Annotated in this window: 55 protein-coding genes and 1 pseudogene (1 of these 56 only partly in view); 27 read left to right on the plus strand and 29 right to left on the minus strand. The window is 70.5% G+C overall.

Annotated features, from left to right (window positions below; all coding sequences use genetic code 11):
- The first annotated feature begins 120 nt into the window (after positions 1 to 120).
- From ureG to ACFU53_RS00015, 3 genes are all read left to right on the plus strand, one after another.
- Positions 121 to 810, plus strand: coding sequence for an urease accessory protein UreG (gene ureG, locus ACFU53_RS00005; RefSeq protein WP_383983881.1), 690 nt, complete (start codon positions 121 to 123; stop codon positions 808 to 810).
- Positions 807 to 1604 carry an urease accessory protein UreD gene (locus ACFU53_RS00010; RefSeq protein WP_383984199.1) on the plus strand — a complete coding sequence of 266 codons (798 nt, stop codon included), beginning with the start codon at positions 807 to 809 and terminating at the stop codon, positions 1602 to 1604. Before ureG ends, ACFU53_RS00010 begins: the two co-directional genes overlap by 4 nt.
- Positions 1605 to 1768: 164 nt before the next feature.
- A complete protein-coding gene (locus ACFU53_RS00015) occupies positions 1769 to 2278 on the plus strand; it encodes an SUKH-4 family immunity protein (RefSeq protein WP_383983884.1) in 510 nt (169 codons plus the stop codon).
- 38 nt (positions 2279 to 2316) lie between these two features.
- Here ACFU53_RS00015 and ACFU53_RS00020 read toward each other — a convergent pair whose 3' ends face one another.
- A complete protein-coding gene (locus ACFU53_RS00020) occupies positions 2317 to 2598 on the minus strand; it encodes a hypothetical protein (protein WP_383983887.1) in 282 nt (93 codons plus the stop codon).
- Between the two features lie 149 nt (positions 2599 to 2747).
- Here ACFU53_RS00020 and ACFU53_RS00025 point away from each other — a divergent pair.
- Positions 2748 to 3028 (plus strand): annotated as a pseudogene (locus ACFU53_RS00025) (alpha/beta hydrolase); the annotation flags it as partial.
- 78 nt (positions 3029 to 3106) lie between these two features.
- On the opposite strand, the gene ACFU53_RS00030 reads toward ACFU53_RS00025, so the two are convergent.
- From ACFU53_RS00030 to ACFU53_RS00045, 4 genes are all read right to left on the minus strand, one after another.
- A complete protein-coding gene (locus ACFU53_RS00030) occupies positions 3107 to 4132 on the minus strand; it encodes an NAD-dependent epimerase/dehydratase family protein (protein ID WP_383984202.1) in 1026 nt (341 codons plus the stop codon).
- A 132-nt stretch (positions 4133 to 4264) separates the two neighbouring features.
- Positions 4265 to 4984: a lysophospholipid acyltransferase family protein gene (locus tag ACFU53_RS00035; protein WP_383983890.1), complete on the minus strand. Its 720-nt coding sequence runs from the start codon at positions 4982 to 4984 to the stop codon at positions 4265 to 4267.
- Positions 4985 to 5243: 259 nt separating this feature from the next.
- The gene (locus ACFU53_RS00040) at positions 5244 to 5402 is read right to left on the minus strand and encodes a hypothetical protein (RefSeq protein ID WP_383983893.1); all 159 of its coding nucleotides are present in this window, start codon (positions 5400 to 5402) and stop codon (positions 5244 to 5246) included.
- Positions 5399 to 5803: a hypothetical protein gene (locus tag ACFU53_RS00045; protein ID WP_383983896.1), complete on the minus strand. Its 405-nt coding sequence runs from the start codon at positions 5801 to 5803 to the stop codon at positions 5399 to 5401. Before ACFU53_RS00045 ends, ACFU53_RS00040 begins: the two co-directional genes overlap by 4 nt.
- Positions 5804 to 5821: 18 nt before the next feature.
- Here ACFU53_RS00045 and ACFU53_RS00050 point away from each other — a divergent pair, with 18 nt between their 5' ends.
- Positions 5822 to 6622 (plus strand): NAD(P)/FAD-dependent oxidoreductase, encoded by an 801-nt coding sequence (locus ACFU53_RS00050; protein ID WP_383983899.1) that lies wholly within the window; start codon positions 5822 to 5824, stop codon positions 6620 to 6622.
- Between the two features lie 202 nt (positions 6623 to 6824).
- Here the strand turns inward: ACFU53_RS00050 and rocD are convergent, their stop codons facing one another.
- The 3 genes from rocD to ACFU53_RS00065 all read right to left on the minus strand — a co-directional run bounded on the left by rocD (position 6825) and on the right by ACFU53_RS00065 (position 9562).
- Positions 6825 to 8051 (minus strand): ornithine--oxo-acid transaminase, encoded by a 1227-nt coding sequence (gene rocD / locus ACFU53_RS00055; RefSeq protein ID WP_383983902.1) that lies wholly within the window; start codon positions 8049 to 8051, stop codon positions 6825 to 6827.
- A gap of 67 nt (positions 8052 to 8118) precedes the next feature.
- Positions 8119 to 8949, minus strand: coding sequence for a dimethylargininase (gene ddaH / locus ACFU53_RS00060; protein ID WP_383983905.1), 831 nt, complete (start codon positions 8947 to 8949; stop codon positions 8119 to 8121).
- 121 nt (positions 8950 to 9070) lie between these two features.
- Positions 9071 to 9562 carry an Lrp/AsnC family transcriptional regulator gene (locus ACFU53_RS00065; RefSeq protein ID WP_383883680.1) on the minus strand — a complete coding sequence of 164 codons (492 nt, stop codon included), beginning with the start codon at positions 9560 to 9562 and terminating at the stop codon, positions 9071 to 9073.
- A 91-nt stretch (positions 9563 to 9653) separates the two neighbouring features.
- Here ACFU53_RS00065 and ACFU53_RS00070 point away from each other — a divergent pair, with 91 nt between their 5' ends.
- The 4 genes from ACFU53_RS00070 (at position 9654) to ACFU53_RS00085 (ending at position 13907) form a co-directional block, all read left to right on the plus strand.
- A complete protein-coding gene (locus tag ACFU53_RS00070) occupies positions 9654 to 10421 on the plus strand; it encodes a LytR/AlgR family response regulator transcription factor (RefSeq protein ID WP_383983908.1) in 768 nt (255 codons plus the stop codon).
- Positions 10422 to 10430: 9 nt separating this feature from the next.
- Entirely contained in the window at positions 10431 to 10790 is a 360-nt protein-coding gene (locus ACFU53_RS00075) for a hypothetical protein (protein ID WP_383983911.1), read from the plus strand.
- Positions 10791 to 10837: 47 nt separating this feature from the next.
- Positions 10838 to 12583, plus strand: a complete 1746-nt coding sequence (locus ACFU53_RS00080) for a cation acetate symporter (protein WP_383983914.1) — start codon at positions 10838 to 10840, stop codon at positions 12581 to 12583.
- A gap of 103 nt (positions 12584 to 12686) precedes the next feature.
- Positions 12687 to 13907 carry a sensor histidine kinase gene (locus ACFU53_RS00085; RefSeq protein ID WP_383984205.1) on the plus strand — a complete coding sequence of 407 codons (1221 nt, stop codon included), beginning with the start codon at positions 12687 to 12689 and terminating at the stop codon, positions 13905 to 13907.
- Positions 13908 to 13926: 19 nt separating this feature from the next.
- Here ACFU53_RS00085 and ACFU53_RS00090 read toward each other — a convergent pair whose 3' ends face one another.
- From ACFU53_RS00090 to ACFU53_RS00120, 7 genes are all read right to left on the minus strand, one after another.
- Positions 13927 to 14082, minus strand: a complete 156-nt coding sequence (locus tag ACFU53_RS00090; protein WP_037704943.1) for a hypothetical protein — start codon at positions 14080 to 14082, stop codon at positions 13927 to 13929.
- 14 nt (positions 14083 to 14096) lie between these two features.
- A complete protein-coding gene (locus ACFU53_RS00095) occupies positions 14097 to 16055 on the minus strand; it encodes a protein kinase (RefSeq protein ID WP_383983917.1) in 1959 nt (652 codons plus the stop codon).
- A gap of 16 nt (positions 16056 to 16071) precedes the next feature.
- Positions 16072 to 17604 (minus strand): DUF6777 domain-containing protein, encoded by a 1533-nt coding sequence (locus ACFU53_RS00100; protein WP_383983920.1) that lies wholly within the window; start codon positions 17602 to 17604, stop codon positions 16072 to 16074.
- 247 nt (positions 17605 to 17851) lie between these two features.
- Complete coding sequence (locus tag ACFU53_RS00105; protein ID WP_383983923.1) at positions 17852 to 18796, minus strand: cytochrome c oxidase assembly protein; 945 nt, start codon at positions 18794 to 18796, stop codon at positions 17852 to 17854.
- 211 nt (positions 18797 to 19007) lie between these two features.
- Positions 19008 to 20033 (minus strand): 6-phosphofructokinase, encoded by a 1026-nt coding sequence (locus tag ACFU53_RS00110; protein ID WP_383983926.1) that lies wholly within the window; start codon positions 20031 to 20033, stop codon positions 19008 to 19010.
- A gap of 245 nt (positions 20034 to 20278) precedes the next feature.
- A complete protein-coding gene (locus tag ACFU53_RS00115) occupies positions 20279 to 21007 on the minus strand; it encodes a type 1 glutamine amidotransferase (protein WP_383983929.1) in 729 nt (242 codons plus the stop codon).
- Positions 21008 to 21044: 37 nt separating this feature from the next.
- Positions 21045 to 22283 (minus strand): MurT ligase domain-containing protein, encoded by a 1239-nt coding sequence (locus ACFU53_RS00120; protein WP_351403784.1) that lies wholly within the window; start codon positions 22281 to 22283, stop codon positions 21045 to 21047.
- A 163-nt stretch (positions 22284 to 22446) separates the two neighbouring features.
- Between ACFU53_RS00120 and def the strand changes: the two genes are divergently transcribed.
- On the plus strand, positions 22447 to 22986 hold the full coding sequence (def, locus tag ACFU53_RS00125) for a peptide deformylase (RefSeq protein WP_383983932.1): 540 nt from the start codon (positions 22447 to 22449) through the stop codon (positions 22984 to 22986).
- A gap of 100 nt (positions 22987 to 23086) precedes the next feature.
- Here def and ACFU53_RS00130 read toward each other — a convergent pair whose 3' ends face one another.
- Complete coding sequence (locus ACFU53_RS00130) at positions 23087 to 23731, minus strand: TetR family transcriptional regulator (protein ID WP_383983935.1); 645 nt, start codon at positions 23729 to 23731, stop codon at positions 23087 to 23089.
- A 173-nt stretch (positions 23732 to 23904) separates the two neighbouring features.
- Between ACFU53_RS00130 and ACFU53_RS00135 the strand changes: the two genes are divergently transcribed.
- Together ACFU53_RS00135 and ACFU53_RS00140 are read left to right on the plus strand one after the other, a co-directional pair.
- The gene (locus ACFU53_RS00135; protein WP_383983938.1) at positions 23905 to 25131 is read left to right on the plus strand and encodes an acyl-CoA dehydrogenase family protein; all 1227 of its coding nucleotides are present in this window, start codon (positions 23905 to 23907) and stop codon (positions 25129 to 25131) included.
- Positions 25132 to 25275: 144 nt separating this feature from the next.
- On the plus strand, positions 25276 to 25938 hold the full coding sequence (locus tag ACFU53_RS00140; protein ID WP_383983941.1) for a transcriptional regulator: 663 nt from the start codon (positions 25276 to 25278) through the stop codon (positions 25936 to 25938).
- 72 nt (positions 25939 to 26010) lie between these two features.
- Here the strand turns inward: ACFU53_RS00140 and ACFU53_RS00145 are convergent, their stop codons facing one another.
- The 4 genes from ACFU53_RS00145 to ACFU53_RS00160 all read right to left on the minus strand — a co-directional run bounded on the left by ACFU53_RS00145 (position 26011) and on the right by ACFU53_RS00160 (position 29726).
- A complete protein-coding gene (locus ACFU53_RS00145) occupies positions 26011 to 26247 on the minus strand; it encodes a DUF6213 family protein (RefSeq protein WP_037704958.1) in 237 nt (78 codons plus the stop codon).
- Between the two features lie 25 nt (positions 26248 to 26272).
- A complete protein-coding gene (locus tag ACFU53_RS00150) occupies positions 26273 to 27658 on the minus strand; it encodes an NADP-dependent succinic semialdehyde dehydrogenase (protein WP_383983944.1) in 1386 nt (461 codons plus the stop codon).
- A 65-nt stretch (positions 27659 to 27723) separates the two neighbouring features.
- A complete protein-coding gene (locus ACFU53_RS00155) occupies positions 27724 to 28191 on the minus strand; it encodes an NUDIX domain-containing protein (RefSeq protein ID WP_383983947.1) in 468 nt (155 codons plus the stop codon).
- Positions 28188 to 29726, minus strand: a complete 1539-nt coding sequence (locus ACFU53_RS00160; RefSeq protein ID WP_383983950.1) for an ATP-dependent DNA ligase — start codon at positions 29724 to 29726, stop codon at positions 28188 to 28190. The genes ACFU53_RS00155 and ACFU53_RS00160 overlap by 4 nt, the downstream gene beginning before the upstream one ends.
- Before the next feature lie 423 nt (positions 29727 to 30149).
- Between ACFU53_RS00160 and ACFU53_RS00165 the strand changes: the two genes are divergently transcribed.
- The 7 genes from ACFU53_RS00165 to ACFU53_RS00195 all read left to right on the plus strand — a co-directional run bounded on the left by ACFU53_RS00165 (position 30150) and on the right by ACFU53_RS00195 (position 36834).
- The gene (locus tag ACFU53_RS00165; protein WP_383983953.1) at positions 30150 to 31376 is read left to right on the plus strand and encodes an RNA-guided endonuclease InsQ/TnpB family protein; all 1227 of its coding nucleotides are present in this window, start codon (positions 30150 to 30152) and stop codon (positions 31374 to 31376) included.
- 140 nt (positions 31377 to 31516) lie between these two features.
- Complete coding sequence (locus tag ACFU53_RS00170) at positions 31517 to 32122, plus strand: helix-turn-helix domain-containing protein (protein ID WP_383983956.1); 606 nt, start codon at positions 31517 to 31519, stop codon at positions 32120 to 32122.
- A 113-nt stretch (positions 32123 to 32235) separates the two neighbouring features.
- The gene (locus tag ACFU53_RS00175; protein ID WP_383983959.1) at positions 32236 to 33213 is read left to right on the plus strand and encodes an NADPH:quinone oxidoreductase family protein; all 978 of its coding nucleotides are present in this window, start codon (positions 32236 to 32238) and stop codon (positions 33211 to 33213) included.
- Positions 33210 to 34391, plus strand: coding sequence for an acyl-CoA dehydrogenase family protein (locus ACFU53_RS00180; RefSeq protein WP_383983962.1), 1182 nt, complete (start codon positions 33210 to 33212; stop codon positions 34389 to 34391). Before ACFU53_RS00175 ends, ACFU53_RS00180 begins: the two co-directional genes overlap by 4 nt.
- On the plus strand, positions 34388 to 35482 hold the full coding sequence (locus ACFU53_RS00185; RefSeq protein ID WP_383983964.1) for an acyl-CoA dehydrogenase family protein: 1095 nt from the start codon (positions 34388 to 34390) through the stop codon (positions 35480 to 35482). The genes ACFU53_RS00180 and ACFU53_RS00185 overlap by 4 nt, the downstream gene beginning before the upstream one ends.
- Before the next feature lie 184 nt (positions 35483 to 35666).
- A complete protein-coding gene (locus ACFU53_RS00190; RefSeq protein ID WP_383983968.1) occupies positions 35667 to 36536 on the plus strand; it encodes a phosphatidylinositol-specific phospholipase C/glycerophosphodiester phosphodiesterase family protein in 870 nt (289 codons plus the stop codon).
- Between the two features lie 103 nt (positions 36537 to 36639).
- Positions 36640 to 36834, plus strand: a complete 195-nt coding sequence (locus tag ACFU53_RS00195; RefSeq protein WP_383983971.1) for a hypothetical protein — start codon at positions 36640 to 36642, stop codon at positions 36832 to 36834.
- Positions 36835 to 36926: 92 nt separating this feature from the next.
- Here the strand turns inward: ACFU53_RS00195 and ACFU53_RS00200 are convergent, their stop codons facing one another.
- From ACFU53_RS00200 to ACFU53_RS00215, 4 genes are all read right to left on the minus strand, one after another.
- Positions 36927 to 38096 carry a phosphodiester glycosidase family protein gene (locus ACFU53_RS00200; RefSeq protein ID WP_383984208.1) on the minus strand — a complete coding sequence of 390 codons (1170 nt, stop codon included), beginning with the start codon at positions 38094 to 38096 and terminating at the stop codon, positions 36927 to 36929.
- 129 nt (positions 38097 to 38225) lie between these two features.
- Entirely contained in the window at positions 38226 to 38585 is a 360-nt protein-coding gene (locus tag ACFU53_RS00205; RefSeq protein ID WP_383983974.1) for a DUF779 domain-containing protein, read from the minus strand.
- Positions 38586 to 38643: 58 nt separating this feature from the next.
- Positions 38644 to 40131, minus strand: coding sequence for an alginate lyase family protein (locus ACFU53_RS00210; RefSeq protein WP_383983977.1), 1488 nt, complete (start codon positions 40129 to 40131; stop codon positions 38644 to 38646).
- A 169-nt stretch (positions 40132 to 40300) separates the two neighbouring features.
- Entirely contained in the window at positions 40301 to 42358 is a 2058-nt protein-coding gene (locus ACFU53_RS00215; RefSeq protein WP_383983980.1) for a pectinesterase family protein, read from the minus strand.
- A gap of 392 nt (positions 42359 to 42750) precedes the next feature.
- Between ACFU53_RS00215 and ACFU53_RS00220 the strand changes: the two genes are divergently transcribed.
- The 5 genes from ACFU53_RS00220 to ACFU53_RS00240 all read left to right on the plus strand — a co-directional run bounded on the left by ACFU53_RS00220 (position 42751) and on the right by ACFU53_RS00240 (position 47870).
- Positions 42751 to 43761, plus strand: a complete 1011-nt coding sequence (locus ACFU53_RS00220) for a substrate-binding domain-containing protein (RefSeq protein ID WP_383983983.1) — start codon at positions 42751 to 42753, stop codon at positions 43759 to 43761.
- A 299-nt stretch (positions 43762 to 44060) separates the two neighbouring features.
- Positions 44061 to 46469, plus strand: a complete 2409-nt coding sequence (locus tag ACFU53_RS00225; RefSeq protein ID WP_383983986.1) for a nitrate- and nitrite sensing domain-containing protein — start codon at positions 44061 to 44063, stop codon at positions 46467 to 46469.
- A gap of 46 nt (positions 46470 to 46515) precedes the next feature.
- On the plus strand, positions 46516 to 46944 hold the full coding sequence (locus ACFU53_RS00230) for a roadblock/LC7 domain-containing protein (protein ID WP_020114533.1): 429 nt from the start codon (positions 46516 to 46518) through the stop codon (positions 46942 to 46944).
- Position 46945: 1 nt separating this feature from the next.
- Positions 46946 to 47302, plus strand: a complete 357-nt coding sequence (locus ACFU53_RS00235) for a DUF742 domain-containing protein (protein ID WP_037704979.1) — start codon at positions 46946 to 46948, stop codon at positions 47300 to 47302.
- Positions 47289 to 47870, plus strand: a complete 582-nt coding sequence (locus tag ACFU53_RS00240) for an ATP/GTP-binding protein (protein ID WP_383983989.1) — start codon at positions 47289 to 47291, stop codon at positions 47868 to 47870. Before ACFU53_RS00235 ends, ACFU53_RS00240 begins: the two co-directional genes overlap by 14 nt.
- 39 nt (positions 47871 to 47909) lie before the next feature.
- Here ACFU53_RS00240 and ACFU53_RS00245 read toward each other — a convergent pair whose 3' ends face one another.
- The 4 genes from ACFU53_RS00245 to ACFU53_RS00260 form a co-directional block, all read right to left on the minus strand.
- Entirely contained in the window at positions 47910 to 48515 is a 606-nt protein-coding gene (locus tag ACFU53_RS00245) for a TetR/AcrR family transcriptional regulator (RefSeq protein WP_383983992.1), read from the minus strand.
- A gap of 28 nt (positions 48516 to 48543) precedes the next feature.
- Positions 48544 to 50604 (minus strand): discoidin domain-containing protein, encoded by a 2061-nt coding sequence (locus ACFU53_RS00250; protein ID WP_383983995.1) that lies wholly within the window; start codon positions 50602 to 50604, stop codon positions 48544 to 48546.
- Positions 50605 to 50870: 266 nt separating this feature from the next.
- Positions 50871 to 51986, minus strand: coding sequence for a LacI family DNA-binding transcriptional regulator (locus ACFU53_RS00255; RefSeq protein ID WP_383983998.1), 1116 nt, complete (start codon positions 51984 to 51986; stop codon positions 50871 to 50873).
- A gap of 138 nt (positions 51987 to 52124) precedes the next feature.
- Positions 52125 to 52523: an HGxxPAAW family protein gene (locus ACFU53_RS00260; RefSeq protein WP_383984001.1), complete on the minus strand. Its 399-nt coding sequence runs from the start codon at positions 52521 to 52523 to the stop codon at positions 52125 to 52127.
- Positions 52524 to 52639: 116 nt separating this feature from the next.
- On the opposite strand from ACFU53_RS00260, the gene ACFU53_RS00265 reads away from it, so the two are divergent.
- Positions 52640 to 53101, plus strand: coding sequence for a MarR family winged helix-turn-helix transcriptional regulator (locus ACFU53_RS00265; protein WP_383984004.1), 462 nt, complete (start codon positions 52640 to 52642; stop codon positions 53099 to 53101).
- Between the two features lie 137 nt (positions 53102 to 53238).
- On the opposite strand, the gene ACFU53_RS00270 is transcribed toward ACFU53_RS00265, so the two are convergent.
- Positions 53239 to 54267, minus strand: coding sequence for a LacI family DNA-binding transcriptional regulator (locus ACFU53_RS00270; RefSeq protein ID WP_383984007.1), 1029 nt, complete (start codon positions 54265 to 54267; stop codon positions 53239 to 53241).
- Between the two features lie 303 nt (positions 54268 to 54570).
- Between ACFU53_RS00270 and ACFU53_RS00275 the strand changes: the two genes are divergently transcribed.
- The gene (locus tag ACFU53_RS00275; RefSeq protein ID WP_383984010.1) at positions 54571 to 55887 is read left to right on the plus strand and encodes an ABC transporter substrate-binding protein; all 1317 of its coding nucleotides are present in this window, start codon (positions 54571 to 54573) and stop codon (positions 55885 to 55887) included.
- A gap of 283 nt (positions 55888 to 56170) precedes the next feature.
- Positions 56171 to 56256, plus strand: the start of a protein-coding gene (locus tag ACFU53_RS00280) for a carbohydrate ABC transporter permease (protein WP_383984013.1). The gene runs 877 nt beyond the window's last position; only the first 86 of its 963 coding nucleotides appear in the window; its start codon is at positions 56171 to 56173; its stop codon lies off the right edge, out of view.

The raw sequence follows: 56256 nt of genomic DNA on the forward strand, positions 1-56256 counted from the left end.
CCCCTAGAAAAAGCAGGGGCGCGGGGACTGCGCGAACAACCCCCACCCACCCGCAACCCGTCATACAACCGCCCCACCCGAGTTCTCCCGCGATCCGCAGCCGAACAAGGAGCCGCAGTCATGCATCTCGACCACACCCACTCCCACGACGGCCCCTCAGCCGTCAGCGCTGACGCGCATCGTCCCGACGGCAGGCGCCGCGCCCTGCGTATCGGGCTCGGCGGTCCCGTCGGGTCCGGTAAGACGGCCACGGTCGCCGCGCTCTGTCAGGCGCTGAGGGACGAGTTGTCGCTCGCTGTCGTGACGAACGACATCTACACGCGTGAGGACGCCGAGTTCCTGCTTCGCGAGGCCGTGTTGCCGCCCGAGCGGATCACGGCCGTGGAGACGGGTGCGTGCCCGCACACCGCGATCAGGGACGACATCTCCGCGAACCTGGAAGCGGTGGAGGATCTCGAGGACGAGGTCGGGCCACTCGATCTCATTCTCGTCGAGTCCGGTGGCGACAATCTCACCGCCACCTTCTCCAAGGGACTCGTCGACGCGCAGATATTCGTCATCGATGTGGCCGGTGGGGACGACATTCCGCGGAAGGGCGGGCCCGGTGTCACGACCGCCGACCTGCTCGTCGTCAACAAGACGGACCTCGCCCCGTACGTGGGGTCCGACCTCGCCCGGATGGCCGCGGACGCGAAGGCGCAGCGGGCGGAGCTGCCGGTGGTGTTCCAGTCGTTGAGGAGTGAGGCCGGGGCCGGGGCCGGGGACGTCGCCGCCTGGGTGCGGGAGAAGCTCGCGGCGTGGACGGCATGACGACGGCCGGAGATGTGACGGCGAACGGGGGCATGGGGACCACCGGCGTCAAGGCCACCGCACGGATCGCGGCCCGCGTCGACGGGCGGGGCGGTACTGCCCTGCCCGTGCTGGAGAGCGACGGGCCCTTGGCGTTGCGCCGTACTCGGGGGAGCGGTGACGAGGCGCGGGTCATGGTGGTCGGGGCCATGAGCGGGCCGCTCGGCGGGGATCGGTTCGCTGTCGAGGCGGAGGTCGGCGAGGGGGCCCGGCTGCGCGTCGGGTCGGCCGCCGCGACGATCGCCTTGCCGGGGCAGGCCAAGGGGGAGGCCCACTACGACGTACGGATCGATGTCGCGGCGGAAGGCGAACTGCGGTGGCTGCCCGAGCAGTTGATCTCCGCGAAGGGCAGCGATCTGTGTGTGTCGACGCGGGTGGAACTCGCCGTCGGGGCGCGGTTGGTGTTGCGGGAGGAGCAGGTGCTCGGGCGGGTGGGGGAGGAGTCCGGGCGGCTCACCAGCCGGCTCAGTGTGTGGTGGGGCGGGCGGCCGTTGCTCGATCAGCAGGTGGGGTGCGGGCAGGGAGCGCCCGTTGGTTGGGACGGGCCCGCCGTGCTGGGCGGGTTCCGTGCGTTGGGGCAACTCGTCGTCGTACGACCGGAGTTCGCCGAGCAGGCGCCAGGGCCGAGGGTGCTGGGGGAGACCGCCGCGCTCACCCCGCTCGCCGGGCCCGCCGTACTCGTCAGCGCGCTCGCGCCCGACGCGCTGCGGCTGCGGCGCGTGCTGGACGAGGCACTCGCCGAGCTGGATGGTTGAGAGCACGTTCAAGAGAAATCCGATCAACGAGCAGGTCGCGGACGTCGTCCCACGCAAACCGCGGCAGACGCTACTGACCTTGATCGGGTGATGTCGGGACCGGCCGTTCGTCATCTCGCGGGCCTATGGGTGCTGCTGGGCATCCGTCGCGAGAGGATCCTCACGTGAGTCAGCCCCTGCCGCAGTTGCCGAAGCCCTGGTTCGTCTTGATTCCCGTCGAGGCCCCACCCGAGGTGCCCACCCAGATCGCTGTCGATCTCGGCAGGACAGGCATCCCCGGCGGGTTCATCGGATACGAGTACCGGCCGCTGAGCGAGCCGGTGTACTTCGAGGGGACCGGTGAGCGGGGGCTGGTCGCCATCGCGACGAGTGGCCTGTGCGGACGCATCGCGGTCGACGTGGCCAGTGGTCAGGTTGTGCATATCCCCAAGATCGAGTCAGCGACGGCCAGTCACGTGAACAAAGACCTCGACTCCTTCAACCGATGCGTCGCGGCCGTGATCGCACGCTTCCCGTTCTATGCGGAAGGTGACGACGAGGGGTGCGAGGAGGTGGCGGAAGAGCTACGCGGTCTCGTCTCCGGCATCGACGAGACAGCTCTCGTGCACAACGGGTTCTGGGAGACCTTCTGCGACGACGTGGCGATCGGGGACTACGCGGACTGGGATGCGTGATCTGCGACCGGTTCCCGGCTTTGGTCAGCCGTCCAGGCTCAGGACGGTGGCTGCGATGGAACGTCGACGAGGTCAGGGCGGTACCGGATCGCCTTGAGCCGACCTTTCACAGCTCTGGTGCTCTCACCGAGGTTCGCGGCGGCCAGGTTGCCAAGGTCGCGCTTGACCAGCGCCCAGATGCCGTCGGTCGGATTGAGGTCAGGGGTGTGAGCCGGGGGAAACAGGGGTGTGAGCCGAGGGAAAACGGTCAGCCACTCGGCATTCGCGTCGATGAATTCCTTCATACCGGCGGTCAGGTGGAGGCGGACGTCGTCCCACACCGGCACGATCGGGCCCCGAGCCGGATACGGGCGTGGACGGCCAGGTTGCGGAAGCCCCGCAGCCGAAGCCCTTCGGCTCGTTCTTACGGCCCCGATACTCGCGGATCGCAGAGATGAGCCGAGACCGTCGCCCCGGCTTGAAGCAATCCAAGCAGTACACCCCGGTGGACGTGAAGGCCAGGAAGGGCCCGCCGCCCGTCCTGGTCGTCCAGTGCGAGCGTGACGCGGCCACCCCCGTACGAGGGTGCCGTCGAGCTGCACAAGCGGTTTCAAGGGCTCCTGCCTGATCACGGAGAAGAAGGCCGGCTCCCACGGGGTCACCAGCCTGGTCAACCCGTGCGTCAACGAGCGCGTGGACACCTACCTGCTCACCGGCAAGGTGGGCAGGGCCGACGTGAAGTGCGCCCCGCACGCCACGCCGACGCCGTAGGTCCAGCCGTAGTTCCATGCGAGCCGGAAGTGGGCGGCCGGGAAACCCGGTCGTCCCCTTCCGGATGTGCTCATGCGGTCACACCGGCCGCCGCGCCAGCCACGCGTCCTCCGCCGCGTAGTCGAAGAGGTCCCCGTACACCTCGGCCATCCTGGGATAGGCCTCCCGCCAGTACCGTCCGCCCGCCAGCCGGTTCTCGATCCACGCGACCGTCTCCGGCAGCGACTCCGCATAGCGGACCACCGGGCGGTAGCCCAACTCCCGCTCGGCCAGCGACATGTCGCACACCACGGGCACCGGCACGGACCAGGGTGTGTCGCCCACGGTGGGCGCCGGGGCGGGGCCGTCCACGAGCACGTTCTCCGTCTCGACGCCCATCACCGCGTCGATCGCGGCGGCGATCTCGGCGACGGTCGGAGCGTCGGGGTCGACGGCGTTCAGCGCCCGTGTCCCCGGCTGCGCGGCGGCCAGCCGGATCAGTTCGGCGATGTTGTGGACGCTTGCCGGATGGAAGCGGCTCCCACCGCCGTACGCGAGGATTCGGCGGGGCCGGCCGTCCAGGTTGCGCTTCACGAAGTGCAGCTCGCGCGGTGTACGGCAGTGCGGCCCGTGGATGGCGCCCGCGCGCAACAGGGTCGTGGGCAACAGGTCGCCCCCGGCGAGGAGTTCGCGCTCCAGGCCCGCCTTGCGCGTGCTGTACGAGGTGTCGTCCGGCCGGATCGTGCGCTGGCTCTCGGGAAGAGGAAGGGGGTATTCGGGGAAGCCGTCCGGCTCCGCCTGGGTGTCGAAGTTGCGGCCCTTGTCGTCCTCATACACCGACACACTGGAGACGACGACCGCCGATCCGACCCGGTCGGCCCGCGCGAGCAACTGCCGGGCGTGTTCGGGGCCGTACGCGACCATGTCCACCAGCACGTCACAGCCGTCGCCGATCGCGGCCGTCAGCGCCGCGTCGTCGCCACGGTCGGCCGGTACGGCCCGTACGTCCTCCGGCCAGCCGTCGTCCCGGCCGCCGCCCCGCGAGACGGCCGTGACCGCCCAGCCGTCCCGCGCCAGCGCGCCCACGGCCACCCGGCCGATCTGTCCCGTCGCTCCGATCACCACAGCACGTCGTGTCATGCCCCGACCGTACGACGCCCGCGCCCCGACCGCCGGGATGTCTTCTACCGGCAGAACACCTCGACGTCGTCGGCCGCGGGGAACGTACTCGACTCGACCCGATCGGCCGAGACTCGCTCAACTCAACGGCATGCGCGGGAACTTGCGCTCCTTCGCCGCCGCGGCCTCCTCCGCCTTCGCGACGGCCGCGTACTGGTCGACGTACTCCTGCTCGGAGAGCGAGAGGATCGCGTACATGATCTCGTCGGTGATGGCGCGCAGGACGGCCTTCTCGTTCTCCATGCCCTCGTAGCGGGAGAAGTCGAGAGGCTTGCCGAAGCGGATGACGACGGGATGGATGTTGGGGATGACCTTGCCCGGGGGCTGCGCCTCGAAGGTGCCGATCATGGCGCAGGGGACGACGGGCACGCGGGCCCTGAGCGCCATGACCGCGACGCCGACCTTGCCCTTGTAGAGACGGCCGTCGTGCGAGCGGGTGCCCTCGGGGTAGATGCCGAGGAGTTCGTCCTTGCTCAGCACACCGAGCCCCTCGCGGATGGCGGCCTGACCCGCCTCCTTGCCGGAGCGGTCGACCGGGATCTGTCCGGCGCTGTGGAAGAAGAACGCCGTCAGCCGGCCCTTCAGACCCGGGCCGGTGAAGTACTCGGCCTTCGCCAGGAACGTGATGCGGCGTTTGAGGATCGCGGGCATCAGGAAATGGTCCGCGAAGGACAGGTGATTGCCCGCGACGATGGCCGCGCCCGACGACGGCACGTGTTCGAGGCCTTCGATGCGAGGCCGGAACACCACTCTCAGCAGCGGACCCAGAAGCACGTATTTGAGCAGGTAGTAGAACACGGCGTCTCCCTCACGCTACCGGATCGGCTCTATGAACGTGTTCCGCCAGGTCACAGCAGACATGCGCGCACTCAATCGTTTTGCGGGTGTGGCCGTCTGCGGGCAGGTCTGATCGGACTCACGCTGACTCCTTGCTGACTTTGCTGACTTTGCTGACGTTGCGTCAGGCGCATGAGCGCTGGTGAGCCTCGTCCTGCGTGTCGACGATTGATCGTAGCCCGATGCGCCATGTCACCGGGAGCACCCCGACCTGCCGGCGTTACCTTGCAACGGTCTTCTGGCCGAACTGTGTGGGCAGCATGCGCCGGGTGTGCCAGGCGGCACCGAACAGCAGGAGGGCTGCGGCGAACGAGACGCCCGCGCTCTCGGCGGCCCCGGTCGGCACGTCCTCGGTGAAAGTGCCCCACGGAGCCTTCACCGTCCTGCTGGGACAGGAGATGTCGGTCCCGCCGCCGCGGACGATCGGATGGCGGTATTCCATCTCTTCCACAGAGCGGCAGGCGCTGATGTCGTCGCGGGCCCGACGGCTCCGCCCAGCACGCAGGCGGCGATCAGCGCGGCGGCCACGCTCCACCGCGATGCGGGACGCAGACGGTCGGCGGTGCCGCCCTCGCCGTGCAGCCGGCTCCGGCGACGCCAGAGGGCCGTGATCGGCCCGCGCAGCAGCCGGTGGACGGCGACCAGGCAGAGGGGGAAGCACAGGTCGACGCCCAGGCCCCAGCCGAGCGAGTAAGCGTTCGGCGGGTTGAGGAAGGGTTCGTACCAGTCGTCGGAGCCGGTCGCGGAGCTGCCGAGGGCTCCGAGGAGGCCCGCCACCACCTCGCGATCCAGCGGGAGATGGCGGACGGCCGCTACCCGCTGCCCGACGACGTCACCACGGGCGCCGACGCCCGCCTGCTGGACGACGCGCTGTCGCCGAAGGTGCGCGCGGCCTACCTCGTCCGTCGAGGGAGGGGTGTGGTCGATCCGGAGGCCTCCGCCCGCGCGCTCGGGGAGGCGCTCGCCGCCGCCGGTGTGAAGGTCCACGAGAACGCGGAAGCCACCGGGTTCCGGTCCACCGGCGGACGGCTCACCGCGCTGCGCACCGCGCAGGGAGAGATCCCCTGCTCGGCCCTCGTCGTCGTGGCCGGGATGCGTTCCCCCGGCCTGCTGCGCGCCCTGGGCGGTCCGCTGCCCCTCCAGGCGGGCAAGGGCTCCAGCTTCTCCGTGGACCTGGATCCGGCGCCGCGTCACACGCTGTACTTCGGCGAGCGCCGGGCCGTCGCCTCACCGATCGGGGGCAGCACGCGCATCGGCGGCACGATGGAGCTGAGCGGCAACAACAACCGCCTCGACCGGCGTCGGGTCGTCGCGGTCGCCCTCGCCAACCGGCACTGTCTGGGCCGCTGGTTCGACGATCCGGACGATCTGGTCGGACTCATCCGCGATCCGTGGGTGGGTGGGCGGCCGTTCCTCCCGGACGGGCTGCCCGTCGTCGACCGGGTCCCCGGCCACGACAACGCGTACGCGGCGACCGGGCACGGGATGCCCGGGGTCACGCCGGGGCCGGTGACGGGGCATCGGCTTGCCGAGTACGTCGTCACCGGGCGGCGGTCTGACGTCCTCTCGCCGTTTCGCTTCGACCGGCTGCGGTCCTGAGCAAGGGTTTTCGCCCCCGCCGCCCCGCCCCTTCCCTTCCTGTCCCCAGGGGCGGCTGCCCCTTCGACCCCGCTTCTGGGAGCTGCGCCCCCAGGCCCCCGCTCACTGGGGTGTCTGGGGGCGGTGTGTTGCGTGCGGGTTTTGTGTGGCTGGTCGTGCATTCCCCGCGCCCCTGCCGGGCGCGGGTGTTGGACTCCTGGGTTCAGGAGCCCTCCCTCAGGACCTCCCCCAACGTTCCCAGCGCGGAGCGGAGTTCCGTTCCCGTGATCGTCAGGGGTGGGGCCAGGCGGATGGTCGAGCCGTGGGTGTCCTTGACCAGGATGCCCCGGTGCATGAGGCGGTGGCTGATCTCCCGCCCCGTGCCGATCTCGGGGTCGACGTCGACGCCGGCCCACAGCCCGCGCGCCCGGAAGCCGACCACGCCCCGGCCGACCAGTTCCGTGAGCCCGTCCCGCAGGAGTCCGCCCAGTTCGGCGGCCCTGAGCTGGAACTCTCCGGTGCGCAGCAGCTCGACCACCGCCGAACCGACCGCCGCCGCGAGGGGGTTGCCGCCGAAGGTCGACCCGTGCTCACCGGGACGCAGGACCGACAGCACCTCCCGGCGGGCCACCACCGCCGACACCGGCACGATGCCACCGCCGAGCGCCTTGCCGAGCAGCACGGCGTCCGGGAGGACGTCCTCGTGCTCGACGGCGAGTGTGCGGCCGGTGCGGCCGAGGCCCGACTGGATCTCGTCCGCGATGAAGAGACAGCCGGTGCGGCGGGTCAGCTCGCGCACTCCGCGCAGATAACCGTCGTCCGGGATGAGGACGCCCGCCTCGCCCTGGATGGGCTCGATGAGCACCGCGGCCGTCGTCTCGTCGATCGCCGCCTCCAATGCGGCGAGGTCGTTGTACGGGACCACACGGAAGCCGGGGGTGAACGGGCCGAAGCCGTCGCGGGCCACCGGGTCCGTGGAGAAGCTGACGATCGTCGTCGTACGGCCGTGGAAGTTGTCGGCGGCGACGACGATGGTGGCCTGGTCGGCGGGGACGCCCTTCACCTCGTACGCCCATTTGCGGGCCACCTTGATCACGCTCTCCACGGCCTCGGCGCCCGTGTTCATCGGCAGCACCATGTCCAGGCCGGTCAGCGCGGCCAGGGACTCGGCGAACTCGGCGAGCCGGTCGTTGTGGAAGGCCCGCGAGGTGAGGGTGAGCGTGTCGAGCTGTCGGTGCGCGGCATCGATCAGCGCGGGGTGGCGGTGGCCGAAGTTGAGGGCGGAGTAACCGGCCAGCATGTCCAGATAACGGCGGCCCTCGACGTCCTCGACCCAGGTCCCCTCGGCCCGGGCGACGACCACGGGCAGCGGGTGGTAGTTGTGCGCGAGGACGGGTTCCTCGGCGCGGATGAGGTCGGCCGACGAACGCGTGCGGGCGGGGGCGGTCATGAGCGGACCTCCAGGGTCGCGGGGCGGACCGCCGGAACCGGGCGGCGGGTCTCCTGGGTCACGTGGGTCACGGGCGGATCTCCTGGGTGACGCACTTGATGCCGCCGCCGGCCTTCTGGAACTCCGACAGGTCGACGGGGACGGGAACATAGCCCTGCCGGGTGAGCTGGTCGGCGAGTTCCTTGGCGCGGGGCGAGATGAACACGTGGCGGCCGTCGGACACCGAGTTCAGGCCGAAGGCCATGGCGTCCTCGCGGGTCGCGATCACCGCGTCCGGGTAGAGCCGGGCGAGGACCGCGCGGCTGCCGGGCGAGAACGCCTCCGGGTAGTACGCGATGTTGCCCGCGGAGCCGTCGCTCCCGTCGTCGAGGACGAACAGCGCGGTGTCCAGATGGTAGAAGCGCGGGTCCACGAGCTGGAGGCTGATCACGGGGACACCGAAGAACTCCTGCGCCTGGCGATGGGCCTCACGGGTGGTGCGGAAGCCGGTCCCGGCGAGCAGACAGCGGCCGGTCGGCACCAGGTCGCCCTCTCCCTCGCACACCGACTCGGAACGCAGCACGTCGTACCCGGCGCTCTTGAACCAGGCTTCGTACGCGGTGGACTCGGGGCGCCGCTCGGGCGCGTGGAACAGCGAGCCGAGGACACGGCCGCCGAGGACGAGTGCGCAGTTGGCCGCGAACACCATGTCGGGCAGCGCCGCCACCGGCTCCACGGTGTCCACGGTGTGGCCGAGGGTCCGGTAGGCGCGGATCAGCTCCTGCCACTGATCCTGGGCGAGGTCGACGTCCACGGGGGTGTCCGGATGCATCCAGGGATTGATCGAGTACTGCACGGCGAAGTGTCTGGGTTCACAGACGAGAAAGCGCCGAAGGCGCGGCACACGGCTGTCGGGCACAGAGGGTTTCTCCGCTTCCTGCGGTGTCGGCTGGGATATCACCAAGGTAGGAATCGGGACAGGCGCACGACAAGGAACAAACGTTGCGTGTTCACGCAGTAATGCTGCGTATTGGTCGAGCTCAGCGCACGTTCGCTGCGTCCTGGGTCGCCCCGGCCTCCGGAGCCTCCGGCAGCAGGTGCGACAGCACCATGTAACTGATCGTCTTCCGGATGAACGGCTCGGTGCGGATCCGCTCCAGCACCTCCTCGAAGTGCTCCACATCGATGGCCCGTACGTGCAGCAGCGCGTCCGCGCCACCGGTCACCGTCATCGCCGCGGTGATCTCCGGATGGTTGCGCACGACCTCCGCGAGCCGTCGGGGCGGCGCCGCGCCCTCGCAGTACACCTCCACATACGCTTCCGTGCGCCAGCCGAGCGCCGCCGGCTGCACCGTGGCCGTGAACCCGGTGATCACCCCGGTCTCGCGCAGCCGGTCCACCCGCCGCTTGACCGCGGTTGCCGAAAGACCGATGGCCGAGCCGATCTCGGCGAAGCTGGTCCTCGCGTTCGCCATCAACGCCGTGATGATCTTGCGGTCGAGCTCGTCGAACGCCGCGGACTTGCTGCTCATGCGGGCACTGTATCCAGCGGCACGCCTCCGCGGACGTCGTGCGGCGCGCGCCCGTGTGCAGTCATACGAATTACTCCTACACTCCACGTTCATGCTGCGCGCGCTCGCCGTCGATGACGAGAAACCCTCCCTCGAGGAGCTGCTGTACCTGCTGAACGCGGATCCACGGGTCGGCAGTGCCGAGGGCGCGAGCGACGCCACCGAGGCACTACGGAGGATCAACCGCGCCCTGGAGTCCGGCCCCGACGGTCCCGAGGCGATCGACGTCGTCTTCCTCGACATCCACATGGCCGGACTCGACGGTCTCGACCTCGCCCGCCTCCTCACCGGCTTCGCCCGGCCCCCGCTCGTCGTCTTCGTCACCGCGCACGAGGGTTTCGCCGTCCAGGCCTTCGACCTCAAGGCAGTCGACTACGTCCTCAAGCCCGTCCGCCGCGAACGCCTCGCCGAGGCGATACGCCGGGCCGCCCAGCTCCGCGACACGGCAACGGCCACGGCCCCGCCGATACCGGTCCACGAACCCGACCCCGACCAGATACCCGTCGAACTCGGCGGGGTGACCCGCTTCGTCGCCGTCGACGACATCACCCACGTCGAGGCCCAGGGCGACTACGCCCGACTGCACACGTCCCAGGGCAGCCACCTCGTCCGCATCCCCCTCTCCACCCTCGAAGAGCGCTGGCGCGCACGCGGGTTCGTCCGCATCCACCGCCGCCATCTCGTCGCCCTGCGGCACGTCGGCGAACTCCGCCTGGACGCGGGCACGGTCAGCGTCCTCGTCGGCCCGGTGGAACTCCAGGTCAGCCGCCGCCACGCACGCGAGCTGCGCGATCTGCTGATGCGCCGGACCACGGGCTGAGGAGCCGCCATGCCGAACGACCCCACCGAACGCCGCGTCGTCGTCACCGGAGTGCCCCGCCGTACCCGCCGAGGTTCGGGCCACCATCGCCCGCGCACCGAGATCGACGAACAGACCACCCTCGGCCACACCTACGTCCGCTCTCTCATGCGCAGCCAACTCCGCGCCGCCCTCGCCGTGTTCGCGGTCCTGGTGCTGCTGGTCGCCCCGCTGCCCCTGGTCTTCGCCGCGATGCCGGACGGCGCCGGCCTGGAGTGGGCCCTCCTCGGCTTCGGCATCTACCCGCCCCTGGTCCTCCTCGCCCACTGGCACGTCCGCCGCGCCGAACGCAACGAGCAGGACCTCGTCCGGCTCGTCGAGGACCGCTGAGGCGACGGAAGCAATGAACCCGTGAACGAGGAGACCGGAAGCAAGGCATGAACGAGAACTACGCCGTCCCCGCGGTCGCCCTCGTCGTCGTCGCGACCGTCTTCGTCGGCGCCTTCGGCCTGCGCATCTCCCGGACCACCTCCGACTTCTACGTCGCCTCCCGCACCGTCGGCCCCCGCCTCAACGCGGCCGCGATCAGCGGCGAATACCTCTCCGCCGCCTCCTTCCTCGGCATCGCCGGCCTCGTCCTCGTCCAGGGCCCCGACATGCTCTGGTACCCGGTCGGCTACACCGCCGGCTACCTCGTCCTCCTGCTGTTCGTCGCCGCCCCGCTTCGCCGCTCCGGCGCGTACACCCTGCCGGACTTCGCCGAGGCCCGGCTCGCCTCCAAGACCGTACGACGGCTTGCGGGGGCCTTCGTCGTCGGCGTCGGCTGGCTCTACCTCCTGCCCCAACTCCAGGGCGCGGGGCTGACGTTGAACGTGCTCACCGACGCCCCCGAGTGGCTCGGCGGCGTCATCGTCGCCGTCGTCGTCTCCGCCACGGTCGCGGCCGGCGGTATGCGCAGCATCACCTTCGTGCAGGCCTTCCAGTACTGGCTCAAACTCACCGCCCTCCTCGTCCCCGCGCTCTTCCTCGTCCTCGCCTGGCAGGGCGACGGCGCCCCGCGCCACGCCTTCGACGAGCCCGCGACGTTCCGCGAACAACGCGTCGTCCGCGTCGACGAGACCCTCGACCTGTTGCTCACGAGCCCGCTCACCGTCACCGCCTCCGGCACGATCGACGGCCGCCGCTTCGACGACCGGCGCGTCGACCTGCCCACCGGCACCCACCGCATCGACCGGGGCACCCGTCTGACCTTCACCAAGGGCGACACCGTCCCCGTCGCAGACCGCGGCACCAACGGCGGCATGTCCACCTCGCTCGCCGCGGGCCGCGAGGAACGCCCGCTGTACGCCACCTACGGGCTGATCCTCGCCACCTTCCTCGGCACGATGGGCCTGCCGCATGTCGTCGTCCGCTTCTACACCAGCCCGCACGGCGTCGCCGCCCGCCGCACCACGGTCGTCGTCCTCGGCATGATCGGCTTCTTCTACCTCCTGCCGCCGCTCTACGGGGCACTCGGCAGGCTCTACGCCCCCGACCTCACCCTCACCGGCGACGCCGACGCGGCCGTCCTCCTGCTCCCGGACCGCATGATCGGCGGCCTCGGCGGCGACCTCCTCGGCGCGCTGGTCGCGGGCGGCGCCTTCGCAGCGTTCCTGTCCACCGCCTCGGGCCTGACCATGGCGGTCGCCGGGGTGCTCACCCAGGACGTCCTGCCCGCACGTGGCGTACAGCACTTCCGGCTCGGCACGGTCCTCGCCATGGCCGTGCCGCTCGCGGCGAGCGGCCTGGTCGGCGGACTGCCCGTCGCCGACGCGGTCGGCCTCGCCTTCGCCGTGTCCGCCTCCTCCTTCTGCCCGCTGCTCGTCCTCGGCATCTGGTGGCGGCGCCTGACCCCGCCGGGCGCCGCCGCGGGCATGCTCGTCGGCGGTGGCGCGGCCCTCCTCGCGGTCGCCGCGACCATGGCGGGATACCCCGGCACCGGCACCCTGCACGCCCTGCTGGCCTGGCCCGCCCTCTGGTCCGTACCGCTCGGCTTCCTCACGATGGTCCTGGTGTCCCTGGCCACCCCGGGCAAGGTCCCGCCCGAGACACCGGCGATCCTGGCGCGCTTCCACCTCCCGGAGGAACTGGTCGGCGGCCGAACGCGCGCGGCGACCAAGGAGATCGAACTGTGGCGGCGGTGAGGACGAGGACAGATCGAACCGGGGCGGCGTGAGGACGGGCGGAAGGGAACCCACGAGCGGTGAGCGGTGTACCAATTGCAGGAGGTGAGCGATGAGCGGTGAAGTGACCGGGTTCCTGGCAGGGTTCTGCGTGGCCCTGCTCCCGCTGCTGGCGGCCGGGTTCTGGCTCGGCCGCCGCACGGCCCGACCGCGCAACAGCCTCGGCGGGCTCGGCACGCCCGTCGAGCACGCCACCTTCCAGACCCTGCACACCGCCACCCTCGCCGCGCCCCCGCTGCGCGCCGGCCTCACCGAGGAGACCGCCCGCAGATCCGCCAAGCGGCTGCGCACCCTGCTCGGCACGGACGCGCTGTGCCTCACCGACCATGAATCGGTCCTCGCCTGGGAGGGCGTCGCGGAGCACCACCGCGCCGAGATCATGGGCCGGCTGGCAGGCCCCCTGGAGACCGGCCGGGGCGAGGCCTTCCGGCTGACCTGCGACATCCTCGACTGCCCGGTGCGCTGGGCGGTCGTCGCCCCCCTCACGGTCGACGACCGCGTCCACGGGGCGCTCGTCGCCTGCGCGCCCCGCGAGTCCGCCGTCCTCGTACGAGCGGCCGGGGAGGTCGCCCGCTGGGTCTCCGTCCAGCTCGAACTGGCCGATCTCGACCAGTCCCGCACCCGGCTGATAGAGGCCGAGATCAAGGCCCTGCGCGCCCAGATCTCCCCGCACTTCATCTTCAACTCGCTCGCGGTGATCGCCTCGTTCGTCCGCACCGACCCCGAGCGCGCCCGCGAACTCCTCCTGGAGTTCGCTGACTTCACCCGCTACTCGTTCCGCAAGCACGGTGACTTCACCACCCTCGCCGACGAACTCCACGCCATCGACCACTACCTGGCGCTGGTCCGGGCCCGCTTCGGTGACCGGCTCTCGGTCACGCTCCAGATAGCCCCCGAGGTCCTGCCGGTCACCCTGCCCTTCCTCTGCCTCCAGCCCCTCGTCGAGAACGCGGTGAAGCACGGCCTCGAAGGCAGGACAGTGATTGCCGCAGGCAAGAGCCACATCAGCATCACCGCGCAGGACGCGGGCGCCGAGGCGCTCGTCGTCATCGAGGACGACGGCGTCGGCATGGAACCCGACGTGCTCCGCCGCATCCTCGCCGGCGAGACCAGCCCGTCGGGCGGCATCGGCCTCAGCAACGTCGACGAGCGGCTCCGCCAGGTGTACGGCGACGACCACGGCCTCGTCATAGAGACCGCGGTCGGCGCGGGCATGAAGATCACCGCCCGGCTGCCCAAGTACCAGCCGGGCGTACACCCGGACGGGGGAATTCCCCGGGCCTGAGGATCACAGGGCGTGAGCCTCAGGTGCGCGACGCCACCATCCCCAGCGTCAGCAGGCCCAGGACGACCCATCCGAACCACAGCCAGCCATTGCTGCCGAGCGCCACCGAGTAGGCCGTCACCACGACCAGCCCACCGACGGTGAGCACCCCCATGGTCTTCGTCGAACCGGGCATCGCAACACCCTTCCTCAGGTTTCTTCTCCCTCCATGGTGCCCCCACTGCCGGAAATGACAGTGCAGACGACGTAATGCGCACCCTTTTTCCAGCCGTCCTCGCTGATCCAGAAACCGGAACCGGTGATGCCGGGCTCATAGCCGTACTGCTGCGGCGGCAGGTTCTTCTCACAGACGGCGAGAGCCTGGTCCTGAGCGTTGTCGTACGTGGTCCCGGGGCTCATCTCGTAGAAGCCGAGCACCTTCTGCCGGTGACGGTCCTGGCAGGAGACCAGCCGGATCTTGTTGCCGGAGATCGGGTCGAGGCAGTCCTGCTTCTGCAGGGTGGCTACGTCGATGAGCACCGTCTCGCCCACCGTGCGGTGCTCGCCGATCGGCCCGTACACCGGCCTGCGCTCGCCCAGCAGCAGACAGGCGACCCGATGGCCGGCGGCGTCGAAGCCGTCGTCGGTAGGGAGCACGGCGTAGGTCCGGACGTCCACGAGCTTCTCGCGGGCTTCCACCGTGAGCTGCTCGCACTGGGCGGCCCCGACCGCCCGGGCGTCCTCGGCGGACGACGCCTCGTAGGACGCCATCACCTGTCCGTCCATCGCGCGGCCCGCGCACTCGGGCACGACCCGAAGCCGGGCGGCGTCCGCGAACGGGGTGTCGGTCCAGGTGACGTCCACGCAGTCGCCGTCCTTCAGCGGCTCCACCAGCCCCACGGTCTTCCCGTACGGCAGGTCCGCGCTCCCGGTGTCACCGCTGCCGCCCAGCCCGCCCGGCAGATCCTTCATGTTCCCCATGGCGTACCAGCTGCCGCCGACCACGAGGGCCAGCCCGAGGGTGGTGGCCATGCCCGCGAGGAGGGCCCGGCTGCGGTGCCGACGGCGGCGCCCGCCGGTTCCGGTGGTCCGAGGGGGAGGACGGAAGCCCTGGCCGCCGGCCGACCGGGGTTCCGCCGGGGACCAGACGTCCTGCCCGCCGTGCCCGCCCGACGGCGCGTACCACGGTGTCTCGTGCGCGGCCCGGGGGGCGACGGGGATCTCCGGCTCCACCGTGTGCGTGGGCTCGCTCGCCCACTGCGGCTGCGAGCCCAGGTCGGGCTCGGTGCGCGGATGGGCCTGGGGCGTGACGATCGCGGAGAGCGCCGCCTCGGTCTCGGCGGCGGTGATCCGGCGCACGGGGTCCTTGGCGAGCATGGCGGCCAGCACCGGCTCCAGCGCGCCCGCCCGCAGCATGGGACGCGGCTCCTCCAGGACGACGGCCGTCAGCGCCGCGATCTCCGAGTCTCGGTCGAAGGGCCCGTACTCCTCGACGGCGTGGTACAGCGTGCAGCCCAGCGAGAACAGGTCGGACGCGGCGGTCGGCGGCCCGCCCTGCGCCCGCTCGGGTGCAAGGTATCCGGTGGTCCCGACCAGGACGTGCGTACGTGTGTACCGGGTCTCCTGGGTGTCGGGCTGGACGGAGATGCCGTAGTCGGTGAGGAGCACACGCGCGTACGGCGATCCGGCGCGGTCCGGGGCGAGCAGGATGTTGGCGGGCTTGACGTCCCGGTGCATGATGCCGCGCTCGTGCCCGGCGGTCAGCGCGTCCAGCACGGCGAGCCCGATCCGGGCGCACTCGGCGGGCGCGAGGGCGCCCCGCTGAGCGACGAGCGCTTTCAGGTCGAGGGCGCCCGGCACGTACTCCATGACGATCCACGGCAGTTCGTCGTGTTCCAGGACGTCGTGCACGGTGACCACGTTCGGGTGGGCGCGCAGCCCGGCGGCGTGCCGGGCCTCGGCACGGGCGCGGGCCACCCGGGCCGTGCGCTCCCGCTCGGCCTCGCCCGGATTGCGGAACACGATCTCCTTGAGCGCCACCTCGCAGTCCAGTTGACGGTCGTGCGCCAGCCAGACATGGCCCATGCCGCCGCTGCCCAGCCGGTTCAGCAGGAGATAGCGGTCGGCGATGACCCGGCCGACTCCCGAATGCGGTGTTCCTGACTGCATCGGTCACTCCCAGGGTTCAGATCCACATGAACTGGGCCGGTTCCTCGACGGGATCGTCCGGGTCCCTCGAATCGCTCGGATCCCCTGGACTCCCCGGGGCGTCGGACGGCGGATCGCCGGTCGGATCGGGAGCGCTCGTCGTCGGGGTGTCGGTGGGCGGGCCGCTGTCCTGCGGTGGGGGCGGATCGGGGTCGGGAGTCGTCGGCGGCCTGGTCGACTTGGTGGGGCTGGGCGGCGTCGACGGAACGGTGGGGGTGGAGGTGGGCGTGGGGTCCGGCGAAGGCTCCTCGGAGGACTTGGACGGCGACGGCGCCAGTGACGTGCCGCCCGTCGAGGGGGGAATGGTCGACTCCGTGGGCGACGAGCCGCCGTCCGGCGGGGAGGATTCCCCGCCCGACGGGGTCGTGTTCCGGTCCGTCGGCTTCGAGTCGCTCTCCGACGGCGACCCGCCCGACGACGTGCCGTCCGACGACGTGCCGTCCGACGACGATCCGTCCGACGACGATCCGTCCGACGACGATCCGTCCGTCTCCGAGGGCTCCGTCGGCCCCGGACCCGTCCTCGTGGAGCCGGAGTCCGAGCCCGACCCTGAACCCGAGCCTGACCCCGACCCCGACCGGGGCTCCGAGTCGTCGGTGCTCTCTTCGGAGGTCCTGCTCGGCCAGTCCACGTGCAGCGCAACCGCGGCGCCGAACCCCAGCTCGGCGCCCGGCCCGGGGCTGGACCCGGTCACCGGTGCGTCACCCGGCGGCATCTCGTCCCCGGCGACGGTCACCGCCAGGCCCTTGTCCGCCATGGCCGCACTGGCCTCGCCGAACGTCATCCCCCGCACCTTCGGCACGGCCTGCCGCGCCCGCGTGTCGAACGTCGTGTCGGACTCGCCCGTGGTGCCGACGTCCCGGCTGATTCCCTGGTCCGGGTCCTCGACGTCGACGAGCTTGATCTCCTTCAGCGGCTGAGGCGCGGGCTTGACGACGACCACCGCGGACTCGTCGTAGCCCTTCCACTCCTTGTTGTCGCCGGCGAACTCCACCTCGATGCGCTCGGGGTCCTCGTCGAACGCGCGCAGCGGATTTCCGCAGCTGCACTTCACGGCGGGCAGGCCCTGATCGTCGACCAATACCGCGATACCGGCTTCCAGCAGCGCGTCGAAGGGGACGGCTTTGCCCTTCTTGTAGTCGTGGTTCTTCGCGAGGGTGTCGTGGCGCAGGAGAACGGGCGTGAGTTCGTCGAGATAATGTCCGATGCCGTCGACATCGATTCCGGCGATCCGGGCCCATTCCTGAGCCTTTTTCTCGTTCTCGGGAGCGGTGAGGAAATCCTCCAGCTTGCGCACGTCGCAGACCTTCGGTTTCTGCGTGCCGCCGTACAGGCCGGGGGTGTTGCCCTGTTGCAGACCGCTGTGCGGCTCCAGGGACCTGAGGTCGGGCTCGTCCCGGCCCAGCTGTTCGCCCTCGTCGAAGAAGGGTGCGAGGGACGGTACCCCCGCGGCCACCGCCTTCACCGCGAGCAGCGACGGGGCCGAGTCACCGCAACCACTCAGGACCACCGCGCCCACCAGCAGGACGGCGATTCTCCGGGCAGTCGATTTCCCGGCCTTTCGCAAACATGTTCGCAAGCATGCGTGAATTGTCATGACCGCTCCCCCCGGCGGTTTCCCCCGTCACCCCGCAGCGCGGACGCGGGGCTCACGCATCATGCTACTGAAGGGCAAAGCCTTTCGGTCAAGGAAAAAGGAAAGGAGCGCGGTCGTGTGGCCAAACAAAAGAATGGGGACACGGCGGAGAAATGTGGGTTCAGCGACTGCGTGCGTTGAGTGAGGCGAGGTAGGCGTTGTACGCCTCGAGTTCCTTGTCGCCGTCCCGGTCGGCCGCGCGGTCCGTGCGCCGGGCCTGCCGCTGCTCGGAGCCGTACCACTGGAAGAGCAGCGCGAGCAGCACGAGCACCGAGGGGATCTCGCTGAACGCCCAGGCGATGCCGCCGGCCGCGTTCTGGTCGGCGAGCGCGTCGATACCGAGGGAGGCGGGCGGGTTCTCGTACGTCTTCACCATCGGCGTGGACGCCATCATCAGCGCGATGCCGAAGAACGCGTGGAACGGCATGCCCGCGAACAGCTCCAGCATCCGGATCAGATAGCCGGGCCGGTGCGGCCCCGGGTCCACGCCCATGATCGGCCAGAAGAAGAACAGTCCGACCATCAGGAAGTGCGTCATCATCACGATGTGGCCCGGCGTCGACCCCATCAGGAAGTCGAACATCGGCGTGAAGTACAGCCCGTACAGGCTCGCGATGAACATCGGGATCGTGAACGCCGGATGCGTGACGATCTTCATGTACCAGCTGTGCAGGAACATCAGCAGCAGCTCACGCGGCCCCTTCCGCCCTCTCCCCGCCACCGGCAGCGCCCGCAACGCCAACGTGACCGGCGCCCCGAGCAGCAGCAGGATCGGAGCCAGCATGCTGATCACCATGTGCTGCACCATGTGCACGCTGAACATGACCATGCCGTAGTCGTTCAGCCCGGTACACGTCACCAGCATCACGAGCAGCACACCCACGACGAACGCGACCGTCCGCCCCACCGGCCACTTGTCCCCCCGCCGCACGAGCCGCACGACGCCCCAGCCGTACAGGGCGAGCCCCACCAGACAGGCGACGAGGAAGAACGGGTCGGCCGACCACGCGAGTCCCCGCCCGAGGGTGAAGGGCAAAAGCCCCATACCATGCCCGCTGTGGTCCATCCGCCGGCTCCTGCTTCGTGGGGGGTTGTGCTGTCTGTCCGCCCCCAGACTAGAACCGCCCCCGGCCGCGTTTGCGACCGGGGGCAGGGCAGCGGGCCCCGTCAGGGGCGCGGGGCTGTGTCGATATGCGGCTCCGCCGCGTGGGCGCGGTCAACCACGAACCACCCGCAGCCCGCACACGACACTCACGACCGAGCTGTCATCGGCACTCTCAGAGAACGCACTCCGCCTCGGCGTACCGCTCCTCCGGAACGGTCTTCAACGTCTCCACGGCCTCAGCCAGCGGCACCATCACGATGTCCGTCCCCCGAAGCGCCGTCATGTTCCCGAACTCCCCCCGGTGCACGGCCTCCACCGCATGCCACCCGAAGCGCGTGGCGAGCACCCGGTCGTACGCCGTGGGCGTCCCCCCTCGCTGGACGTGACCGAGAATCACGGGCCGCGCCTCCTTGCCGAGGCGCTGCTCCAGCTCGATCGACAGCTGCCGCGCGATCCCGGCGAACCGCTCGTGCCCGTAGATGTCCTTGCCGCCCTCGTCGAACTCCATGGACCCGGCCTTCGGCTTGGCCCCCTCCGCCGCCACGACGATCGCGAACCGCTTGCCCGCTTCGAAGCGCTCGCCGACCCGCGCGGCCAACTCCTCGATGTCGAAGGGCCGTTCCGGTACGACGATGGCGTGCGCGCCGGCCGCCATGCCGGAGTGGAGCGCGATCCAGCCGGTGTGGCGGCCCATGACCTCCACGACCAGGACCCGCTGGTGGGACTCAGCGGTGGTCTTCAGCCGGTCCAGGGCCTCCGTGGCGACACCCACGGCCGTGTCGAAGCCGAACGTGACGTCCGTGACCGCGATGTCGTTGTCGATGGTCTTCGGCACACCCACGATCGGCAGGCCGTTGTCCGACATCAGCCGGGCCGCCTTCAGCGTGCCCTCACCGCCGATGGGGATGATCGCGTCGAGGCCGAGCTCCTCGACATGGCCCTTCGCCCGCGCCACACCGTCTCGCAGATGTGAGGGCTGGATCCGGGAGGAACCGAGGATCGTGCCGCCGCGGGCCAGGATGCCGGCCACCGCGTCGAGGTCGAGCTTGAGATAGTCGCAGTCCAGCAGACCTTTCCAGCCGTCCCGGAAGCCGATGACCTCGTCGCCGTGGTCGACGACGGCGCGGTGCACGACGGACCGGATGACGGCGTTCAGCCCAGGGCAGTCGCCGCCGGACGTGAGGACACCAATGCGCATAGCCCGAATACCTTCTCGACGTGGGCCGGGGACCGGACCACGTTGTCCGGCTGGAATCCCCGCCACCCTACCGGCGGCAGGGGGCGGGGCCGTAGCGGGCGTCCGCCTGCTGGACGCCCCTGCACAGGTGAGCGGAGCCCTGGTCAGACGGGCTTTCACACATGAGCGGGGGCGGTGTCGGACGGGCTTTCGTACGGGCACTGAGGAACCGTTTCTCAGGCGCCTCAAGCTTCCTGCCGGACGTCCTACGCGGGCTGCTGGGCCGAGGAGATGCGCTCGTCGCGCAGCGCCTCGAACCAGCGGTCGTCGGTCGGCGGCAGCGCGTTCACGTCCAGCGCCAGCTTCAGCAGCAGGTCCGCGATCTGCGGGTTCCGCGCCAGCACCGGCCCATGCATGTACGTGCCGAACACGGTGTCGTTGTACGCGCCCTCCGTGCCGTCGCCCGTGCCGTTGCCCTTGCCGAGCCGCACCTGTGCGAGCGGGCGGGCGGTGGGGCCGAGGTGGGTGATGCCCTGGTGGTTCTCGAACCCGGTCAGCTGGGGCATCCCGAGGCGCGGGTCGATGTCCGCGAGGACGTCGCCGACGCACCGCTCGCCCTCGCCGCGGGTCGTCGTCACGTCGAGCAGGCCGAGGCCCGGCTCGCGCTGACCGAGGTCGTTGACGAACTCGTGGCCGAGGATCTGGTACCCGGCGCAGACCGCGAAGACGATCGCCCCGTTGTTCACCGCCTGGTACAGATGCCGGTCCCGGCGCAGCCGCTCTGCGGCGAGCCGCTGCGGCCGGTCCTCGCCGCCGCCGATCAGATAGATGTCGCCGGAGGTCGGGATCGGCTGGTCGCTGCGCACGTCCAGCCGGGCCACGTCCAAGCCGCGCTGCCGCGCCCGGCGCTCCACGACGAGGACGTTGCCCTGGTCGCCGTAGGTGCTGAGCAGGTCCGGGTAGACCCAGACGATCCGCAGGCTGTTGTCACTCATGAGTCAGTGCCCCTCAGAGTCGTTCGTGGTCGGGTGCTCAGTTGCCCACGCGGCGGCGCAGGTCCTGGAACGCGGTGTAGTTGGCGATGACCTCGATCCGGCCCGGCGGGCACATCTGCACCGCCTGGTCGAGGGTGTCGCAGACCTGGAAGTGCTGGTTGGCAACCTCCAGCCGCACCGCCAGGTCGAGCTTGCGGTCACCCAGCACGAAGATCGGGTGGCCGGTCAGCCGTGTGTAGTCCACGTCCCACAGCCAGGAGGTGTCGGTGCCGTCGGCGCCGCGCGCGTTCACCGACAGGATCACCGGCGACGGCGGCGGGTCGATCAGCGAGAACGTCTCCAGCCAGCCCGCCGGGTTCTTGGCGAGCAGCAGCCGCAGATCGCGCTGCATGAACTGCACCACGTCATACCGTCCGGCGACCGCCTGCACCTGGTACATGCGTTCCAGGGCGACCTGCGGGGGCACACCGAAGACGGCGGCGGTGGCGGCCGAGGAGGCGGCGTTGGCCTTGTTGGCGCGGCCCGGCAGCTGCAGGTGGATCGGCCAGGCCGAGCCGTGCGGGTCGAGGACGTGGTCGCCGGAGAGCGCCCAGCTCGGCGTGGGGCGGCGGAAACCGCACTCGCCGCAGAACCAGTCGTCGCCGGGCCGCTGCATCACACCGCCGCAGGACGGGCAGGACCAGGCGTCGTCCTTCCACATCTGGCCGACCGCGACCCAGATCACGTTCGGGGACGACGAGGCCGCCCACACGATCAGCGGGTCGTCGCAGTTGGCCACGACGACGGCCTTGGTGCCGGCCAGGCCCTCCCGCCACGCCTCCGCCATCATGCGGGTCTCGGCGGCGCGGTCGAGCTGGTCGCGGGAGAGGTTGAGCAGCGCGATGCACTTGGGGTCGGTGTCCCGCGCGACACCGGCGAGGTACTTCTCGTCGACCTCGATGACCGCGAACTTGGAGTCCGAGTTCCCGGCGAGCGCCGAGGTGATGCCCGCGGGCATGTTGGCGCCGAGCGCGTTCGAGACGACCGGGCCCGCGGCCCGCAGTGCCTCGGCGATCAGCCGGGTCGTGGTGGTCTTGCCGTTGGTGGCCGAGACCAGGACGACGTCGAGGCTCTGTGCGAGCCGGGCGAGGAGGTCGGGGTCGAGTTTCAGTGCCACCCGGCCGCCGATCACAGATCCGCTACCGCGCCCCGCGGCACGCGATGCCGCCGCGACCGCTTTGCCCGCCGTCACGGCCAGCTTGGCCCGCGGCGTGAGCGGGTCCGAGTTGCCTGCCATCAGTTCTCGATCCTCCTTGCGTACAGCGCCGCGCCCTGTCTCGGCAACGTGTGGACCAAAGCCTATCGAGATCCACTCACGCGCCCGAATCTCGACCGGGCCTTGCACGCGACGTTGCACTGGCTGGACCGGCGATATCGGGTCTGAACGTACTCTTGCGGCCATGCGAAGCGGCTCGATTCCCGGCGCCCGAGGGCGCGTTCTCCCCATGACACTGCTCGGGGACCCCGTATTGCAGGCGCCCTGTGAAGAGGTGACGGAGTTTGGGTCCGAACTGGCGCGACTTGTGGAGGACATGTTCGCGACGATGTATTACGCGCGGGGCGTGGGGCTCGCCGCGAACCAGGTGGGCCGGGGGCTTCGGGTGTTCGTGTACGACTGTCCGGACGACGAGGATGTGCGGCATCTCGGCCATGTCGTGAATCCGCGGCTCGTCTCCGCTGAGGGGATCGTACTGCGGGGGCCCGAGGGGTGTCTGTCGCTGCCCGGGCTGGAGGCGGGGGTGGAGCGGTACGACGAGGCCGTGGTGGAGGGGTTCACGGTGGACGGGGACCGGGTGCGGGTGTGGGGGAGTGGTTTCTTCGCGAGGTGCCTTCAGCATGAGTGTGATCACCTCGAGGGCCGGGTGTATGTGGACCGGCTGAGTGGGTGGCGTCGTTCCCGGGTGATGCGGAAGGTCGCGAAGGCGCCGTGGGGGCGGTGAGTTCGACGGCGGGTGCGGGTTCGTTGTGGCTGGTCGCGCCCACGCCGGCGGAGCCGCGCATCGATAGCCCCGCGCCCCTGAAAGCAAAAGACCTGGACCCTCAGAACCCGGGGCCGCCCACCTTGTCGCCCGCCGCTGCCAGGCGGCCCCACAGCAAGTCCGCCAGGCTGCGGACCAACTCTGCTCGTGTGCAGGGGCGTTCGCCTAGCCACCAGTCGCCCGCCGCGTGCATCATGCCTACGATGCCGTGGCCCCAGACGCGGGCGAGCCGGTGGCTGTCTGGGCCGAGGTCGAGGCGGTCCTCTATGACCTTGCCGAGTTCCTCGCCCATGCGGCGCAGGAGGGGGGCGGAGTGTTTGCCGACGTCGAAGCCCTGGTCGCCGGGGTGGCCGCCCTCGGCGGGGTGCATGAGGAAGCGGTACACCTGGGGGCGGGCCTCGATGGCCGACAGATAGGTGTCGAGGGTCGCCTCGACGCGTTCACGCCGCTCCGCCGGGGCGTCCAGCGCGGCCCGCAGGGAGTCGAGAAGGGCATCGGTGTGGCGCTGGGCGAGAGCGGCGTAGAGTCCGCCCTTGTCACCGAAGTGGCGGTAGAGGATCGGCTTGGTGATGCCGGCTTCGGCCGCGATGGCGTTCATCGACGCCTGGGGACCGTCGCGGAGCACGACTCGGTCCGCGGCCTCCAGCAGCTCGCGCCGACGGCGATCGGCGGACCGCTCCTGGTCGGTCCGCTGCGTGGTGTCCATGAGTCTCTCCCCCAAATGCTGATGACGGTGACGCCCTGCGCAAACTAACACTGATTGGCACGCCCCGATCGAACGGGCTACCGAGCCTGACTCGGGAGTTGACTTTTCCTACCGACCAGTAACAGACTCGCGTTACCGCAGGTAACATCTTAGTGCAGTGCTGGAGGCGCGTCATGGCCGAGTTCACCATGGAACTCAACGAGGAACAGCGAGAGGTCCGCGACTGGCTCCACGGATTCGCCGCCGATGTGATCCGCCCCGCTGCCGCGGAGTGGGACGAGCGCGAGGAGACCCCCTGGCCGGTGATCCAGGAGGCCGCCAAGGTCGGCATCTACTCCCTCGACTTCTATGCCCAGCAGTACTTCGACCCCACCGGCCTCGGCATCCCCATGGCCATGGAGGAGCTGTTCTGGGGCGACGCGGGCATAGCCCTGTCCATCGTCGGCACCGGCCTCGCCGCCGTGGGCGTCCTCGCCAACGGCACCGAGGAGCAGATCGGCACCTGGATCCCCCAGATGTACGGCGACGCCAATGATGTGAAGGTCGCCGCGTTCTGCTCCTCCGAGCCCGACGCCGGTTCCGACGTGGCCTCCATGCGCACCCGTGCCGTGTACGACGAGGCCAAGGACGAGTGGGTCCTCAACGGCACGAAGACCTGGGCGACCAACGGCGGCATCGCGGGCGTCCACGTCGTCGTCGCCGTGGTCGACCCCGACCTCGGTTCCAAGGGCCACGCGTCCTTCATCGTCCCGCCGAACACACCCGGCCTGTCCCAGGGCCAGAAGTTCAAGAAGCACGGCATCCGCGCCTCCCACACCGCCGAGGTCGTCCTCGAGGACGTGCGCATCCCCGGCTCCTGCCTCCTCGGCGGCAAGGAGAAGCTCGACGAGCGTCTGGCGCGGGCCCGCGAGCGGGCGAAGGCCGGTGGAGAGCGCGTGAAGAACGCGGCGATGGCCACGTTCGAGGCGTCCCGCCCGGCCGTGGGCGCCATGGCCGTGGGCACCGCCCGTGCCGCGTACGAGGTCGCCCTCGACTACGCCAAGACCCGTGAGCAGTTCGGCCGGCCCATCATCGACAACCAGGGCGTCGCCTTCCAGCTCGCGGACATGCGGACGTCCGTCGACGCGGCGCGGCTGCTGGTGTGGCGGGCCTCCTGGATGGCGATCAACGGCAGGCCGTTCACCGCGGCCGAGGGGTCCCAGTCGAAGCTCTTCGCGAGCGAGACGGCGAAGAAGGTGACCGCGCAGGCCATTCAGATTCTGGGCGGCAACGGGTACACCAGGGAGTACCCGGTCGAGCGGATGCACCGTGACGCTGCCATCTACACCATTTTCGAGGGTACGAGTGAGGTGCAGCGGCTGGTGATCGCTCGGACCCTGTCGGGGATGCCCATTCGGTAGCGCCGTGGGGGTGTCGTGCGATTCGGGCTGCGGGAGCGTCGTGGTTGCTCGCGCCCACGCGGCGGAGCCGCATATCGATACAGCCCCGCGCCCCTGACGGGGCGCTGATCAGCGGCGACACCAGTGAACCGACGGGAGCCTTCGATGACGCGCACGGCCGTACGACTGCTGGAGAGCACCACCGCGAAGCTCGCCCCGGACGCCGACGCCAACCCCCTGCTGCCCTTGATCGCCTCCGGTACGGCCGGCCTCCACCCCCTCGCCACGCTCGCCCTGGAACAGCGTCTGGTCATCGCCGCCGATCTCCGCTCCTTCCGCCATCTGGCCGAGCGGTCGGCGGCCGAGGAACCGGCGAGCGCCCCCTTCTTCGAGATGCTCGCGGAAGGGGAGTCGTTGGCGGCGGAGCGGCTCGGGGCGTACGCCGAGGCGTGCGGCGTGGATGCGGAGGGGGCCCGGACGTACGAGCCCCTACCCGGCTGCCAGGCCTACCCGTCCTACGTCGCCCGTCTCGCCCTGACCGCGTCCCCGGCCGACGTGGTACTCGCCCTGAGCGCCAACTTCGCCTCCTGGGGCGGCTATTGCGCAGCCATCGCGAAGGCCCTGCGCCACCACTACGCCTTCACCGACGAGGCCTGCGCCTTCTTCGACTTCTTCGCCGAGCCGTCACCGGAGCTGGAGGAGAGGGCGAGGACGGCGGTACAGGCGGGATTGGACGCGGGACGGATCGATGACCACCTCGTAGTCCGTTACGGCCGCCTGCTGCAGAGCTACGAATCGATGTTCTGGCACACACTCGCGCCCCGTTAGGGGCGCGGGGCTGTGACATTTGCCGCTCCGTCGCCTGAGCGCGAGCAACCACGACGCACCCGCGGAAAACGACTAACCCGACGCGGCCCCACTACTGTGCGCGATGCAAGCCACGTCGATCCGGTCCGCCAGCTTCGCCAGCTCGATCGTCAGCGCCGCCACCGTGTCCTCGTCGAGTTCCTCACCCGCCTCCACCAGGTGCAGCCACCGCCCGCCCACCGTCCGCAGCAGCTTGCTCACATCGGCCGCAGACACCTGCAAGGTCCCGCGGTCGTCGACGATCAGAGGCAGAGTCACTTCGCGGTTCACAACGGGGATGGTAGCCGCGGAACGCTCACGCCCCGTGCCACACGGTGGTGATGTTGCAGAACTCCCGGATTCCGTGTCCGGACAGCTCACGCCCGTAGCCGGAGCGCTTGACCCCGCCGAACGGGAACGCCGGGTGGGAGGCGGTCATCCCGTTGACGTAGACCGCGCCCGCGTCGAGGTCCCGGACGAACCGTTCGACCTCGGCGGTGTCCCGTGTCCACACGTTGGAGCTGAGCCCGAACGGCGTGTCGTTGGCGATCGCGATCGCTTCGTCGAGGTCGGCGACCCGGTACAGCGTGGCGACCGGGCCGAAGGTCTCCTCCTGGTGCACACGCATCTCGGGGGTGATGTCGGCGAGGACGGTCGGCGGGTAGAACCAGCCGGGCCCGTCGGGGCGTTCGGCGCCGCACAGGACGGTGGCGCCGCTCTCCACGGCCTCGTCGACCAGTTCCTCCAGGTCGTCGCGGCCCCGCTCGCCGGCGAGCGGGCCGACGTCGGTGTCCTCGTCGAGCGGGTCGCCGACCTTCAGCGCCTTCATGGCCTCGACGAACCGCTCGGTGAAGGCGTCGTACACGTCGGCGTGCACGATGAACCGCTTGGCGGCGATGCACGACTGCCCGGCGTTCTGCACCCGGGCGGTGACGGCGATCTCGGCGGCCCGGTCGAGGTCGGCGGACGGGAGGACGACGTACGGGTCGCTGCCGCCGAGCTCCAGGACCGTCTTCTTGACCTCGTCCCCGGCGACCGAGGCGACGGCCCGGCCGGCGGGCTCGCTGCCGGTGAGGGTGGCGGCCTTCACGCGCGGGTCGCGCAGGATGTCCTCGATGGCGCCGGAGCCGACGAGCAGGGTCTGGAAGCAGCCCTCGGGGAAGCCCGCCCGGCGGAAGAGGTCCTCCAGGTAGAGCGCGGTCTGCGGGACGTTGGAGGCGTGCTTGAGCAGGCCCACGTTGCCGGCCATCAGGGCGGGCGCGGCGAAGCGGATCACCTGCCAGAGCGGGAAGTTCCACGGCATCACGGCCAGCACCGGGCCGAGCGGCCGGTAACGGACCAGGACGCGGGACGCGCCCGAGTCCTTCACGTCCGCGTCGGACGGTTCCACGTCGGTGAGCAGCACCTCGGCGTGGTCGGCGTACCAGCGCATCGCCTTCGCACACTTGGCGGCCTCGGCGCGGGCCTGCTTGACGGGCTTGCCCATCTCGGTGGTCATCACCTTGGCGATATCCTGCGTGTCCTCGTCGAGGAGCTCGGCGGCCCTGTGCATCAGCCGGGCGCGTTCCGCGAAGGACGTCGTCCGGTACGTGTGGAACGTGGTGTCGGCGGTGGCGAGGCGGCGCTCGATCTCCTCCTCGCCCAGGGCGTCGTAGGTCTTGAGCGTCTCGCCGTTCGCCGGGTTGACCGTGGCGATGGGCATGGCTGGCCTCCTGCGTGGGCTGTCCTTCGACCTTCCCGCGCGACGGCGTACGCCGCAACGCGGACTCAGTGCGAGTGCTCCAGGAGACGGTCGAGAAACTCCGCCTGTGCCGGGACGAGCACGGCGCGGGCCCGTTCGACGGTGAGCCACTCCACGCGGTCCAGCTCCGGGAACTCCTGGATCCGCCCCGACCTCGGCGGCCACTCCATGCGGAACGTCCCCGGCACGACGGTCGCCGGGTCGAGGTCCGCCTCGATCGCCCAGGCCGTGACGACCTTGCCGTTCGACTGCCGCACCTCGCCCAGCGGTACGGCCTCCCCGTCGGGCGGCGCCAGCCCCAGCTCCTCCTGGAACTCCCGGCGGGCCGCCTCCCAGGCGGGCTCGTCCGGCTCGTACTCGCCCTTGGGCACGCTCCAGGCCCCCGCGTCCTTGTGCGCGAAGAACGGGCCGCCCATATGGCCGAGCAGGACCTCGACGCCGTGCTCGGTGCGGCGGTGGAGCAGCAGACCGGCACTGCGCTTGGGGGTGGTCAACGAGTCACCTCGGGGTGTGCGGCGAGCAGGGTCTCGACCGTATCGGCTTCCGCCGGGGTCTTGTCGTCGCGATAGCGGATCACGCGGGCGAAGCGGAGGGTGACGCCGGCCGGGTAGCGGGTGGAGCGCTGGAGCCCGTCGTAGGCGATCTCGACGACGAGTTCGGGGCGCACGGTCACGCCCCAGCCGTGCTCCTTGACGGCCAGCTCCGTCAGCCGTTCGGTCTGCCAGGTCAGCAGGGCGTCGGTCATGCCCTTGAAGGTCTTGCCGAGCATGGCGAAGGAGCCGTCGGCGGCGCGGGCGCCGAGGTGGAGGTTGGAGAGCTTGCCCGTGCGGCGGCCGTGGCCCCACTCGGCGGCCAGGACCACCAGGTCGAGGGTGTGCACGGGCTTGACCTTCAGCCAGGAGGCTCCGCGTCGGCCCGCGCTGTAGGGGGCGTCGAGGGCTTTCAGTACGACACCTTCGTGGCCGCGTTCCAGGGTTTCGGCGAGGAATCGCTCCGCCTCGGGCAGGTCGTCGGGACCGGCCACGAGGGTGCGCCGGACTCGCATGGGCTCCGGGACGAGACGCGCCAGTACGGCGTGACGGTCGGTGAAGGGCAGGTCGAGGAGGTCCTGGCCGTCCACGGACAGCGCGTCGAAGAAGACCGGCGAGACGGGCACCTGCCTGGCCGCCGTCGCCACGTTCAGCCGCGAGCCGACCCGCCCGGCGGTCTCCTGGAAGGAACGCGGCCGCCCGTCCTCGTCGAACGCGATCACCTCCCCGTCGAGGATGAACCGTTCACCCTGCAACTCCAGCGCTGCGGAGGTGAGTTCGGGCAGGCGGTCGGTGATGTCGTCCAGGGTGCGGGTGTAGAGCCGAACGTCGTCGCCGTCGCGGTGGACCTGGACACGGATGCCGTCCAGCTTCTCCTCGACCGCGCACCGGCCCAGCTTCGCCACGGCCTCCGTGACGGAGGACGCGCTGTGCGCCAGCATCGGCAGGACGGGCTGCCCGACGGTGAGCCGGAACCATTCGAGGGCCGGCGGTCCCTCCGCCAGCAGGGCCTGTGCCACGGTCTGGAGCGATCCGGTGAGCATCACCGCCCGCCGTACGTCGGTTGCGGGCGCCCCGGTGGCGGCGGCCAGTCCCTCCACGGCCACGGCGTCCAGGGCGCCCTGGCGGACCTCACCGGTGAGCAGGCCGAACAGGTACCGCTGCTCGTCCTCGGTGGCCGCCGCCAGCAACTCGCCGACCAGGCGCCTGCGTTCGGCCTGGGAACCGGTTCCGGTGGCGCCGCCGATCGTCGTCAGCCGGGCGTCCACCTCGCGGACGGTGAGGGTGGGGGCCGTGGCCGGCGGGATCTGCTGGTCCAGGACCTTCCAGCCGATGCCCAGGCGGCCCTGTGGCAGCCGGCCCGCGAGATACGGGATGACGATCGGTACGTCGTCCGCGTCGGCGTCACGGAAGAGTTCGGCGAGCAGGGCGGTCTTCCGGGACCGGGCCGTGGTGGAGGCCACATCCTGTGAGGTGCGGGCCAGCCGGGCGAACAGCATGTGGCCATGGTCCTACGAGGGATCGCCGGGCGCCTATGGGGAGGGGGTACGGGTGGTTAGGCGAGTGCGGGTGCGTCGTGGCTTGTCGCGCAGTTCCCCGCGCCCCTGGACGATGGCGCCTCGGGCCGATCGATCACGCCGCGTCCAGGTCCGTCATCAGTAGTTCTCCGTTGATCGTGGCTCCCGCTCGGTATCGCATCCGGGGCGTCGCGACGGGGAGCGTCGCCGTATCCGGTTCAGGGCGCGAAGCGCCCGTATCGCTGTCAGCCTTTGCCGAGGTGATGTGAACGCGTGTGCCCGTGATCACCGATTGGGGTGGTGGCTGTGGGTTCGGGGGGCGTTTGTGCGGCTGTCGTACGTATGGTCCTTCGAAGGGGTTCGGGGCGGTGCAGGGTCCGGGCCGGGGGGCTGTGAGGGGGAGAGATGGTGCAGGTGGGGGTGGCTGCGGAGGCCGGGCATGCCCGTTACACCTACCGGCTGCGCGTGTCGTCCACCGCCCGCACCGCCCTGGCTGCGGAGTGGGAGCGATGCAGGTGGGTGTGGAACGAATGCGTTGCCAAGTCCAAGGCCGTACATCTGAGCAACAGGGCCACCGGCCGCAAGGCCAAGGCCACGTGCGGCCCGGCTCAGCTCGACAGGATGCTGACCGAAGCCCGCGCCCGTACGCCGTGGCTGCGTGAAGGCTCTTCGGTTGTCCAGCAGCAGGTCATCCGTGACTTCGGCCGATCCCGCGCCAAGGCGCACAAGGACATCAAAGAGCGCCTGCCCATGGCGCGCCGGGCCGGGATGCCCACATACAAGAAGAAGCGCGAGGTGCTGCCGACCCTGAACTACACGAAGCGCGGGTTCCGGCTGAAGGACGGCCGATTGCACCTGGCGGGCGGCATCGTCCTGGCGGTGGTGTGGTCACGGGAACTGCCGGCCGTGCCGTCCTCGGTGCGCGTGTACCAGGACAGCCTCGGGCACTGGTACGGCTCGTTCGTCGTCCCTGCCCAGGTCCAGCCCCTGCCGGAGACCGGCCGCGCACTCGGCGTCGACTGGGGTGTGAAGGAGACCGCGACCACCACGTCCGACGCGCACGACCTCCCGCACGCCGGGCACGGCAGGAAGGCCCGGACGAAGCTGACTCGGTACGACCGGATGATGGCCCGCCGCAAACCGAAGAAGGGCCGGCCCGGATCGAAGGGCTACCGCGAGGCGAAGAAACTACGGGCGAAGGCGCACAAAAAGGTCGCGAGGCAGCGTGAGGACACCGGCCGTAAGTGGGCCAAAAAGGTTGTCCGCGACCACGACGCCATCGCTGTCGCGGACTTCCGCCCGAAGTTCCTGGCCAGGACCACCATGGCCCGCAAGGCCGCTGACGCCGCCATCGGCGCCACCAAGGCCGCCCTGATCGAGATGTGCCGCAAACACGGGCGGGACATCCGCCTCGTGGACCCCGCGCACACCACGATGGACTGCGCGCGCTGCGATGCGAGAGCCAAGCACGCACTGCCGCTGGGTGAGCGTACCTACACGTGCACCGCCTGCGGAAACGTGTCCCCACGGGACAAGAACTCCGCACGCGTGATGCTCGTCCGGGCTGGTCTCAACCCGGCTGGTGCCGATGGCGGAAGACCTCCTGGAGCGCTGCTCCAGAAGGCAGCCTGAGCCAGGAATCCCCTTCCCTTCAGGGAGGGGAGGATTCAATTCGTACTGCTCGGTCATGGTCATGGTGACCACCTGCACGACGACAGTCGCCCGAGTGCTGCCGTATTGACAAACCCATTTGCCGAAACTGCAATGTGGGTATGAAGGAGTCGAGTGGGACGAGTGAGGGGAACGGCGGGACGGACGAGGTTCTCGCCGGGGTCGGGCCGCGGTTGCGGCGGATCCGGAAGGAGCGGGAGGCGACGCTCGCCGGGCTGTCGGAGGCGACCGGTATCTCGGTGAGCACGCTGTCGCGGCTGGAGTCGGGGCTGCGCAAGCCCAGCCTGGAGCTGCTTCTGCCGATCGCGCGGGCCCACCAGGTGCCGTTGGACGAGCTGATCGGGGAGCCGCCGGTCGGTGATCCACGGGTGCGGTCGAAGCCGATCCAGCGGCACGGGCGGACGTACTGGCCGCTCACCCGGCAGCCGGGCGGCCTCCAGGCCTTCAAGGTCCTCGTGCCCCAGTCGCAGCAGGAGCCGGAGCCGCGCACCCATGAGGGCTACGAGTGGCTGTATGTGATGTCCGGGAAGCTGCGGGTCGTGCTCGGCGAGCATGATGTGGTGATGGTGGCCGGGGAGGCCGCCGAGTTCGACACCCGGGTCCCGCACTGGTTCGGGTCGACGGGGGAGGGGCCGGTGGAGTTCCTCAGCCTGTTCGGGCCGCAGGGGGAGCGGATGCACGTACGGGCCAGGCCCGCTCGTTCGTGACGCACGCTACTGGTCCCGGGCTGTTCCCCGGAGGGCAAGCGACCGCTTAGTATGCATGTGACAGTCGACCCCGGTCAGACGAAGAAGTCCGAAGCAGTCCGTGGAGGCACCGCATGCAGGCATGGCAAGTGCACGAGAACGGCGAGCCGAGCGAGGTGATGCGGCTCCAGGACGTGGAGCGGCCCACGCCCGGTGACGGCCAGGTCCTGCTGAAGGTGCGCGCCGCGAACATCAACTTCCCGGACGTGCTGATGTGCCGGGGGCACTACCAGGTCAGGCCGCCGCTCCCCTTCACCCCGGGTGTGGAGATCTGCGGCGAGACCGAGGACGGGCGCCGGGTCATCGCCAATCCGGCGCTGCCGTACGGCGGTCTCGCCGAGTACGCGGTCGCGGATGCCGCCGCGCTGCTGCCCGCGCCCGAGGCGCTGGACGACGCCGAGGCCGCGGCCCTGCACATCGGTTACCAGACGGGCTGGTTCGGTCTCCACCGCCGGGCCCGGCTCGAAGCCGGGGAGACCCTGCTCGTCCACGCTGCCGCCGGAGGGGTCGGCAGTGCGGCGGTGCAGCTCGGCAAGGCGGCCGGCGCGACGGTCATCGGTGTCGTCGGCGGCGCCGACAAGGCGGCCGTGGCCCGGGAGCTGGGCTGCGACGTGGTGGTCGACCGGCGGAGCGAGGACGTCGTCTCCGCCGTGAAGGAGGCCACCGGAGGCCGGGGCGCGGACGTGATCTACGACCCCGTGGGCGGCGAGGCCTACACGCAGTCGACCAAGGTCGTCGCCTTCGAGGGACGCATCGTGGTCGTCGGCTTCGCCAGCGGGACGATCCCCAGCCCCGGCCTCAGTCACGCCCTCGTCAAGAACTACTCGATCCTCGGCCTGCACTGGGGCCTGTACAACACCAAGAACCCGAAGCTGGTCCAGCACTGCCACGAGCAGCTCACCGAGCTGGCGGTCCGGGGCGTCGTCAGGCCGCTGGTGAGCGAGCGCGCGCCGCTCGACGGGGCCGCGGCCGCCGTGCAGCGCGTCGCGGACGGTGTCACCACGGGCCGGGTCGTCGTCGTACCCTCGCTGGAGAACGGAGCCGCCGCATGACCGAGGCAGCCGACCTCAGGCGCCGCACGGCCGAGTTGCTGGCGGCGTATCCGCCCGACACGACGGACCGACTGGACTTCCTGCGCGCCCGCTTCGACGCCGGGCTCGCCTGGGTGCACTACCCCGAGGGCCTCGGCGGGCTCGGTGCCCCGCGCTCCCTCCAGGTCGTGGTGGACGCGGACCTGGAGGCGGAGGGCGCCCCCGACAACGACCCGCGCCGCATCGGCATCGGCCTCGGCATGGCCGCGCCGACGATCCTCGCCTACGGCACGGAGGAGCAGAAGCGGCAGTACCTGCGGCCGCTGTGGACGGGCGAGGAGGTCTGGTGCCAGCTCTTCAGCGAGCCCGGCGCCGGATCCGACCTGGCCGCGCTCGGCACCCGGGCCGTCCGTGAAGGCGACGAGTGGGTGGTCAACGGGCAGAAGGTGTGGACGTCCAGCGCGCACGTCGCCCGCTGGGCCATCCTCATCGCCCGCACCGACCCGGACGTGCCCAAGCACCGGGGCATCACGTACTTCATCTGTGACATGACCGACCCGGGCGTCGAGGTCCGGCCGCTGCGCCAGGTCACCGGCGAGGCCGAGTTCAACGAGGTGTTCATCACCGACGTCCGTATCCCGGACTCCCGGCGCCTCGGCGGGATCGGCGACGGCTGGAAGGTCGCGCAGACCACGCTCAACAACGAGCGCGTCGCCATCGGCGGTATGCGGCTGCCCCGCGAGGGCGGCATGATCGGCCCGGTCTCCAAGACCTGGCGCGAGCGTCCCGAACTGCGCACCCACGACCTCCACCAGCGGCTGCTGAAGCTCTGGGTCGAGGCCGAGGCCGCCCGGCTCACCGCCGAGCGGCTGCGCCAGCAGCTCGTCGCCGGACAGCCCGGCCCCGAGGGCGCCGGCATGAAACTCGCCTTCGCCCGCCTCAACCAGGAGATCAGCGGCCTTGAGGTCGAACTCCGCGGTGAGGAAGGCCTGTTGTACGACGACTGGACCATGCGGCGCCCGGAGCTGGTCGACTTCGTCGGCCGCGACGCCGGCTACCGCTACCTTCGCTCCAAGGGCAACAGCATCGAGGGCGGGACCACCGAGGTCCTGCTGAACATCGTCGCCGAGCGCGTCCTGGGCCTGCCCAGCGAGCCGCGCACCGACAAGGACGTCGCCTGGAAGGACCTCGCGCGATGAGCACACAGCCCGACCTGCTGTACTCGGAGGAGGAAGAGGCCCTCCGCGCGGCCGTCCGCGACCTGCTGACCGACCACTGCGACGCGGCGGGCGTCATCGCACGCGTCGAGTCGGACGCCCCGCACGACCGTGAACTGTGGAAGCTGCTCGCCGACGGCATGGGCCTCGCCGGGCTGCTCGTGCCCGAGGAGCTGGGCGGCCAGGGCGCCACGCACCGCGAAGTTGCCGTCGTCCTGGAGGAGTTGGGGCGCGCGGTCGCCCCGGTGCCGTTCCTCACGAGCGCCGTCGTCGCCACCGAGGCCCTGCTGGCCGACGACGCCGGTGACGCCGGAGACCTGCTCGGCGACCTCGCCTCCGGCCGGCGGATCGGCGCCCTCGCGGTCGCGCTGAACCTGTCCGTCGGCAGCGCCTACAAGGTCGTACGGTTCGAGGACGGCGCCCTGCACGGGGAGTTGACCGGCATCGCGGACGCGGCTGTCGCCGATGTGCTGCTGGTGCCCGCCGACGACGGCGGCCTCTACGCGGTGGACGCCTCCGCCGCGACCGTCACCCCGCAGGTCTCGCTGGACCTGACCCGGCCGCTGGCGAAGGTGGTGCTCGACGGGGCGCCGGGCCGGCTCCTCGGCGACGCCGAACCCGCCGTCCGCCGGGCCCTGCGCGCCGGGGCCGGACTGCTGGCCTCCGAGCAACTCGGCCTCGCGGAGTGGACGTTGACGGAGACGGTCCGCTACCTCAAGGAGCGCAAGCAGTTCAACCGACCCGTCGGTGGCTTCCAGGCGCTCAAGCACCGCCTCGCGCAGCTGTGGCTGGAGGTCGTCAACCTGCGGGCCGCTGCCCGGAACGCGGCCGACGCGCTCGCCACCGGCAGGGACGACGCCGACCTCGCGGTGGCCGTCGCGCAGGCCTTCGCGGCGCCCGTGGCCGTGCACGCGGCCGAGGAGGCGCTGCAGTTGCACGGTGGGATCGGCATGACCTGGGAGCACCCGGTCCACCTGTACCTGAAGCGGGCGAAGGCCGACTCGATCGCGTACGGCACGGCGGGCGCCCACCGGGCGGCGTTGGCCGAACTGGTCGACATCCAAGCCCCCTGACATACAACTGGAGAAGATCAGGGAAAGCCCGCCCCGCCTGGGGCGGGCTTTCTCATGTGCGCACAGCGGCCCGAGTGAACGTACGACGGCGGTCCGGCCAACTCCCCGCACGGCACTGCTCATCGGCCCCTTCCGGCTCGCATACTCGCTGAGTCCGCAACCGGCCCCACCCGGGAGGCAGAGCATGGCCCTCACCACTCGTCGCAGAGCGCTCACCACCCTCGGCGCCGCCCTCGCGGGTGCGGTCGCCCTGCCCGCCACGAGCGCGCTGGCCGGCGAACAGAAGCACCGCCCGCACCCGCTGTGGCGCGCGCACGCGCACAACGACTACGAGCACCCGCGCCCCCTCCTCGACGCCCTCGACCACCGCTTCGGCAGCGTCGAGGCCGACATCTTCCTCGTCGGTGACCAGTTGCTCGTCGCCCACGACGCCACCGACCTCGACCCCACCCGCACCCTCGAATCGCTCTACCTGGACCCGCTAGCCGCCCGCGTCCGCGCCAACCACGGCTCGGTGTACCGGGCGCACCGGGGGCCGCTGCAGCTCCTCATCGACATCAAGACCGAGGGTTCGTCCACGTACCTCGAACTCGACCGCCATCTGCGGCGCTACCGGCACCTGTTCACGACATACGCGCACGGCCGGGTACACCCGGGCGCGGTCACGGCCGTGATCTCCGGGGACCGGGCCGCCCGTGTGCCCATGGAGGCGCAGACCGTGCGGCGCGCCTTCTACGACGGCCGGCTCGCCGACCTCGTCAGCGCGACGCCCGCGCCCGCCTCCTTCATCCCGCTGATCTCCGACAACTGGACGCTCAACTTCACCTGGCAGGGCGTCGGTCCGTTCCCGGAGGCCGAGCGCGCCAAGCTGCGCACGATCGTCTCGACGGCCCACGGGCGCGGGCAGACGATGCGGTTCTGGGCGACGCCCGACCTGGCGGGCCCGGCTCGGGAGGCGTTGTGGGGCGAGTTGGTCGCGGCCGACGTCGACCACCTCAACACCGACGACCTCGCGGGCCTCGAAGCGTTCCTGGACGCCCACCGGCCGGCGTAGACACCACTCCTTCGGCGGACACGTCAGCCGCACGGACCAACCCTCCGCTACGCCACACTTACGGCCGAATGCCGCGAAGTGGGCGTGGCGGAGGAGGTTGACGATGGCCATTTCCATCTCTGTGGTGGTGCTGCTGGTGATCCTGACGGTGGTCTTCATGCGCAATGGCGCGCTGAAGTTCTCGCACGCCGCCGTCTGTGTCCTGCTCGGCTTCTACATGGCCAGCACGAGCCTCGCGCCGACCATCCACAACGGCCTCACGGCGACGGCGGACATCGTCAGCAGTCTGAGGCCGTGACGTGTTGGCGGGTGCGGGTTGTATGTGGTTGCTCGCGCAGTTCTCCGCGCCCCTGAGAAGCAGGGGCTGCGCCCCGTGCCTTTCCCCGGAGTTCACGGCTTCGCGAACACGCCGATGCCGTTCGGTACCGCGCGTTCGGTGCCGTCGCTCGGATGGTTTCGTACGGTGACGGTGGTCGTGCCGGGGGCGCGGGCGACCAGGGTGGACGAGCCGCCGCCGTCCAGGCTGAACGCGTCTACGGAGCCCAACTGCCGCATGGTGTCGGCTACTTCGGCGATGGTGAGCCCGGTGCGGTAGGCGGCGGCGCCGTCCAGGGCGAGGAGCAGGAGGCGGTGGCCGCCGTCTGCGACACCCGCGGCGGTGCGTACCGCCGAGGTCGTGTCGTCGAGGCCGGGGAGCGGCCGGCCGCCCCGCATGACCGGGTAGCCGCCGAGCGCGAAGGCGTACGGGGTTCCGGTCGAGGCGACGAGGCGGTGCCGTACCTCCACCGGGTCGCCGGGGGAGAGCTCGCGCAGCTGCTGGGCGCCCGCCTCGCGGCCGACGAGGACGGTGGCGCCGGCCTCGACGGCGCCGCTGCCGGGGGTGCCGGCCGAGCGGACCACACGGCCGTCCGCGACCAGCACCTCATGGGTGTCGGTGCTGCACGGCGCCGCCCGGTCGGTGTCCGTGCCGCAGACTGCGCGCATCCGGGAGACGCTGCCCCAGTCCGAGGTGAACGCCCCGACGGAACCGACCGGCAGGGCGTACTGGTTGAGGCCGCGGAGCGGGAGATCGCCCTCGGCGGTGGTGACGGAGCCGTCGAGGGCGATGCTGTCGAGGCGGGCCGTGCCGCCGGTCGTGACGCCCAGTACGTCCTTGGTGCCCGTGCCGGGCGGCAGGGCCGGGCCGAAGCGCTGGCCCTTCGGTACGGCGGCCTTGAGCGCGTGCCCGTCGGCGATCGCCGGGCCGACCGGCGCTCCGGTGGCCGCGACGCCCGGATGCTGGGTCTCGGTGATGTTGAAGAAGTCGCCGTTGACCCCGGCCACGGCACCCGCCGACGAGGCCAGCCGGGACACGGTCGCCCGCGCGGCCACCTTCCCCGGGTACAGCAGCCCGAGGCCCACCTGGCGGTTGCGCAAGTCGACGCTCAGCACATGGGCGTGCGTCACGCCCTTGGCCGCCTGGATGTCGAACTGGCTGTACTCGATGCCCGGTGCGATGACGACGGCCCGGGGCGCGCCACTGGCCGGTGCCGCCCCCACGAGGGCCGCGCCGGTCAGCACGCTCCACGCCGCGAGAACCGTCAATACCGTTCTGAACCGTCCAGCACGACGTGTCACGGCGCCCCCTGATGTCTCGTCAACTGTCCCAGGACTCAGGAGAAGTGGACCAGACGACTATCGGCCGGGGGGTTACTCGGCCCCGATGACGCGGGAACGGATGAGAAAACGCACCCCTTCGGGTGCCTCCAGGGAGAAACCGCTGCCCCGGCCCGGTACGACGTCCACGATCAGCCGGGTGTGACTCCACACCTCGTACTGGCTGCGGGACATCCAGAACCCGACCGCTTCGTCGACCCCGTCGACGGTCAGCTCCGCGAGGAGGACGTCCGAGTTACCCGTACGGAACTCGCCGTCCGGGTAGCACATGGGCGCGCTGCCGTCGCAGCAGCCGCCCGACTGGTGGAACATCAACGGGCCGTGGGCCGCCCGCAGCCGCCGTACGAGATCGGCGGCCGCGGGGGTCAGTTCTACGCGCGGGACCACATCCATGGTCCGTAGTGAACGCCTCGTCAGGTTGCGAGGACGTTGCGTGCCCCGGCGCGACCGGTCAGCTCTCCGACCGGACGCCTGCGCGGTTGCGGCGGCGCAGCAGGAGGAGGCCGCCGGCGAGGGCCGCCACTCCGCCCGCGGCGGTCCAGGCCGGGAAGTCGGAGGTGCCGGTCGCGGCCAGGTCCTCGCCCCGGCCGCCCTGGGCGCTCGCGGAGGGGGACGGGGATGCGGACGATGTGCCCTTCTTCGAGGTGGCGCCGGAGCCCGAGCCCGACGCGGCCGTGGACGCCGACGGTGACGCGCTCGCCTCGGCCGCCGTGGCTTTGTCCCGGGTGAACGCCAGGGTGCCGAAGCCCAGTTGGTCGAAGCCGCCGCTGTTGGGGCCGTAGTCGCCGCCACCGCCCTCGGGGGCCGCCTTGGCCGCGATACGGGTGACGTACGAGGCGTCTAGGCCCCGGCGGTTGGTGTAGTGGTTGGCGATCATGGCCCAGATGGGGCGCGTCATGTTCGGGTCGACGCCGGCCGCGTCGGACGCGGTCTCCCTGCCGGACCAGCCGTTGATCGCGCCCTTCGCGCGGGTGTTGGCCGTGTAGGCCACCTCGCCGCCCACTGACCACTTGGCCACGTACTGGGCGCCCTTGAGGAAGCGATTGTCGTCGTAGCCGTAGAGGTCGATGCCCTGGTTCCAGGCCATCTCGCAGAAGGTGCCCATCAGGCCGACTCCGAGCAGGGCGTGGCCCTGGTCGCGGCCTGCCTCCAGCCACTCGGCGAGGCCGTCGTCGTGGACGACGGGGATGGCCTTCTTGACGGCGCCGAGCCCTTCGCCGTTCTTGAAGTAGTCGACGGCGCGGGCGACTTGGGTCTTGTCATCGCAGAAGATGCCGGTGGCCAGGACGCACGCCATGTTGGCGAGGTCCCAGTTGGGCCAGTAGTTCGTGACGACGGCGCCGTTGTGCCTGACCAGGAAGTCGTCGCTGAGCGGTGCGAAGACGCCGCTCAGCATCTCCTGGAAGCGGTCGAGCTCGAAGTCGGGGTGGTCGCGGACGAGTTCGGCGGCGTTGGCGATCTGGTAGCCGTAGAGTCCGGCGGCCAGGAAGCGGTCGGCGTTGCCCGCCAGCGAAGTGAGTTTCGCCGACCAGTCGTTGAGGATCGCCACGGCGGTGTCGGCGTACGCGGACTCGCCGGTGATGTGGTGGCGCAGGCCGTTCTGGTAGGCGGCGTGGATGTCGTTGTAGAGGATCACGTAGTTCTGGCCGGTGCCGCCGCGGGTCACGGTCGCCTGCGGGTTGGCCTTCCAGCCGCTCTGTGCGTGCCGGTTGGCGGTCAGCCTGGCGAAGCCGGCCGTGTAGGGCTGGGCGCCCGCTTTCACCTTGGCCGCCATCCGGGCGAGGTCCGCCTCGGTGTGGAGCAGACCGGGGTGCGCGAAGGCGCCGCCCGCCGCGGAGGCGGGCGTCGCCGCCATGCCCGTTCCGATGCCCAGGCCCACCGCGCCCCCGGCGATACCGGCGATCTTCAGCGTGCTCCTGCGGCTGATCTGTGCTGTCACGTGGGGGTCCTCGGGTCTCGGGTACGTCTGCCTGCGAACAGGAGACGCACCGGCCCCGGGGAGATAACAGAAAACAGAAGGCGGGGCGGTGCGTCTCGTGCGCAATCAGGTCCGTGCGCAGTCAGGTCCGTGCGCAGTCAGGTCCGTGCGGGATCAGGTCCGTGCGGGATCAGGCGCCCGGCGTCCAGCCGCCCAGCCAGTCGGCGACCTCCTGGTCGGCGGCCTGCGCGTCCGTCAGCTGCGGGCGGTCGGCGCTCGCGCTGCCCGAGCCCGCGCCGGTGTTCTTGTACTCGGCGAAGCGGTCGTCCTTCCAGGAGAAGCCGCCCATGTCGGACCAGGGCTTGGACCTCACCGCGGCGCTGAGGGTGCTGTTGCGGACCGTGGTCTGCGGGTCGACGGTCGTGGAGCCGCCGGGGTGCCAGTTGCGGCCGAGGGAGAAGCTGGCGGCGGACACGTCACCGTTGACGGTGGAGCGGTTGATCAGGATGCCCTTGCGGTTCGCGGGCGTGCTCGGCGCGGTGATGTATCCGCCGGAGGTGCCGTCCCAGCGCTTCTTCAGGGTGATGACCGACCTGTCGACGACCACCGTGGCCCGGCCGAAGATGAAGTCGACGTTGCCGGTGATGTAGGAGTTGGCGATGTAGACCCGGCCGAGCTTGTCACTGGCGGCCGACTCCAGTTCCAGGGTGTCCTGGTCGCCGTTGACGATGACCCCGTCGAGGACGATCCGGTCGGCCTGCGTCAGCAGTGCCACCGCCTGGTGGCCGGTGACGGACTGGTTCGCCGCCTCGTCGAAGTCGTTGGTGACGGTCAGGTTGCGCACCTGGGAGTCGTCGGACTGGATGGACATGGTGGCGCTGCCCGGTGTGCCGTAGCCGCCCGAGCCGTCCGGCTTCGGTGTCCCGGCCGCGTTGCCGTACACGATCGTCGTGTCCTTGCGGCTGCCGCCCGAGCCCTGGATGGTGACGTGCGGCTTGTTGGACGGGACCTTCACGACCTCCCGGTACGTGCCCGGCGCGACCGAGATCACCACGCGCGAGGCGTTGTTCGCGGGCACGGCGTCGACGGCCTTCTGCACGCTGGTGTATTGGCCGCTGCCGTTCTTGGCGACGGTGAGCGTGGTGGCCGCGGCGGCCTTGGCCGTCGTGGTCGTGCCGATCGAACTGCGCGGTCCGGCACCGGACTTGAGGAGGCCGGGCACGTCGGCCGTCTTGTCGAGGGTGTAGCTGTAGTACGTCTTCGGGTCGAAGGCCGTGCCGCCGCTCTCGTTGCGGCCGGAGGTGCCGGAGAAGACGTTGCCGCGCTGGACGAGGGCGGCTGTGGAGTCCTTGGTGACCGGGTTCTTCATGCCCTGGAAGTAGCTGTTCTCCAGGACCATCTTCGTGTTGCCGCGCGCGTAGTTGCCGTACGACGAGGTGATGTCCGTGCCCGACACGTCCTCGAGAAAGTTGTTGTACAGGTGCGCGTGGGCCACGTTGTCGGTGGACGGGTTGCGCTGCTCGGTCTCGCGGAACCAGTTGTGGTGGATCGTCAGGTCGGCGGTGGTGTTCGTGGTCCAGCCGATGCCGAAGGTCTTGTTGTTCTGGCTCAGCTTGTTCCAGGACACCGTGACGTAGGTGGTGTCCTTGCGGCTGTCGATGAGGCCGTCCGCCATGTGCCGCAGGTCGTTGTGGTCGATCCAGACGTGGTGGGCGCCGTCCATCTGGATCGCGTCGAAGTCGTGGTCCTTGTCGTTCCAGGTGCCCTGGTAGGAGTCACGGATCGTCAGGTTCCGGATGATGACGTTGTGGACGCCCGAGCCCAGGAAGAAGCCGCCGCCCACGATGTGGCCCGAGGTGCCGGAGCCGACGATCGTCTTGTCGGAGGCGACCTTGATCTCCTTGCCCACCGGGTTCATGTCGATCGTCGCGGCCACGACGATGACGTACGGCTCGGCGGCGGTCGCGTACTTCTCCAGGTCGGCCAGGGTCTTCACGGTGACCGTTTTCCCGTCCCGGCCGCCGTAGGTGCCGTTCTGGCCCAGCGCGTTCACCGACGCGAAGCCGTCGGCGGTCTCGCCGGCCCAGGTGGGGGCGGCTGCCGCGGCCCGGGGCTGGGCGTCCTCGCCGAACACGCCGAAGACCGTGCCGTAGGCCATGGTCCCGGCGGCGGCCAGGGTCAGGGGGACACCGGCCACGAGGGCGGTCTTCCTTCTGCGGTGGCGGGCCTTGCCGTGGTTCTCGCTCACGCGTCGCTTCCGTTCCGTGCGGGGATGGTCGTCAGCGGAGCAGTCGCCGCCGGATGCGAAGAGGTTGCCGCCCTTCGGTACGAATTTCGGCCAGGAGACCGGAACTTCGTGTCGGGGCCGGATGTGGCCGATAATCGACCCCCGTGCAAGGGGTGGAACGGTCCATGTCCCCGGGCCGCGGCCTGTGGCGGCCGTTGACACGTGCCTGCAGGTCAGAACCGGGCCGTCACAGCAACACATCGATTCCGTTGTTCACTTGACTACCGGGCGTCACACGCGATTGGCTCCGCCCAGCGAAAGTCAGCCAGTCGCCGCACGTCATCGCGGTGATGACGGCGACCTCGCTCTCCCAGACCTCCCACCCCGGTCGCACAGCGAGGTGCCGCGCTCCCATGAACCCACCGCCCGCGTCTCAAAGGATCTTCACGGCCTTCCGTGCCACGGCGCTTGCCGCCGCCGTCTGCCTGACCGTCGCCGGCTGCTCGGTCTTCGGCGGCTCGGAGGCCGATTCGGACACGGACGCGTCGGGTGCCCCGGGTGGCGGGATGAAGGTCGCGCTGATCACGCACAGCGCCGAGGGGGACGCCTTCTGGGATCTGGTCCGCAAGGGCGCGGAGGTCGCGGCCGCGAAGGACGGCATCGAGCTGACCTTCGTCAGCGACCCCGATGCCGCGGGGCAGGCGAAGCTGGTGCGGGAAGCGATCGCCGACAAGGTCGACGGCATCGCGGTGACCCTCGCCAAGCCGCAGGCGATGCGGAGCGCGGTCGCCGAGGCCCGCGCCGCGGGCATACCCGTGGTGGGACTCAACTCCGGCATCGACGCCTGGCAGGCGCAGGGTCTGCTGGGGTTCTTCGGTCAGGACGAGAGCGTCGCCGGCCGGGCGCTCGGCAACGAACTCGACGCCCGCGCCGCCAAGCACGCCCTCTGCGTGATCCACGAGCGCGGCAACGTCGCCGTGGAGGCCCGCTGCGCCGGTGTGCGGAAGGCCTTCGGCGGTCAGACCGAGAACCTCTATGTGGACGGCACCGACATGGACTCGGTGACCGCCTCGGTCGCCGCGAAGCTCCGCCAGGACCCGACCATCGACGAGGTCGTCACGCTCGGGGCGCAGATCGCGCTCGCGGCCGTGGACTCGGTGGACGACGCGGGCAGCCAGGCCAAGGTCGCCACCTTCGACCTCAACGAGGACCTGGTCAAGGCGGTGAAGAGCGGCGACATCCAGTTCGCGGTGGACCAGCAGCCGTACCTCCAGGGCTACCTCGCGGTCGACGGGCTGTGGCTGTACGAGACCAACGGCAACGCCAGCGGCGGCGGCGTCGCGCCCGTGCTCACCGGCCCGGCGTTCGTGACCAAGAAGAACATCGCCGGAATCGCGAAGTTCGCGGCGAACGGGACCCGTTGACGTGAGGCGTCCGGACTCCCGTGCGACCTCCGTCGAGCCGAGGCCTGCGGGCCGCCCCGCACAGACAAACGGAACCTTCCGTTCGGGCATGACCACACCCCGGAACCCAAGCATCCGGAACGGTCGTGTAACGGCGACGCCAAACTTCCGACCACCCCTGCGACGTGCGTTCACTTGTGCGGATAACATCCAGCGCATCCCCTGTGCGCTGTACTGACAGGTGTCCACCCACCATCCTCGGGCCCCTGTCGCCCCGCCCCCGATCCCTTCCGCTCCCCGCCAACCGCCCAAGGACGACGATGCCCCCACGGACCGGCGCCCGGCGCCGTCTCGGCTCCATACGTCTCTCGCTGATCCTCCTGGCTCTGATCCCCAGTGTCACGCTGGCCGTGAGCTGGGGTGTGACGACGGCCCAGATGTTCTCGGAGGGACTGCAGCTGCGGACGCAGACCGGACTGAGCAAGTCCACCGGCGCCATGGGAACCGACGCGACCCTCGCCCTGCAGCGCGAGCGTGCCCTGTCGGCCGCCTACATGGCGGCCCCCGGCAGTTCCATGGACGCTCTGGAGCAGCAGCGCCGGGAGACCGACGCGGCGGTTGCCAAACTGGACCGTCGTGCGAGCGAGATAGAGGACGCCCCCGATCGCATCGGCGATCAGCTGTACTCGGTCCTGGGCGCGTCGAACAGCCTGGAGTACTACCGCGACCAGGTGGACAACCCCACTGACATCACGCCCGAGCAGGTCCTGGACCACTACAGCTCGATCATCGACGGTCAGATCCACGCCTTTCAGCAGCTCACCCAGGTCGACGACGGTGACCTCACGTCGCAGGCCGGGCCTCTCGTCACCCTCGCTCAGGCGGCGGAGCTGGTCTCCCAGGAGGACGCGGTCCTCACCCTCAACTGGCCCTCGGGAGAGTTCGACGAGGCGACCCGGGAGCGTTTCTCCCAGGTGGTCAGCGCCCGGCGCTGGCTCGTCGACAATCAGCTCGTCCCCTCGATCGAGGGCGAGGTGAAGACCGCCGTCGAACGGATCGTCCAGGGCAGGGACTGGCAGGCGCTGCAGGCCGTGGAGGACCAGGTCCTCTCGGCCCACACGACGGGCACCGGGGAGTCCCGCAAGACCAAACTGCCTCAGGCCCAGGCACGCTGGGACGCCTCGATGACGAAGCTGTCCGGCCAGTACGAGCAGTTGATCCGCGAGCAGACCCAGGGGCTGCTGGAGCGCAGCGGCGAGGAGGCGCGCGGTCTGCTGATCAAGGCCGGCTCGCTGAGCGCCGGCGGTCTCGCCGCACTGCTGGTGTGCGTCGTGATGTCCTGGCGCATCACCCGCTCCCTGTCCCGCCGGCTCACCGGCCTCCGCACGGCCACCCTCAGCCTCGCCGAGGAGCGGCTGCCCGACGTCGTCGCCCGCCTCGACCGCGGCGAGAAGGTCGACGTGGACGCCGCCGCGGCCCCGCTGGACTACGGCACCGACGAACTCGGCCAGGTCGCCCAGGCGTTCAACGCCGCCCAGCGCACCGCCGTGCACACCGCCGTCGAACTCGCCGACACCCGGCGCGGCTTCCAGCGCGTCATCCTCGGCATCGCCCGGCAGAGCCAGAACCTCGTCAACCTCCAGCTCACCAAGCTCGACAAGCTGGAGCGCCAGCACCAGGACCCGGAGATCCTCAAGGGCCTGTACGAGCTGGACTCCACCGCGAGCCAGCTGCGCCGCTACGAGGAGAACCTGGTCATCATCAGCGGCGAGCGCCCCGGCCGCAGCTGGACCGAACCGGTAGCGCTGATCGACATCCTGCGCAGCGCCGTCGGCGAGGTCGCCGAGTACCAGCGGGTGGAGGTGCACGCCGACGACGACGTGTGGATCGCCCCGCCCGCCGTGGCCGACGTGATCCACCTCCTCGCCGAGCTCATCGACAACGCGACCTCGTACTCGCCCGCGCCCAGCCCGGTGAGCGTCCGCGCCGCGATCGTCGCCAAGGGGCTCGCCCTCGAAGTGGAGGACCGGGGGCTCGGCATGTCCGCGGAGGACTACGCCGCGTTCAACGCCCAGCTGGCGGTGCCTCCGCAGTTCGACGTGGTCGCGCTCGCCGACGACCTCCGGCTCGGCATGTTCGTCATCGCCCGGCTCGCCACCCGGCACGGCATCACCGTCACTCTGCGCGCCTCGCCGTACGGAGGCACCACCGCGATCGTGCTGATCCCGGACGAGATCGTGGTCCGTGAGGCCCCCGCCCCCGACGAGGACGGCACCGACGCCGCCGAACCGCCCCTGCGCACCTCGCTCGTGGCCGCCCGGGTCGCCGCCGCGGCGGAGTCCGAGCCCGAACCCGTACGGCAGGAACCGGACGGTGTGGCGGAGGAGAAGCCGGCCGTGAACGGGCGGACCGCCGACCCCGTCAAGGACGCGAACGGGACACGGCCGGCCGCCGTCAGGAAGTCCCCGGCAGGGAAGAAGGGCGGCCTGATGCCGTTGCCCCGCCGGATCCCGCAGACCAGTCTGGCAGCCGAACTGAAGGAGGAGGCGGAGCCCTGCCCCGACGGGGACGCCGACGACTTCACGGCCGAGCGCGCGGCCTCCTCGCTCGCCGGATTCCAGCGCGGAACGCTCCAGGCACGTGACGACGACGCGGAACCCGAGTACGCACTAGGGGAGGAATCCGCATCCGAAGACCCAGGAGACCGGATCCCCGCCTCCGGTACCTGACGTCCCAACGACTCCCCACGCAGACCGCTCATTGAAGGACACACAGATGACACGCCCCATCCCCGCCACGCACAGCCAGCTCGACCAGCTGCTCACCGGACTGGTGGACCGGGTCGCCGAGGTCGACCACGCCGTCGTGCTCTCCGAGGACGGACTGGTCGTCAGCAAGTCCACCGCGTTCCTGCGCGACGACGCCGAGCGGCTCGCGGCGACCGCGTCGGGCCTGATGAGCCTCAGCAAGGGCGTCAGCATGGACTTCCGCGGCGGCCCCGTCCGCCAGTTGCTCATCGAGATGGGCAACGCCTTCCTTATCCTCACCAACGCCGGACCCGGCGCCAACCTCGCCGTGCTGACCCGACAGGGCGCGGACGTCGGCGTGGTGGCGTACCAGATGAACATGCTGGTGAAGAAGATCGGCGAGCACCTCAGCGCGGCACCACGCGCCGGTGTGGTCGCGGCCGACAGCGGCGAGTGAGGTGAACGGAGGCGACGCGGCGGGCCGGCTGGTTCGCCCGTTCACCCTGACGGGCGGCCGGACCCGGCCCGCCCGTGGCGACTTCACCCTCATCACCATGGTGACGGCCGTGGACCCACAGCCGGCCGGGGGCACCCGGCCGCAGCCGGAGCACGCCCGGATCCTCAAACTGTGCGCGAAGCCGATCGTGGTGGCGGAGCTGGCCAGCAAGCTCGACCTCCCGGTGAGCGTGGTCGCCATCATGCTCTGTGACCTGCTGGAAGCGGGCCGGATCAGCGTGCGCCAGCCACGGCTGATCTCCCGCGCCCCCGACCTGGACCTGCTGAAGAAAGTGAGGGACGGCCTTGGCCGGCTCTGACCCCACCCCCCAGGGGATTTCGGCTCCCGACACGGTGAAGATCCTCATCGCCGGCGGATTCGGCGTCGGAAAGACGACCATGGTCGGGTCGGTCAGCGAGATCGTCCCGCTGCGCACCGAGGAACCCCTCACCACAGCCGGTCTCGGTGTCGACGACCTCGACGGCATCCCCGAGAAGCACGCCACCACGGTGGCCCTCGACTTCGGCCGGATCAGCATCGGCCAGGACCTCGTGCTCTATCTGTTCGGCACGCCCGGACAGCAGCGGTTCTGGTTCATGTGGAACGACCTCGCGATCGGCGCGCTCGGCGCCGTCGTCCTCGTCGACGTGCGCCGGCCCGAGTCCAGCTTCGCCGCCATCGACTTCTTCGAACGCCGCAAGATCCCCTTCGTCATCGGCGTCAACGGCTTCCACGGGGAACACCCCTACGAGCCCGACGTGATCCGCGAGTCGCTGGCCCTGCCCGAGAACACGCCGGTGCTGCTCTTCGACGCCCGCGAACGCACCTCGTGCCGCGACGTCCTGATCGCCCTCCTGGACCAGCTGATCGCCGCCTCGGCCCGCTGAGGGCCGGGCGGCGGAGTCGCGAGGGCGGCGCCGGAGCTCCTAGGGACGGACCTCCTCGCGCACCAGGCCGGCCACGTGGTCGGTGATCGTGTCGAGGATGTTCGTCCAGGTCGTGTCGTCGCCGAGAACCAGGAAGTTCAGGGTGAGGCCGTCCGTCATGGCGGCCAAATAGCGGGCCAGCACGGGGACGGGCACGGTCAGTTCGAACTCCATGGACTGCCGCAGCTGCTCGATCAGGTCGGCGTAGGTCTCGCGGTACATCTCGTACTGCCGCCGCGCCAGATGCTCGAACCCGGGCTCCCTCAGGGCGTACTGGGTCAGTTCGTAGGTGAGCATGTGCTCGCCCGGGTGGGCGGACACATGGTCCCAGTACGCCTGGAAACCGGCCCGGACGGTCTCCCTGAGCGTCTCCCGCGGCCGGATCGCCTCCCGCACCAGCGTCACATAGTGCCCGGTGATGGTGGTGATGACGGACTCGATCAGCTCCTGCTTCGACTCGAAGCAGTAGTGGAAGACGCTCAGCGACACACCCGCCTCGGCCGCGATGGACCGGGTCGTCGTCCTGGGGACGCCGTCCCGGGTCATCGCGCGGATCGCGGCCTCGGTGAGCTGTCTGCGCCGCTCGGCCGACGGCAAGCGTGCCATGTGGATCCCTTTCCCCCGTTATGTGCGGTCAGCTGCTGTAGACGCCGACCTCGTAGAGGGAGTAACCCCAGTCCGTACCGCGGTCGGTCCCCAGCATCCGAACATATCTGGCCGTCACACCGGAGAACTTGGCCGTGTCCAGACCGCCGTCACCCGAGGTCGTGGACCACACGGTCTTCCAGGTGGAGCCGTCGGTCGAGACGTCGATCCGGTACGCCTTGCCGTAGGCCCGCTCCCAGTCCAGGGTGACCTTCTTGACGACGCGCGAGGAGCCGAGGTCCAGCTTCAGCCACTGGCTGTCGCTCCAGTCGCTCGCCCACCGGGTGCCGCTGTCGCCGTCCACGGCCCGGCCGGGCTGGTAGCTGGTGACGGGGTTCGACTCGGACGAACTGGCCGTCGCCGTCACGCCCTTGGCGAGGTTCACGCCCGCCTGGTGGGACTCGGAGGAGCCCCAGGTGTCGAGGTAGGACTCGGCGCCCTTGAAGAGGTCGTCCACGACGCCCTGGCCGCCGACGAGCCGGATGTCCTCGATCCAGTCCGGGACCATGCCGACATGGGCCGCACCGTCGGTGTTGTAGTCGAAGGTGCGCGTACCGGTGGTCTGCTTGTCGACGGTCGAGCCGCCGTCGGCGCTCTTGAAGGGGTACGTCACCGGGTTGGAGGTGTTCGCGCCGCGTGGGGCGGGGTGGTCGCCGATGCCGTTGAAGTCGGTGCCGTAGCCGTAGCCCACGTTGTACTTGGTCCGCAGCGCGTCGGTGCGCTCGGCCTCGTCGCTGAACTCCTCGGAGCCGTGCATGTACTGGGCGACGAAACCGCCGAGGGAGTAGACCCGCTCGGTCCAGTTCAGGTCCATCCAACTGTGCGAGGACAGGACGCCCGGGTACGACGCCGCCTCGAACATGTCCAGGACCTGGCCGGTGGCCTTGACGCTCATGTGGTCGATCTCGAGCATCATCTTGCGCTGCATCATGCCCTGCACGGCGTACTCGCCGAGATCGGTGAGCCCCCGCACGTTGCACTGCGCGTTCTCGTCGTACTCCGGCACCTCGGTGCCCGCCGGCAGATCCTCCTCGGCCTCCGTGGACGCCTCACCGATCGGGTTGTCCTTCTGCGGGCCCTTGCACGTCTCCGTCTGCCAGAAGGTGCCCGTCGACAGGAACTGGCCGACGTTGATCGCCGTACCGAGACCGTGCTCGTCGAAGCGGACGCCGCACAGTGCGTTGTCGAACTTGTGGCACAGGAACATGCTGCGCACACCCAGGTCGTACAGCTCGTCGAGGCCCTCGTCGATGTCCTCCTTGCTGCACTGCGCGATGTCGAGGATCTGTTTGCAGCCGAACGGCTCGGAGGTCTCCACGCCCAGCACCACGGCGAGCTTGCCCTGCGCGATGACGGTGCGGGCCTGCGCGCTGTCGGTGACGATCCGGAACCAGCCCTTGCCGGTGCCGCCGTACTGCGCGTCGATGTAGTCCTGGAGGGCGTAGGTCATCTTCGCCTGCAGCCGGATCGAGGTCATCTCGTCACAGCTGCGGTCCTTGAACGGGTAGATCGAGCAGATCATGCCGTTGGTGACCAGGTCGTTGACCAGCACCCGTTGACCGCCGCGCCAGGCGCGCTCGATCCAGGCGTAGTAGTTGGCCTGGTGCGTCATCGAGTCGTACGCCGGCCAGTCCTTGAACGTCGGGTAGCCGACCGGGTCGTGCTTGCCGTCGCCGCCGTGCGTGATGTAGTCGAAGAGCGCGAGGCTGCCGTCCGGGTAGTGCTCGGGACAGTCCTTCAGCGCGTCGGCGATGCCCGACGTCGAGAACACCTTGCCGCAGATGAGCCGGCCACCGAACGCCTCGTTGGAGAACAGGTGGTTGTGCGCGTCGACGAACCCGCGCACGTCGCCCGCCGAGTTGGTCCCCTTGAACGGCTCGCCCGTCACGTTGATCTGGGAGTCGGGCGACGGCCGGGAGGTGGGCAGCCACCAATCGCCGGTGGCGGCCGAACTGGACGACGGGCTGAGCAGCATGCCCATCGTGGTGAGAAACAGCGCCAGCACCATGAGGGGTCTGCGTCTGCGATGGGCGCGTGGAGTCCTGGTCATCACTCACGTCCTCGGTCGGGGGGATGCACGGTCGATCGGCCAGACCGTTCCGGGACGCGTTGAACACCCACGACGCCATAGTCCGATTGTCATGGCTGGCACAAGCGATGTGACGAGAATCGCTACTGAGTTGACCCGAGTCAATAGTCCGGGACAGTTGACCTGATGCCGCTCATGGCCCTACGGCGGAAAGACGCTTCGTCAAAGTCCTGTGAAGGTACGGGGGTTGTCCGGGCGTCCCCGCTTTCACCAACCGGCGTGTACCTTCATGAAAGCGTGCGTACGGACTGGCGGATCACCAACTGCGTGCTCAGCACCACGTGGTCATCGCCCCCGAGGCGCTCCTCGCGCTCCAGCGCCAACCGGACCGCCGTGCGCCCCAGATCCTCGTACGGCACCCGCACCGTGGTGAGCGCGGGGGAGAGGTCGGCGGCGAACGGGACGTCGTCGAAGCCGACCAGGGAGACGTCACCCGGGACGTCGAGACCGGCCTCGCGCAGCGCGGCCAGCGCCCCCGTGGCGACCATGTCGGTGCCCGCGAAGACCGCAGTGAACCCCAGGCCGGCCGCCAGCGCCTCCCGGGTGCGCTGATAGCCCGAGACGCGGGTGTACGGGCCGGGCAGCTCCAACTCCTCGACGTGCGCGACGCCGTGGGCGCGCAGGGCGTGCAGGAAGCCGTCCCGGCGCTGATCGGAGGTGCTGAGCCCGGGGACCCCGCCCAGGAAGAGGACGCGCCGGTGGCCGGCGGTCAGCAGATGGTCGGCGGCCTGGAAGGCGCCGCCCCGGTTGTCGTACTGCACCACCGTGACCGGCAGATCGCCGGGCAGCGGTGGGCGGCCCACCAGCACCAGCCGGGAGCCCGCCGCGTCCAGCGCCGTCGCGTACTCGGCCATCCGCCGCCGGTACGCCTCGTCCTGCGCGGCCCCGCCGACGAGGAGGACCGCGGCCGCGTGCTGCTCGCGCATCAGCTGGACCAGGTCGTCCTCGCGGGCCGAGTCGTCGTGCGTGGCGCACACCAGGCTCAGCCGGCCCCGGTCGGCGGCCGCCTGCTCCACCCCCGCCGCGACATGGGCGAGGGAGGGGCCGGTGATGTCCTTGATGACCAGGGCGACGGGGCCCGCGACCCGGCCGGAGAGCGCCTTGGCGTGCACGTTCACCACATAGTGCAGCGAGTCGACCGCCGCCATGACCCGGGCCCTGGTCTCCGTGGACACCGGGTAGTTGCCGGCGAGCGTGCGGGAAACGGTTGCTACGGACACCCCGGCCTGCGCGGCGACATCCCGAATCGTGCTGGGCCGCTCGCCGCCCGAGGTGCTGCTCCGTCGACGCCTGGCCCCGGTGGGGTCGGGGCTGCTCCGGCGACCGTTTTCATTGACCGTCACGGTTCGACGTTACTGCATGGGTGGGGGCCGGCGGGCCGCGGTTCGGGAACCGGGCTCCCTGGTGACAGTAAGCGTTTACTGTCGCCGTGTTGTCGCCGTGTTGTCGCCGTGGTGCTGTCGCGCTGCCGTCGCGCCGGGTCAGGACGACGAGTCGCCCGCCGAGACCGTGGCGGTCGGGGTGCCGGTGGTGCCGGCGCCTTCGGGGCTGGTGGCGGGTCCGGGTACGGCCGGGAGCGGGGCCGGGATGCGGCGGCGGCCGGCCAGGCGGCAGCCGAGGCAGTCCACGTGGCCGCCGCGTGCGGAGCGGTCGCGGACCCAGGGGCTCCACTGGTCCCGGGGGCGCGGGCCCGGCGGCTTGCCCCAGCCGGCGAGGTGCAGGCCCCAGGTGGCCAGGAGTGCCAGTACCGAGATGGCGATGCCCAGGGCGAACCCCGGGGTCCAGCCGCAGACGGCCAGACCGAGTGCCGCGGACCCCGCGGTGCCGATGGCGGTGCCGGTCCATCCGGCGACGGTGTGGCCGTCATCGTGAAGACTCACGCGTCTGCTCCCCTCGCGTGCCGTGTCGCACCACGGCACGCCGCAGCCACGCCCACGGCGCCGGACTATGATGTCTTAGCAAGTAAGGAATTTAGCTTGCCCCGGAGGCAAATTCAATGCAGGCCGAACGCCACCCCACTGTTCCGGACGCGATCAGCGCCATGGACGGCCTGATCGCGACGATGATCGTCGGCCAGCAGGAGTTCGCCCGGAAACTCGGGCTGAGCGTCACGGATCTCGTCTGCTTCGCGTACGTCATGGAGGCCGGGGACACGCCGGTCACCGCCGGTGATCTGGCAGGGCGCGCGCAGGTCACCACGGGGGCGGTGACCGGCGTCCTCAACCGGCTGGAGCGCGGCGGGTTCGTGACCCGGCAGCCGGATCCCGCCGACCGGCGCCGCGTCCGCGTGGTCGCGGTCCCGGACGCCGCCGAGCGGGTGGCGGCCGTGTACGGCCCGTTCTACGCCCGCCTCGCTGAACTCTTCGCCCAATATTCGGCCGATGAACTGGCCTTGCTCACCGACTGGTTCGCGCGCGCGGGTGAGCTGGCGCGCGGGTACCTGGACGAGTCCCGCTGAGACGGGCGGCCCTTCCGTCGCCGTAGCGGGGGCGCCCTACGGCGGTCGTACCGTCGTCACGGTACCGGGCGCGGCGGTGAGGACGACGGTCGATTCGGGTGCCGACACCGGCAATCTGCCCCGCGTGGGCCGCGCCCTCAGGACAGCGGTGCCGTCGAGCCCCTGATCACCACCTTGCACGGAAGAGTCTCGACCCCGCTGCTCGGGGTGCCGGCGATCGCGGTGAAGAGGGCGTGGGCGGCGACTCGGCCGACCTGTTCGAGGTTCATGTCGACGCTGGTCAGGAGTGGTCGGGAACCGGCGGTCATGATCTGCCAGTTGTCGAAGCCCATGACCGCGATGTCCTCGGGAACGCGGTGGCCGCGCTCGCGCAGGACGTCCATGACGCCCCGGGCGATCTGGTCGCTGCCGCAGAGGACGGCGTCGACGTCGGGGTGGCGGTCGAGGAGCATGGCGGTGGCTGCCCGCCCCCAGCCCTCCGACCACGCGCCGAACCGTGGTTCGCCGATCAGGGCGAGGCCGGCGTCGGCGAGCGCGGCCCGCGCCCCCTCGGCCCGGTCCTGTGCTGCGAGGTAGCCGGGGTCGCCGGTGATATGGGCGATCCGGGTGCGGCCGCAGGCGAGGAGGTGGTCCACGGCGATCCGGCCGGCGCCGACGCTGTCCGGGACGACGGAGAAATCCTCCGGGTCGTCGGAGGGGGCGTAGGCGTAGACGACCGGGACGGGCAGCTCGCGGCCCAGGGAGGGGCGCGGGTCCGTGCGGCTGCCGACCACGATGAGGCCGTCGACCCGGCGGCCCAACAGGGCGCGTAGGTGGTGCTGTTCGCGGATCGCGTCGCCGCGCGCGTCACAGAGGAAGACCGCGACCTCGCCCGCGCCGAAGGCGTCCTCCGCGCCCATCAGGATCGGTATGCCGAATCTGCCCTCCAGGTCGCTGGTGAGCAGGCCGACGGTGCCGGTGCGCCCGGCGAGCAGACCGCGCGCCACCTGGTTGGGGCGGAACGACAGCCGCTCGGCGGCCTCGACGACCCGTTGCCTGGTCTCCGCGCGGACCTGGCTGCGGCCGTTGAGTGCCTTGGACGCCGTGGCGATAGAGACGCCCGCCAGCCGGGCGACGTCGCCGAGCGTGGCGGGCTGCGAACGAGAGGGGCCGGTGGCCTGTGCCATGCGTGATCTCCTGTCTCGCCACGCGTGCCGACCTCGCCGAGGATGGCACGCCCCACCCGGAACCTTACGGCAAACGTTTCGGTCAAGATGCTGCCACGGGTTTCTGTGAGCCACCGACAACCGCTCTCTGCAAGGGGATTGACGGGTATTCGGGTGCGCCCTAGCGTTTCAGAAAGCCTTTTCGGTTTCTTTCGATTCCGCCACTCGTCCGTCACTCGTCCGTCACTCGGTTCAGTGCCAGCACATCCATCGTCCCGACCGGTGGGCCCCGCACGGCCCGCCGCGACACAAGGGGGATCGAACATGGGGAGCACGGTCGGACCGCGTGGCCGCGCGGGCCGCCTCGTCACCGGAGCCGTCGCACTGCTCGCCACCGCGAGCCTGGTCACGGCCTGCGGGTCGGGGGACGGCGGCTCGGAAGGCGGCGGAGGCGGCGGAGCGGCGAACGCCACCGGCGTCGACGACGGCGCCACGCTGACGATGTGGACCCGCGCGGCGACCAGGCCGCAGAGCGAGGCCCTGGTCAAGGCGTACAACGCGAACCACAAGAACAAGGTCGAGCTGACCGTCGTCCCCACCGACGACTACCAGGCCAAGGTCGGCGCCGCCGCAGGCTCCCGGGATCTGCCCGATCTGTTCGCCTCCGACGTGGTCTTCGTCCCGAACTACACCTCCAGCGGCCTCTTCGCCGACCTCACCGAACGCGTCGACGCCCTGCCCTTCGCCGAGAACCTGGCCCAGTCGCACATCAAGGCCGGCACGTACGAGGACAAGAAGTACGTGGTGCCGCACACCCTCGACCTGTCGGTGCTCTTCTACAACAAGGATCTCTACCGCAAGGCGAAGCTCGACCCCGAGAAGCCGCCGACCAGTTTGACCGAGTGGGACGAGCAGGCGCGTGCCGTGGACGCCCTCGGCGGGGACGTCAACGGGACCTTCTTCGGCGGCAACTGCGGTGGCTGCGGCGTCTTCACCTGGTGGCCGTCGATCTGGGCCGCGGGCGAGGAGGTGCTGAACGAGGACGGCACCGAGGCACGACTCGCCTCCGCCACCGCCAAGAAGGTCTACGACACCTATCGGGGCTGGGTCGACGACGACATCGTGGCGCCCGGCGCGAAGGACGAGACGGGCACGACCTGGACCGGGATCTTCCCGAAGGGCAAGGTCGGGGTCATGCCCATGCCGTCGACCACGCTCGGGCTGATGCCCAAGGACCTGGACCTCGGGGTCGCCCCCATCCCCGGCCCCGACGGCGGCGGGACCACGTTCGTCGGCGGTGACGCCATCGGCATCTCCGCGACCAGCGAGAAGGCCGACCAGGCCTGGAACTTCCTCGCCTGGACCCTCGGCGACGAGGCACAGGTGGACGTCGTCGCCGCACACAAGGACGTCGTGGCCCGCACCGACCTGGCGTCCAACAAACACTCCGATGCCGACCCCCGCCTCGTCGCCATCAACAAGCTCGTCGGCGACGGCCACACCCCGTACGCGCTGAAGTTCGGCCAGACCTTCAACGACCCCAACGGGCCCTGGCTGACGCTGATGCGCGACGCCGTCTTCGGCGACGGGACGTCCGTGGACCAGGACAACGAGGCCGTCAGCAAGTCGCTCGCCGACTGAGGTGGGGCGCCCTGACCGGGCGACGTACGGGGCGCCACCCCTCCCAGTCCCCGTTGGCCTGTCAGCAGAGGAGAGGCATGCAGTTGGACCCTCCCCCAGCTGAGGCAGGGGGATTCCTGGCGCACGTCGCCTACGGGCCAGTGGCTCGACAGGTCTTACACGATCAACACCAGCCGGGTTGGAACCAGCCCGGTTCGGTACGGCACAGCTTGGAGGTTCATGTGCTGGCTCGGCTCTCGTTTCGTCTCCGGCCTGAGGGCCGGGGCGTCTTCGGTAGAACCCGGTGAAGGTGGCCGAGTCCGCGCCGACCGCGCACCGGCCCCGGCCCCGGCCGGAACACCGGGGCCGTCCGCCGCGCGCGTCGGCGCC

The sequence above is a fragment of the Streptomyces sp. NPDC057474 genome, assembly GCF_042802555.1.
Classification (GTDB): Bacteria; Actinomycetota; Actinomycetes; order Streptomycetales; family Streptomycetaceae; genus Streptomyces.

Bases quoted from the DNA above. Each gene is read 5' to 3' on its own strand.
- ACFU53_RS00065 (WP_383883680.1), bottom strand. From the start codon at position 9,562: ATGAGCAGCAAGTCCGCGGCGTTCGACGAGCTCGACCGCAAGATCATC.
- def (WP_383983932.1), top strand. From the start codon at position 22,447: ATGCGAAGCGGCTCGATTCCCGGCGCCCGAGGGCGCGTTCTCCCCATG.
- ACFU53_RS00165 (WP_383983953.1), top strand. From the start codon at position 30,150: ATGGTGCAGGTGGGGGTGGCTGCGGAGGCCGGGCATGCCCGTTACACC.
- ACFU53_RS00050 (WP_383983899.1), top strand. From the start codon at position 5,822: ATGGCGGACGGCCGCTACCCGCTGCCCGACGACGTCACCACGGGCGCC.
- ACFU53_RS00010 (WP_383984199.1), top strand. From the start codon at position 807: ATGACGACGGCCGGAGATGTGACGGCGAACGGGGGCATGGGGACCACC.
- ACFU53_RS00130 (WP_383983935.1), bottom strand. From the start codon at position 23,731: ATGGACACCACGCAGCGGACCGACCAGGAGCGGTCCGCCGATCGCCGT.
- ACFU53_RS00275 (WP_383984010.1), top strand. From the start codon at position 54,571: ATGGGGAGCACGGTCGGACCGCGTGGCCGCGCGGGCCGCCTCGTCACC.
- ACFU53_RS00150 (WP_383983944.1), bottom strand. From the start codon at position 27,658: ATGCCCATCGCCACGGTCAACCCGGCGAACGGCGAGACGCTCAAGACC.
- ACFU53_RS00225 (WP_383983986.1), top strand. From the start codon at position 44,061: ATGCCCCCACGGACCGGCGCCCGGCGCCGTCTCGGCTCCATACGTCTC.
- ACFU53_RS00120 (WP_351403784.1), bottom strand. From the start codon at position 22,283: ATGGCAGGCAACTCGGACCCGCTCACGCCGCGGGCCAAGCTGGCCGTG.
- ACFU53_RS00205 (WP_383983974.1), bottom strand. From the start codon at position 38,585: ATGGATGTGGTCCCGCGCGTAGAACTGACCCCCGCGGCCGCCGATCTC.
- ACFU53_RS00270 (WP_383984007.1), bottom strand. From the start codon at position 54,267: ATGGCACAGGCCACCGGCCCCTCTCGTTCGCAGCCCGCCACGCTCGGC.
- ACFU53_RS00265 (WP_383984004.1), top strand. From the start codon at position 52,640: ATGCAGGCCGAACGCCACCCCACTGTTCCGGACGCGATCAGCGCCATG.
- ACFU53_RS00070 (WP_383983908.1), top strand. From the start codon at position 9,654: ATGCTGCGCGCGCTCGCCGTCGATGACGAGAAACCCTCCCTCGAGGAG.
- ACFU53_RS00230 (WP_020114533.1), top strand. From the start codon at position 46,516: ATGACACGCCCCATCCCCGCCACGCACAGCCAGCTCGACCAGCTGCTC.
- ACFU53_RS00105 (WP_383983923.1), bottom strand. From the start codon at position 18,796: ATGGACCACAGCGGGCATGGTATGGGGCTTTTGCCCTTCACCCTCGGG.
- ACFU53_RS00140 (WP_383983941.1), top strand. From the start codon at position 25,276: ATGACGCGCACGGCCGTACGACTGCTGGAGAGCACCACCGCGAAGCTC.
- ACFU53_RS00245 (WP_383983992.1), bottom strand. From the start codon at position 48,515: ATGGCACGCTTGCCGTCGGCCGAGCGGCGCAGACAGCTCACCGAGGCC.
- ACFU53_RS00170 (WP_383983956.1), top strand. From the start codon at position 31,517: ATGAAGGAGTCGAGTGGGACGAGTGAGGGGAACGGCGGGACGGACGAG.
- ACFU53_RS00175 (WP_383983959.1), top strand. From the start codon at position 32,236: ATGCAGGCATGGCAAGTGCACGAGAACGGCGAGCCGAGCGAGGTGATG.
- ACFU53_RS00080 (WP_383983914.1), top strand. From the start codon at position 10,838: ATGAACGAGAACTACGCCGTCCCCGCGGTCGCCCTCGTCGTCGTCGCG.
- ureG (WP_383983881.1), top strand. From the start codon at position 121: ATGCATCTCGACCACACCCACTCCCACGACGGCCCCTCAGCCGTCAGC.
- ACFU53_RS00115 (WP_383983929.1), bottom strand. From the start codon at position 21,007: ATGAGTGACAACAGCCTGCGGATCGTCTGGGTCTACCCGGACCTGCTC.
- ACFU53_RS00095 (WP_383983917.1), bottom strand. From the start codon at position 16,055: ATGCAGTCAGGAACACCGCATTCGGGAGTCGGCCGGGTCATCGCCGAC.
- ACFU53_RS00135 (WP_383983938.1), top strand. From the start codon at position 23,905: ATGGCCGAGTTCACCATGGAACTCAACGAGGAACAGCGAGAGGTCCGC.
- ACFU53_RS00190 (WP_383983968.1), top strand. From the start codon at position 35,667: ATGGCCCTCACCACTCGTCGCAGAGCGCTCACCACCCTCGGCGCCGCC.
- ACFU53_RS00090 (WP_037704943.1), bottom strand. From the start codon at position 14,082: ATGCCCGGTTCGACGAAGACCATGGGGGTGCTCACCGTCGGTGGGCTG.
- ACFU53_RS00160 (WP_383983950.1), bottom strand. From the start codon at position 29,726: ATGCTGTTCGCCCGGCTGGCCCGCACCTCACAGGATGTGGCCTCCACC.
- ACFU53_RS00110 (WP_383983926.1), bottom strand. From the start codon at position 20,033: ATGCGCATTGGTGTCCTCACGTCCGGCGGCGACTGCCCTGGGCTGAAC.
- ACFU53_RS00075 (WP_383983911.1), top strand. From the start codon at position 10,431: ATGCCGAACGACCCCACCGAACGCCGCGTCGTCGTCACCGGAGTGCCC.
- ACFU53_RS00195 (WP_383983971.1), top strand. From the start codon at position 36,640: ATGGCCATTTCCATCTCTGTGGTGGTGCTGCTGGTGATCCTGACGGTG.
- ACFU53_RS00250 (WP_383983995.1), bottom strand. From the start codon at position 50,604: ATGACCAGGACTCCACGCGCCCATCGCAGACGCAGACCCCTCATGGTG.
- ACFU53_RS00220 (WP_383983983.1), top strand. From the start codon at position 42,751: ATGAACCCACCGCCCGCGTCTCAAAGGATCTTCACGGCCTTCCGTGCC.
- rocD (WP_383983902.1), bottom strand. From the start codon at position 8,051: ATGACCGCCCCCGCCCGCACGCGTTCGTCGGCCGACCTCATCCGCGCC.
- ACFU53_RS00180 (WP_383983962.1), top strand. From the start codon at position 33,210: ATGACCGAGGCAGCCGACCTCAGGCGCCGCACGGCCGAGTTGCTGGCG.
- ACFU53_RS00185 (WP_383983964.1), top strand. From the start codon at position 34,388: ATGAGCACACAGCCCGACCTGCTGTACTCGGAGGAGGAAGAGGCCCTC.